General features: G+C 73.5%; 50 protein-coding genes and 2 pseudogenes. 38 read left to right on the top strand and 14 right to left on the bottom strand.

Going from position 1 to position 55890, the window contains the following annotated elements:
- The first annotated feature begins 42 nt into the window (after positions 1–42).
- The 6 genes from ACGFQC_RS26595 (at position 43) to ACGFQC_RS26570 (ending at position 8500) form a co-directional block, all read left to right on the top strand.
- Complete coding sequence (locus ACGFQC_RS26595; RefSeq protein ID WP_363089204.1) at positions 43–2895, top strand: DEAD/DEAH box helicase; 2853 nt, start codon at positions 43–45, stop codon at positions 2893–2895.
- A 791-nt stretch (positions 2896–3686) separates the two neighbouring features.
- Positions 3687–5309 (top strand): ATP-binding protein, encoded by a 1623-nt coding sequence (locus tag ACGFQC_RS26590; RefSeq protein WP_363089203.1) that lies wholly within the window; start codon positions 3687–3689, stop codon positions 5307–5309.
- A complete protein-coding gene (locus tag ACGFQC_RS26585; RefSeq protein ID WP_363089202.1) occupies positions 5306–5713 on the top strand; it encodes a roadblock/LC7 domain-containing protein in 408 nt (135 codons plus the stop codon). The genes ACGFQC_RS26590 and ACGFQC_RS26585 overlap by 4 nt, the downstream gene beginning before the upstream one ends.
- Entirely contained in the window at positions 5710–6105 is a 396-nt protein-coding gene (locus tag ACGFQC_RS26580; RefSeq protein WP_363089201.1) for a DUF742 domain-containing protein, read from the top strand. The genes ACGFQC_RS26585 and ACGFQC_RS26580 overlap by 4 nt, the downstream gene beginning before the upstream one ends.
- On the top strand, positions 6086–6706 hold the full coding sequence (locus tag ACGFQC_RS26575) for an ATP/GTP-binding protein (RefSeq protein WP_363089200.1): 621 nt from the start codon (positions 6086–6088) through the stop codon (positions 6704–6706). Before ACGFQC_RS26580 ends, ACGFQC_RS26575 begins: the two co-directional genes overlap by 20 nt.
- A 54-nt stretch (positions 6707–6760) precedes the next feature.
- Entirely contained in the window at positions 6761–8500 is a 1740-nt protein-coding gene (locus ACGFQC_RS26570; protein WP_393288770.1) for a cytochrome P450, read from the top strand.
- On the opposite strand, the gene ACGFQC_RS26565 is transcribed toward ACGFQC_RS26570, so the two are convergent.
- A complete protein-coding gene (locus ACGFQC_RS26565) occupies positions 8494–9459 on the bottom strand; it encodes an RluA family pseudouridine synthase (protein WP_363089198.1) in 966 nt (321 codons plus the stop codon). The genes ACGFQC_RS26570 and ACGFQC_RS26565 overlap by 7 nt on opposite strands.
- A gap of 68 nt (positions 9460–9527) precedes the next feature.
- Here ACGFQC_RS26565 and ACGFQC_RS26560 point away from each other — a divergent pair, with 68 nt between their 5' ends.
- Complete coding sequence (locus ACGFQC_RS26560) at positions 9528–10109, top strand: GNAT family N-acetyltransferase (protein WP_363089197.1); 582 nt, start codon at positions 9528–9530, stop codon at positions 10107–10109.
- Positions 10110–10247: 138 nt separating this feature from the next.
- Here the strand turns inward: ACGFQC_RS26560 and ACGFQC_RS26555 are convergent, their stop codons facing one another.
- The gene (locus tag ACGFQC_RS26555) at positions 10248–11093 is read right to left on the bottom strand and encodes a siderophore-interacting protein (protein ID WP_363089196.1); all 846 of its coding nucleotides are present in this window, start codon (positions 11091–11093) and stop codon (positions 10248–10250) included.
- Between the two features lie 97 nt (positions 11094–11190).
- Positions 11191–12120, bottom strand: coding sequence for a 5'-3' exonuclease (locus ACGFQC_RS26550; RefSeq protein ID WP_363089316.1), 930 nt, complete (start codon positions 12118–12120; stop codon positions 11191–11193).
- Positions 12121–12341: 221 nt separating this feature from the next.
- On the opposite strand from ACGFQC_RS26550, the gene ACGFQC_RS26545 reads away from it, so the two are divergent.
- The 4 genes from ACGFQC_RS26545 (at position 12342) to ACGFQC_RS26530 (ending at position 16950) form a co-directional block, all read left to right on the top strand.
- Positions 12342–13424 carry a glycine betaine/L-proline ABC transporter ATP-binding protein gene (locus ACGFQC_RS26545; RefSeq protein ID WP_363089195.1) on the top strand — a complete coding sequence of 361 codons (1083 nt, stop codon included), beginning with the start codon at positions 12342–12344 and terminating at the stop codon, positions 13422–13424.
- A complete protein-coding gene (locus tag ACGFQC_RS26540; RefSeq protein WP_363089194.1) occupies positions 13417–15228 on the top strand; it encodes an ABC transporter permease/substrate binding protein in 1812 nt (603 codons plus the stop codon). The genes ACGFQC_RS26545 and ACGFQC_RS26540 overlap by 8 nt, the downstream gene beginning before the upstream one ends.
- A 436-nt stretch (positions 15229–15664) precedes the next feature.
- Complete coding sequence (locus ACGFQC_RS26535) at positions 15665–16231, top strand: XRE family transcriptional regulator (protein ID WP_363089193.1); 567 nt, start codon at positions 15665–15667, stop codon at positions 16229–16231.
- Positions 16231–16950 (top strand): helical backbone metal receptor, encoded by a 720-nt coding sequence (locus ACGFQC_RS26530; RefSeq protein ID WP_363089192.1) that lies wholly within the window; start codon positions 16231–16233, stop codon positions 16948–16950. Before ACGFQC_RS26535 ends, ACGFQC_RS26530 begins: the two co-directional genes overlap by 1 nt.
- On the opposite strand, the gene ACGFQC_RS26525 is transcribed toward ACGFQC_RS26530, so the two are convergent.
- Positions 16862–18037: a TDT family transporter gene (locus ACGFQC_RS26525; protein WP_363089191.1), complete on the bottom strand. Its 1176-nt coding sequence runs from the start codon at positions 18035–18037 to the stop codon at positions 16862–16864. The two genes, ACGFQC_RS26530 and ACGFQC_RS26525, sit on opposite strands and share 89 nt — an antisense overlap.
- A gap of 71 nt (positions 18038–18108) precedes the next feature.
- On the opposite strand from ACGFQC_RS26525, the gene ACGFQC_RS26520 reads away from it, so the two are divergent.
- The gene (locus ACGFQC_RS26520) at positions 18109–19047 is read left to right on the top strand and encodes a LysR family transcriptional regulator (RefSeq protein ID WP_363089190.1); all 939 of its coding nucleotides are present in this window, start codon (positions 18109–18111) and stop codon (positions 19045–19047) included.
- 43 nt (positions 19048–19090) lie between these two features.
- Here the strand turns inward: ACGFQC_RS26520 and ACGFQC_RS26515 are convergent, their stop codons facing one another.
- Together ACGFQC_RS26515 and ACGFQC_RS26510 are read right to left on the bottom strand one after the other, a co-directional pair.
- The gene (locus tag ACGFQC_RS26515) at positions 19091–19789 is read right to left on the bottom strand and encodes a gamma-glutamyl-gamma-aminobutyrate hydrolase family protein (protein ID WP_363089189.1); all 699 of its coding nucleotides are present in this window, start codon (positions 19787–19789) and stop codon (positions 19091–19093) included.
- A gap of 90 nt (positions 19790–19879) precedes the next feature.
- Positions 19880–20614: an FCD domain-containing protein gene (locus tag ACGFQC_RS26510; RefSeq protein WP_363089315.1), complete on the bottom strand. Its 735-nt coding sequence runs from the start codon at positions 20612–20614 to the stop codon at positions 19880–19882.
- A gap of 184 nt (positions 20615–20798) precedes the next feature.
- Here ACGFQC_RS26510 and ACGFQC_RS26505 point away from each other — a divergent pair, with 184 nt between their 5' ends.
- From ACGFQC_RS26505 to ACGFQC_RS26490, 4 genes and pseudogenes are all read left to right on the top strand, one after another.
- A complete protein-coding gene (locus tag ACGFQC_RS26505) occupies positions 20799–22157 on the top strand; it encodes a glutamine synthetase family protein (RefSeq protein WP_363089188.1) in 1359 nt (452 codons plus the stop codon).
- Between the two features lie 176 nt (positions 22158–22333).
- Positions 22334–23689, top strand: a complete 1356-nt coding sequence (locus tag ACGFQC_RS26500) for an aldehyde dehydrogenase family protein (RefSeq protein WP_363089314.1) — start codon at positions 22334–22336, stop codon at positions 23687–23689.
- Positions 23686–24468, top strand: a complete 783-nt coding sequence (locus ACGFQC_RS26495) for a 3-oxoacyl-ACP reductase (protein WP_363089187.1) — start codon at positions 23686–23688, stop codon at positions 24466–24468. Before ACGFQC_RS26500 ends, ACGFQC_RS26495 begins: the two co-directional genes overlap by 4 nt.
- Before the next feature lie 210 nt (positions 24469–24678).
- Positions 24679–24987: pseudogene (locus ACGFQC_RS26490) on the top strand (hypothetical protein); the annotation flags it as partial.
- A gap of 28 nt (positions 24988–25015) precedes the next feature.
- On the opposite strand, the gene ACGFQC_RS26485 reads toward ACGFQC_RS26490, so the two are convergent.
- Entirely contained in the window at positions 25016–26218 is a 1203-nt protein-coding gene (locus tag ACGFQC_RS26485) for an amino acid deaminase/aldolase (RefSeq protein WP_363089186.1), read from the bottom strand.
- A 1356-nt stretch (positions 26219–27574) separates the two neighbouring features.
- Here ACGFQC_RS26485 and ACGFQC_RS26480 point away from each other — a divergent pair.
- Both ACGFQC_RS26480 and mycP read left to right on the top strand, forming a co-directional pair.
- Complete coding sequence (locus tag ACGFQC_RS26480; RefSeq protein WP_363089185.1) at positions 27575–28810, top strand: hypothetical protein; 1236 nt, start codon at positions 27575–27577, stop codon at positions 28808–28810.
- A complete protein-coding gene (gene mycP / locus ACGFQC_RS26475) occupies positions 28807–30012 on the top strand; it encodes a type VII secretion-associated serine protease mycosin (RefSeq protein WP_363089184.1) in 1206 nt (401 codons plus the stop codon). The genes ACGFQC_RS26480 and mycP overlap by 4 nt, the downstream gene beginning before the upstream one ends.
- A gap of 108 nt (positions 30013–30120) precedes the next feature.
- Here mycP and ACGFQC_RS26470 read toward each other — a convergent pair whose 3' ends face one another.
- Positions 30121–31098 (bottom strand): serine hydrolase, encoded by a 978-nt coding sequence (locus ACGFQC_RS26470; RefSeq protein ID WP_363089183.1) that lies wholly within the window; start codon positions 31096–31098, stop codon positions 30121–30123.
- Between the two features lie 150 nt (positions 31099–31248).
- Between ACGFQC_RS26470 and ACGFQC_RS26465 the strand changes: the two genes are divergently transcribed.
- The gene (locus ACGFQC_RS26465) at positions 31249–31980 is read left to right on the top strand and encodes an SseB family protein (RefSeq protein WP_363089182.1); all 732 of its coding nucleotides are present in this window, start codon (positions 31249–31251) and stop codon (positions 31978–31980) included.
- A 6-nt stretch (positions 31981–31986) separates the two neighbouring features.
- Here ACGFQC_RS26465 and ACGFQC_RS26460 read toward each other — a convergent pair whose 3' ends face one another.
- Positions 31987–32364 (bottom strand): DUF1844 domain-containing protein, encoded by a 378-nt coding sequence (locus ACGFQC_RS26460; RefSeq protein ID WP_363089181.1) that lies wholly within the window; start codon positions 32362–32364, stop codon positions 31987–31989.
- Positions 32365–32762: 398 nt separating this feature from the next.
- Here ACGFQC_RS26460 and infC point away from each other — a divergent pair, with 398 nt between their 5' ends.
- From infC to ACGFQC_RS26410, 10 genes and pseudogenes are all read left to right on the top strand, one after another.
- Complete coding sequence (gene infC / locus ACGFQC_RS26455; RefSeq protein WP_363089180.1) at positions 32763–33464, top strand: translation initiation factor IF-3; 702 nt, start codon at positions 32763–32765, stop codon at positions 33462–33464.
- A 107-nt stretch (positions 33465–33571) separates the two neighbouring features.
- Positions 33572–33766 (top strand): 50S ribosomal protein L35, encoded by a 195-nt coding sequence (gene rpmI / locus ACGFQC_RS26450; RefSeq protein ID WP_007829094.1) that lies wholly within the window; start codon positions 33572–33574, stop codon positions 33764–33766.
- Positions 33767–33865: 99 nt separating this feature from the next.
- On the top strand, positions 33866–34249 hold the full coding sequence (rplT, locus tag ACGFQC_RS26445; RefSeq protein ID WP_319264140.1) for a 50S ribosomal protein L20: 384 nt from the start codon (positions 33866–33868) through the stop codon (positions 34247–34249).
- A 141-nt stretch (positions 34250–34390) separates the two neighbouring features.
- The gene (locus ACGFQC_RS26440) at positions 34391–35236 is read left to right on the top strand and encodes an RNA methyltransferase (RefSeq protein WP_363089179.1); all 846 of its coding nucleotides are present in this window, start codon (positions 34391–34393) and stop codon (positions 35234–35236) included.
- A gap of 54 nt (positions 35237–35290) precedes the next feature.
- On the top strand, positions 35291–36430 hold the full coding sequence (locus ACGFQC_RS26435) for an ATP-binding protein (protein ID WP_363089178.1): 1140 nt from the start codon (positions 35291–35293) through the stop codon (positions 36428–36430).
- A 158-nt stretch (positions 36431–36588) separates the two neighbouring features.
- Positions 36589–37710, top strand: coding sequence for a phenylalanine--tRNA ligase subunit alpha (gene pheS / locus ACGFQC_RS26430; protein WP_363089177.1), 1122 nt, complete (start codon positions 36589–36591; stop codon positions 37708–37710).
- The gene (pheT, locus tag ACGFQC_RS26425; RefSeq protein ID WP_363089176.1) at positions 37710–40220 is read left to right on the top strand and encodes a phenylalanine--tRNA ligase subunit beta; all 2511 of its coding nucleotides are present in this window, start codon (positions 37710–37712) and stop codon (positions 40218–40220) included. The genes pheS and pheT overlap by 1 nt, the downstream gene beginning before the upstream one ends.
- A gap of 174 nt (positions 40221–40394) precedes the next feature.
- Positions 40395–40565: pseudogene (locus ACGFQC_RS26420) on the top strand (serine/threonine-protein phosphatase); the annotation flags it as partial.
- A gap of 322 nt (positions 40566–40887) precedes the next feature.
- Positions 40888–42228, top strand: a complete 1341-nt coding sequence (locus ACGFQC_RS26415) for a transcriptional regulator (protein WP_363089175.1) — start codon at positions 40888–40890, stop codon at positions 42226–42228.
- Positions 42229–42291: 63 nt separating this feature from the next.
- Positions 42292–42837 carry an NUDIX hydrolase gene (locus ACGFQC_RS26410; RefSeq protein WP_363089174.1) on the top strand — a complete coding sequence of 182 codons (546 nt, stop codon included), beginning with the start codon at positions 42292–42294 and terminating at the stop codon, positions 42835–42837.
- 66 nt (positions 42838–42903) lie between these two features.
- On the opposite strand, the gene ACGFQC_RS26405 is transcribed toward ACGFQC_RS26410, so the two are convergent.
- On the bottom strand, positions 42904–43764 hold the full coding sequence (locus tag ACGFQC_RS26405; protein ID WP_363089173.1) for a 3-hydroxybutyryl-CoA dehydrogenase: 861 nt from the start codon (positions 43762–43764) through the stop codon (positions 42904–42906).
- A gap of 180 nt (positions 43765–43944) precedes the next feature.
- Here ACGFQC_RS26405 and ACGFQC_RS26400 point away from each other — a divergent pair, with 180 nt between their 5' ends.
- Positions 43945–45189, top strand: a complete 1245-nt coding sequence (locus tag ACGFQC_RS26400; RefSeq protein ID WP_363089172.1) for a family 10 glycosylhydrolase — start codon at positions 43945–43947, stop codon at positions 45187–45189.
- Between the two features lie 51 nt (positions 45190–45240).
- Here ACGFQC_RS26400 and ACGFQC_RS26395 read toward each other — a convergent pair whose 3' ends face one another.
- The gene (locus ACGFQC_RS26395) at positions 45241–45438 is read right to left on the bottom strand and encodes a DUF1918 domain-containing protein (RefSeq protein WP_363089171.1); all 198 of its coding nucleotides are present in this window, start codon (positions 45436–45438) and stop codon (positions 45241–45243) included.
- A gap of 131 nt (positions 45439–45569) precedes the next feature.
- Positions 45570–46484: a DMT family transporter gene (locus ACGFQC_RS26390; protein WP_363089170.1), complete on the bottom strand. Its 915-nt coding sequence runs from the start codon at positions 46482–46484 to the stop codon at positions 45570–45572.
- Here ACGFQC_RS26390 and ACGFQC_RS26385 point away from each other — a divergent pair.
- Genes ACGFQC_RS26385 through ACGFQC_RS26375 form a run of 3 tightly spaced genes read left to right on the top strand, consistent with a single transcriptional unit; the run spans position 46483 to position 49040 of the window.
- A complete protein-coding gene (locus tag ACGFQC_RS26385) occupies positions 46483–47946 on the top strand; it encodes a PLP-dependent aminotransferase family protein (protein WP_363089169.1) in 1464 nt (487 codons plus the stop codon). The genes ACGFQC_RS26390 and ACGFQC_RS26385 overlap by 2 nt on opposite strands.
- A gap of 10 nt (positions 47947–47956) precedes the next feature.
- The gene (locus tag ACGFQC_RS26380; RefSeq protein WP_363089168.1) at positions 47957–48415 is read left to right on the top strand and encodes a GNAT family N-acetyltransferase; all 459 of its coding nucleotides are present in this window, start codon (positions 47957–47959) and stop codon (positions 48413–48415) included.
- A 31-nt stretch (positions 48416–48446) separates the two neighbouring features.
- Entirely contained in the window at positions 48447–49040 is a 594-nt protein-coding gene (locus ACGFQC_RS26375; RefSeq protein ID WP_363089167.1) for a histidine phosphatase family protein, read from the top strand.
- Here the strand turns inward: ACGFQC_RS26375 and ACGFQC_RS26370 are convergent.
- Both ACGFQC_RS26370 and ACGFQC_RS26365 read right to left on the bottom strand, forming a co-directional pair.
- Positions 49022–49465, bottom strand: coding sequence for a DUF6314 family protein (locus tag ACGFQC_RS26370; protein ID WP_363089166.1), 444 nt, complete (start codon positions 49463–49465; stop codon positions 49022–49024). The two genes, ACGFQC_RS26375 and ACGFQC_RS26370, sit on opposite strands and share 19 nt — an antisense overlap.
- Positions 49466–49710: 245 nt before the next feature.
- Positions 49711–50589, bottom strand: coding sequence for an AraC family transcriptional regulator (locus ACGFQC_RS26365; RefSeq protein WP_363089165.1), 879 nt, complete (start codon positions 50587–50589; stop codon positions 49711–49713).
- A 222-nt stretch (positions 50590–50811) separates the two neighbouring features.
- Here ACGFQC_RS26365 and argC point away from each other — a divergent pair, with 222 nt between their 5' ends.
- From argC to ACGFQC_RS26340, 5 genes are read left to right on the top strand one after another with little or no spacing between them, the layout of a single operon-like run.
- Complete coding sequence (gene argC / locus ACGFQC_RS26360; protein ID WP_363089164.1) at positions 50812–51840, top strand: N-acetyl-gamma-glutamyl-phosphate reductase; 1029 nt, start codon at positions 50812–50814, stop codon at positions 51838–51840.
- A complete protein-coding gene (argJ, locus tag ACGFQC_RS26355) occupies positions 51837–52988 on the top strand; it encodes a bifunctional glutamate N-acetyltransferase/amino-acid acetyltransferase ArgJ (RefSeq protein WP_363089163.1) in 1152 nt (383 codons plus the stop codon). Before argC ends, argJ begins: the two co-directional genes overlap by 4 nt.
- Positions 52985–53899, top strand: a complete 915-nt coding sequence (gene argB, locus ACGFQC_RS26350) for an acetylglutamate kinase (RefSeq protein ID WP_363089162.1) — start codon at positions 52985–52987, stop codon at positions 53897–53899. Before argJ ends, argB begins: the two co-directional genes overlap by 4 nt.
- Positions 53896–55107, top strand: coding sequence for an acetylornithine transaminase (locus tag ACGFQC_RS26345; RefSeq protein WP_363089161.1), 1212 nt, complete (start codon positions 53896–53898; stop codon positions 55105–55107). Before argB ends, ACGFQC_RS26345 begins: the two co-directional genes overlap by 4 nt.
- Positions 55108–55114: 7 nt before the next feature.
- Positions 55115–55657, top strand: a complete 543-nt coding sequence (locus tag ACGFQC_RS26340; protein WP_363089160.1) for an arginine repressor — start codon at positions 55115–55117, stop codon at positions 55655–55657.
- The last annotated feature ends 233 nt before the right edge of the window (positions 55658–55890 follow it).

Raw genomic sequence — 55890 nt, 5'->3', positions numbered from 1 at the left:
CTGAGCCGCGCGGACGCGGGCCCCGGGCAGTGGATCCGGATAATGATCGTCCTGTTGTCAGTGCGGCCCGGTACGGTGGAAAGCACGATGACAGAGGACCTCTCACCGGCCGAGCGGTACGCGGCAGCCCGTAAGCGCGCTGTCGAGCAGGCCACCGCGCTCGCCTCCTTCCGCGAGATGTACGACTTCGGTCTCGACCCCTTCCAGATCGAGGCCTGCCAGGCACTCGAGTCCGGCAAGGGCGTCCTGGTGGCCGCCCCGACCGGCTCGGGCAAGACGATCGTCGGCGAGTTCGCCGTCCACCTCGCCCTCCAGCAGGGCAAGAAGTGCTTCTACACGACACCCATCAAGGCGCTGTCCAACCAGAAGTACTCCGACCTGTGCCGCCGTTACGGCGCCGACAAGGTCGGTCTGCTGACCGGCGACAACAGCGTCAACTCCGACGCCCCGGTGATCGTGATGACCACCGAGGTCCTGCGGAACATGCTGTACGCCGGCTCGCGGACCCTCCTCGGCCTCGGCCACGTGGTGATGGACGAGGTGCACTACCTCTCCGACCGCTTCCGGGGCGCCGTGTGGGAGGAGGTGATCATCCACCTCCCCGAGTCGGTGACCCTGGTCTCCCTGTCGGCGACCGTGTCCAACGCCGAGGAGTTCGGCGACTGGCTCGACACCGTGCGCGGCGACACCGAGGTGATCGTCTCCGAGCACCGGCCCGTGCCGCTGTTCCAGCACGTGCTCGCCGGACGGCGGATGTACGACCTCTTCGAGGAGGGCGAGGGCCACCGCCGGGCCGTCAACCCCGACCTCGCGCGGCTGGCCCGCATGGAGGCGAGCCGGCCGTCGTACCAGGACCGCAGGCGCGGCCGGAACATGCGCGAGGCCGACCGCGAGCGCGAGCGCAGACAGCGGTCGCGGGTGTGGACGCCCGGGCGCCCCGAGGTCATCGAGCGGCTCGACGCCGAGGGCCTGCTGCCCGCCATCACCTTCATCTTCAGCCGTGCCGCCTGCGAGGCCGCAGTCCAGCAGTGCCTGTACGCCGGGCTGCGGCTCAACGACGAGGAGGCACGCGAACGGGTCCGCGCCCTGGTGGAGGAGCGCACCGCCGCCATCCCCCACGAGGACCTGCACGTCCTCGGCTACTACGAGTGGCTGGAGGGCCTGGAGCGGGGCATCGCCGCCCACCACGCGGGCATGCTGCCGACCTTCAAGGAGGTCGTCGAGGAGCTGTTCGTCCGCGGCCTGGTCAAGGCCGTCTTCGCCACCGAGACCCTCGCCCTCGGCATCAACATGCCCGCCCGCTCGGTCGTGCTGGAGAAGCTCGTCAAGTGGAACGGCGAACAGCACGCCGACATCACCCCCGGCGAGTACACGCAGCTCACCGGCCGCGCGGGGCGCCGCGGCATCGATGTCGAGGGACACGCCGTCGTGCTGTGGCAGCGCGGCATGAACCCCGACCACCTGGCCGGGCTGGCCGGCACCCGCACCTACCCGTTGCGCTCCAGCTTCAAGCCGTCGTACAACATGGCGGTCAACCTGGTCCAGCAGTTCGGCCGGCACCGCTCGCGCGAGCTGCTGGAGACCTCCTTCGCGCAGTTCCAGGCCGACCGGTCGGTCGTCGGGATCTCCCGGCAGGTGCAGCGCAACGAGGAGGGCCTGGAGGGCTACAAGGCCTCCATGACCTGCCACCTCGGCGACTTCGAGGAGTACGCGCGGCTGCGCCGCGAACTCAAGGACCGTGAGACGGAGCTGGCCAAGCAGGGCGCGGCCCAGCGGCGGGCCGAGGCGGCGGTGGCGCTGGAGAAGCTGAAGCCGGGCGACGTCATCCACGTGCCCACCGGCAAGTACGCCGGACTGGCCCTCGTCCTCGATCCGGGCCTGCCCGCCGGCCGGGCCAACGGCCATCGAGGCTTCGACCAGTACGACGGGCCGCGCCCGCTCGTGCTGACCGCCGAGCGGCAGGTCAAGCGGCTCGCCGCGATGGACTTCCCGGTGCCCGTCGAGGCGCTGGAGCGGATGCGCATCCCGAAGACGTTCAACGCGCGCTCGCCGCAGTCCCGCCGGGACCTCGCCTCCGCGCTGCGCACCAAGGCCGGGCACATCACGCCGGAGCGCGCCCGCAGGGGCCGGTCCCAGGCCGCCGACGACCGCGAGATCGCCCGCCTGCGCGCCGCGCTGCGCGCCCACCCCTGCCACGGCTGCTCGGACCGCGAGGACCACGCCCGCTGGGCCGAGCGCTATCACCGGCTGCTGCGCGACACCTCGCAGCTGGAGCGCCGGATCGAGGGCCGGACGAACACCATCGCCCGCACCTTCGACCGGATCGTGGCCCTGCTGACCGAACTGGACTACCTGCGCGGCAACGAGGTCACCGAACACGGCAAGCGGCTGGCCCGGCTGTACGGCGAGCTGGACCTGCTGGCGAGCGAATGCCTGCGGGCCGGCGTCTGGGAGGGCCTGGGACCGGCCGAACTCGCCGCCTGCGTCTCGGCGCTGGTGTTCGAGGCCCGGTCCGGCGACGACGCGATGGCGCCGAAGCTGCCCGCGGGCAAGGCCAAGGCCGCGCTCGGCGAGATGGTGCGGATCTGGGGCCGGCTGGACGCCCTGGAGGAGGACTTCCGGATCAGCCAGACCGAGGGCGTCGGCCAGCGCGAGCCCGACCTCGGCTTCGCCTGGGCCGCCCACATGTGGGCCTCGGGCAAGGGCCTCGACGAGGTCCTGCGGGAGGTCGAGATGCCGGCCGGGGACTTCGTGCGCTGGTGCAAGCAGGTCATCGACGTCCTCGGGCAGATCGCGGCGGCCGCGCCCCCGGAGAGTTCGTCGGTGGCGAGGAACGCCCGCAAGGCGGTCGACGCACTGCTGCGGGGCGTCGTGGCGTACTCGTCGGTGGGCTGAGCGGACGGGGTCGGAACCCCGGCCGGAGCGGTGGCTTCGGCCGGTTCCGGACCGGGTGCCGCCGCCTGGGTGGAGAGGCCGGGTCGGTGAAGTGTGCCGCCGCCCCAGGAAAGGCGCCGGGTCCGTGAACGGGGCGGTGGCGGGGGGTCTGCCGACGCGGTGGCGGGGTTCTGCCGACGGTCCGTGGGCGGGGCCGCACGGCGGGCGCGGGGGCCGGTTCCGGTGGGCGCCTTCCCGGGCACCGAGTGCGTGCGGGGGCGCCGCCCGGGCCCGTCGCCGGGAGCCTCGACGCCTCCGTCCCGGCCGGGCTGCCGCACCCGCTCGCGGGGGCGAGGTACCGGACTTCGGCGAGGCCGTCCGCAGGGCCGGGGGCGGTTCCGCGTTGCCGGCGGGCCGTCCCTCCGCGTACGCCGGGGCCGATCGGCATCACGCCCGGACGGCGCGTCCGATCTCGCGCGCCCCGCCCCGGACCTCGCCGCGCGACACCGTCGGGGTGGCCTTGCCCATGGGAGGCGCCCGACGGCTGCCCCGCACCCCCTGATTCACCCGTCCCGGCGAAGGCCTTCGCGCGTCTGTACGCCTTTACGCAGCGTGTGCGAATGAACTCCGAGCGTGCGAAACGCCTGAGGTTACCCCAGGTGCGGGTGTGGTTTCAGGCGGTTGCGGAACATGGCGCGACGGTTATCCGGTCGGACTAAGCTCGCCCGCGGCGCACCGAGTTGAGGCGCATTCGTGCGTTTGTTCCCGGATATCCCGATGGTGCCGATAGATCCCCTACAGAGGGTGCCCACATGGTGAGTGTTCAGTCCCCACCCGGTCGCCGTGAAATGGCCTACGTCCGCACGGTGTTGCTGCCGGCGACAGTGATGGCCGCGGTGACCGGAGCGGCCGTCGCCCTGGTGGCGACCCCGGCCCGGACGGCCGTCGGCGTCTGCGGAGCCGTCGCCACCCTCCTGGTGGTCCTCGCCGGCACCGAGTCGGTGCGCCGCGGCCGTCAACTGAAGGAAATGCGCGCGGAGAAGGAACGCCGGATCGGGAACCTGGAACGCCGGGTCGCCGCCCACGAGGAGCAGAACCTCCGGCTCGCCGACTTCTTCGTCCCCCAGGCGGTGGCCTGGCTGCGCGCCGGGAACTCGCCCCGGGAGGTGATGCTCCACTTCGCCGACGTGGACGCCGGCTACCGCGACCTCGGTGAGGGGCAGCGCAAGGTGGTCAAGACGATCCTCGAGATCGTCGACCACGAGGAGGCCCTGCGCGACTCCGCCCAGCGCTCGTTCGTCAGCGTCGCCCGCCGCGTCCAGGCCATCGTGCACCAACAGGCCGCGGAACTGCGGGAGATGGAGGAGGACCACGGCCGCAACCCCGAGGTCTTCGACGACCTGCTGCGCATCGACCACGGCACCGCCCTGATCGGCCGTCTCGCCGACTCCATCGGCGTGCTCGGCGGCGGCCGCCCCGGCCGCAACTGGCCCCAGCCCGTGCCGCTCTACAGCGTGCTGCGCGGCGCCATGTCCCGCATCCTGGAGTACCGCCGCATCCAGCTCGACTCCATCGCCAAGGTCAACATCCGCGGCCTGTCCGTCGAACCGCTGATCCACGCGCTCGCCGAACTCCTCGACAACTCGACCCGCTACTCGCCGCCCACCAGCAAGGTGCACGTCAACGCCGTCGAGGTGCAGACCGGCATCGCGATCGAGATCGAGGACGCCGGCGTCAGCCTCAGCGAGGAGGCCCGTGCCAAGGCCGAGCGCATGCTGGAACAGGCCATGGCCGGTGTCGACATCCAGGACGTCGGCGGCACCCCCCGCCTCGGGCTCGCGGTCGTCGGCCGGCTCTGCACAGCGTTCAACATGCAGGTCTCCCTGCGCACTTCGGCCTACGGCGGCGTCCGGGCCGTACTGATCGCGCCCAGCGAGATGGTCACCTCCGACCCCGCGCCCGGCTTCGCCCACGGCATCGGCGCCACCGCCGTACCGCAGATCGACCTCGGCAACATCGAGAGCCCGAAGCGGCCTCCGAAGAAGCGCCGCCCCACCAACCCGAGGATCCCGGCGGGTGTCTCCCTGGACGACGACGAGGTGCCCGAGGTCACCGAGTGGACCGACAAGGGCCTGCCGCAGCGCCGCAGCAAGACCACCATCCCGATCAGCCAGCGCTACCGCGAGGCGTACGCCGCCCAGGCGGCCGAACGCGCCGGTGAGCCGGATCCGTTCGCGCGGCCCGAACCGGAACCCGATCCCGGCGTCAAGCGGCAGGAGCCCGGCGTCGCCTTCGAGGCGTTCTGGGAGGGCCTGAAGAAAGAGGCCCCTCCCGGGCACCACCCGACGGACTTCACCCGCAATCCCACCGCATACCTGCATCTGCTCAAGGACAAGGCCAGGTTCGAGGCCGACGATGAAGGGGACCTCACGTGATCCAGCAGCGCCAAAACTTCGACTGGCTGCTCAAGGAACTGTACGACGGGGTTCCGGGCATCGAGATGATCGTCGTGCTCTCGGCCGACGGACTGCGCATCGCCCGCTACGCCGGTGATCCCGACGCCGCCGACCGGATCGCGGCGGCCTGCGCCGGCCTCCAGAGCCTGGCCAACGCCGTCGCCCAGGAGATCCACTCCAGCGACGGCGAGATGAACCTGGTCATGATCGAGCTGAACGGCGGCTACTTCTACATGATGTCCGCCGGCGCCAACGCCTACCTCGCCGTTCTCGCCGACGTACGCTGCGAGGCCGGCCGGATGAGCGCCATGATGCGCGACCTCGTGGTACGGATCGGTGCCCATCTGACCAGCCCGCCCCGGCGGAACGGGCAGAGCGTATGACGCCTCCGCAACGCCGACGGCGCGACCCCGTCCCGGAACCGCCACCGCAGTCGTCGAAGGAGGGGGAGGGCAAGAACCCCGAACGGCTGTACATCATCACCGGCCCGGACGGCGAACGCGCCCCGCTCGACCTCGTCACCTTGATCGTGGCGCGCGCCGAACCGCCCTCCTCCGCCCCTCCGGAGCAGTCGGCGGTGCTGCGGATGTGCCGGGCCCCGCTGTCGGTGGCCGAGGTGTCGGCCTACCTCGGCCTGCCGTTCAGCGTGGTGACGGTGCTGCTCACCGAGATGCTGGCGGCCGAACTCGTCCAGGCGCGCGCCCCGATCGTCCGGCAGCACCTCCCCGACCGTTCCCTCCTCGAAGCGGTGATGCATGGACTTCAACGGCTCTGACACCGTCCCCGGCCCACGCGCCGAGGACCACCTGCCGCAGACCACCACGGCGGCGGCCAAGATCGTCATCGTGGGCGGCTTCGGTGTCGGCAAGACGACCATGGTCGGGTCGGTCAGCGAGATCAAGCCGCTGACCACCGAGGAGACCATGACGCAGGCCGGTATCGGCATCGACGACAACTACGGCTCCGACACCAAGACCGCCACCACCGTCGCCATGGACTTCGGCCGCATCCGCATCACGGACCAGGTCGTGCTCTACCTCTTCGGCACCCCCGGCCAGGAGCGGTTCTGGTTCCTGTGGAACGGTCTGTTCGAGGGCGCCCTCGGCGCGGTCGTCCTGGTCGACACCCGCCGCCTGGAGGTCAGCTTCGAGGTCATGGGCCGACTGGAGGAACGCGGCGTGCCCTTCGTGGTCGCCGTCAACACCTTCCCCGACGGCCCCCGTTACCCGCTGGAGGACCTGCGGAGCGCCCTCGACGTGCCGCCCGAGGTCCCGATCGTGGAGTGCGACGTGCGCCGCCGGGCCTCCAGCCGCGACGTGCTGATGACGCTGACGCGCTTCCTGCACGACCTCGCGCGGACCGGCAGCCTGACCTGACACCCGCCCGCCCCTACCTCCCGGACCCTCCCGGATCCCTTTCGGAGCGACCCAGTGACGCCTGACCACCCCATGACGACCGGTCCGCACGACCTCGCCCTCGACCCGCCGCCCGGCTGCCCCGCGCACGGCCGTGGCCCCGGCGGACTGCACCGGCTCTACGGGCCCGGCGCGGAGGACCTGGACGACCTCTACGAGCAACTGCGCGAGAAACACGGCCCGGTGGCGCCCGTACTGCTCCACGACGACGTGCCGATGTGGGTGGTCCTCGGCCACGCCGAGAACATGCACATGGTCCGCACGCCCTCCCAGTACAGCCGCGACAGCCGCATCTGGACGCCGCTGGTGGACGGCACGGTCAAGCCCGACCACCCGCTCATGCCGCACATCGCCTGGCAGCCCATCTGCTCCCACGCCGAGGGCGACGAGCACAAGCGGCTGCGCGGCGCGGTCACCGCCGCCATGGCCACCATCGACGACCGCAGTCTGCGCCGGTACATCTACCGGTCCACCCAGCGCCTGGTCAACCGCTTCTGCGAGCGGGGCCGGGCCGAGCTGGTCGGCCAGTTCGCCGAGCACCTCCCGATGGCAGTGATGTGCCACGTCCTCGGCATGCCCGAGGAGTACGACGACCGTATGGTCCACGCCGCCCGGGACGCGCTCAAGGGCACCGGGACCGCGATCGCCAGCCACACCCACGTCATGGCGGCGCTGAGCCGGCTCACCGCCCGCCGCCGCGCCGAACCCCAGGACGACTTCACCAGCCATCTCGTGCTGGACCCGGCGGAACTGACCGACGACGAGGTCCGGGAGCACCTGCGCCTGGTGCTCTTCGCCGCCTACGAGGCCACGGTCAACCTGCTCTCCAACGCCCTGCGGATGGTCCTCACCGACCCGCGGTTCCTCGCCCAGCTCAACGGCGGGCAGATGACGGTGCCGGAGGCGGTCGAGCAGTCCCTGTGGGACGAGCCGCCGTTCAGCACGGTCTTCGCCTACTTCGCCAAGCAGGACACCGAACTGGGCGGTCAGCGCATCCGCCGGGGCGACGGTCTCCTCTTCGCGCCCGCGCCCGGCAACGTGGACCCGCGGGTCCGTCCCGACCTGTCCGCCAGCATGCAGGGCAACCGCGCCCACCTCGCCTTCGGCGGCGGCCCGCACGAGTGCCCCGGCCAGGACATCGGGCGCGCCATCGCCGACGTCGGCGTCGACGCCCTGCTCACGCGCCTGCCGGACGTGCAGCTCGCCTGCGCGGAGGAGGACCTGCGCTGGACGACGTCGATCGCCTCGCGGCACCTCATGGAACTGCCGGTCCGCTTCGAGCCGAAGCCCCAGCAGGACGTCATGGTCAGGCCGGCCCACGGTGCGCTCCCGCCGCCGCGTCCGGTCGTCCCGGTGATCCCCGGCACCACGCCGGCGCCCGGCGCCGTACCCGCCGCTCCGCCCCTGGCCACCCGGTTGCCGCCGCCCGCCGAGCCCCGGCCGACGGCCGTCCCGCGGCCCCAGCCCCAGCCCCGGCCGACGGCCGTCCCGCGGCCCCAGCCCGAGCCCCGGCCGACGGCCGTCCCGCGGCCCCAGCCCGAGCCCCGGCCGACGGCCGTCCCGCGGCCCCAGCCCGAGCCCCGGCCGACGACCGTCCCGCGGCCCCAGCCCCAGCCCCAGCCCCAGCCCGAGCCCCAGTCCCAGCCCGAGCCCCAGTCCCAGTCCCGACCCGTGCCCGCACCGGCCGGCGCTCCCGAACAGGCCCGTCGGTCGAGCGCCTGGCGGCGCTTCCTCGACTGGTGGCGCGGCTACTGACCCCGGGCGCGCCCGCGCCCCCGGCCGTCGTGCGACGACCAGGCGGCCAGCGTCCGCCGGCTCCGCAGCCGGTGCTCCGCTCCCGTCACCGGATCGGTGAACTCCAGCTCCCGCGCCAGTAGTTGCAGTGGGCGCCGGAAGTCACCGGCCGGTGCGGGGGCGGTCACCTCGGGGTAGAGGGGGTCGCCGAGGATGGGTACGCCCAACGCGCTCATGTGCACCCGCAGCTGATGGGTCTGCCCGGTCCGCGGGACCAGCCGGTAGCGGGCGAGCCCGTCCGGCCGGTGCTCGACCAGCTCGACCCGGCTGACCGCGTTGGGCTCGCCCGGTACCTCACGGGCGGTCAGCGTCCCGCGTTCCTTCACGATCCGGCTGCGCACGGTCACCGGCAGCGCCAGCCCCGGATCGTACGGCGCGACGGCCTCGTACACCTTGCGGACCAGACGGTCGCGGAACAGGGTCTGGTAGGCGCCGCGCTCCTCGGGGCGCACGGTGAACAGCACCAGGCCCGCGGTGAGCCGGTCCAGGCGGTGGGCGGCGCCGAGCGCGGGCAGCTCCAGCTCCCGCCGCAGCCGGGCCAGCGCGGTCTGGGTGACGTGGCTGCCGCGCGGTGTGGTGGCGAGGAAGTGCGGCTTGTCGGCCACGACGACGTGCTCGTCGCGGTACACGACCTCCAGCGGGAACGGCACCGGCTCCTCGGCGGGCAGGTCCCGGTGGAACCAGACGAACATCCCCGGCACGTACGCCGCGTCCGCCGCCACCGCCCGCCCGTCGGCCCCGACGATCCGCCCCGCCGCGAACAGTGCGTCCACGGCCCCGGCCCGCTCCGGGCCGAACCGCTCCGCCAGGTGCTCCCGCACGGTCGCCCAGGGGCCGTCGCCCGGCAGCCGCACCCGGACCGGATCGACTCCTTCACGCTGCGGGAGGGGGGACGGCGGGGGAGCGGTGCGGCGTCTCATCGGGATCCACCCTACGACCGCCGCGAAAACCTGTTGGCATGCTTCCGCCCGGTGGACAGGCTTCCCGCATGCCCTTCCTGACCCGTCCCGTCCTTCCCGCCGGCACCCTCGCCAAGTCCCCTCAACCGGTCGTCCCCACCGGCGACGGTCTCCTCCTGCGGCCCTGGCGGGCGACGGACGCGCCCGCCGTCCACGCCGCCTTCCAGGATCCGCTGCTGCACCGGTGGCACGTCCGGGCCGCCGACTCCGTCGCCGAGGTCACCGGCTGGATCGAGGAGTGGCTGACCGAGTGGACCGAGGGGAGGACCGCCCAGTGGGCCGTCGTCGACGCGGACACCGACGCACTGCGCGGACGCGTGGCGCTGCGCGGCATCGAACTGGGCGACGGCACGGCCGAGGTGGCCTACTGGACCACGGCGGCCGCCCGAGGCCGGCGTGTCGCCGTACGCGCCACGACCGCCCTGTCCCGGTGGGCCCTCGACGAGATCGGCTTCCACCGCCTGGAACTGCTGCACGCCACGGCCAACGAGGCGTCCTGCCGGGTGGCCGCCAGAGCCGGCTTCCTCCTGGAGGGCACCAAACGCAGCGCGGCCCTCCATCAGGACGGCTGGCACGACATGCACCTGCACGCCCGGGTGCGGGGCGACTGACCGGGGGCCGGGCAGGCCCACGGAGGCCGTCTCGGGGGCGGCACCCGCACGGCCGGTTCGTCGCGGCGGTGCGCGCGAGCGTGCGGCGGTACGGCATCGGGGGGCGGACCGTTTCGGTGCGGGCCGCCCGCCGCGGGGTCAGGCGGCCGGCGTGGTGTTCTCCTGCTCGGCCTCCACGCGCGCGTTCCACTCCCGCTTGCCGGCCTGCCAGCCGTCCTCGTCGTGGCCGAGCCGCCAGTAGCCGGACACCGACAGGTCCTCGCGGGGAACCTGCAGCTCGACCCGCAGCAGCTTGCGCAGCTCCTTCACGAAGGTGGCCTCGCCGTGCACGAAGGCGTGCAGCCGGCCCTCGGGGAACTCCAGCGCGCGGACGGCCGCCACGAGCCGCTCGCCGACCGGACGATCGCCGCGGTGCAGCCAGACGACCTCCACGTCGGAGTCGATCTTCTGCTCCTCCTCGGGCCCGGAGACCTCGATGAAGGCGTGCGCCACGGCACCGGCGGGCAGCGACTCCAGGGCCGCCGCGATGGCGGGCAGCGCGCTCTCGTCACCGGCCAGCAGATGCCAGTCCGCGGCCGGGTCGGGGGCGTAGGCGCCACCGGGACCCATGAATCGGACGGTCTCGCCCGGCCGGACGCGGGCCGCCCACGGTCCGGCGAGGCCCTCGTCGCCGTGCAGGACGAAGTCCAGGGTCAGCTCGCGGTGCTCGGTGTCCCAGTGGCGCACGGTGTACGTCCGCGTCACGGGCCACTGCTCGCGGGGGAACTCCGCGCGGATGCGCTCCAGGTCGAAGGGCTCCGGGTAGGCCACGCCCTCGGGCCCGAACAGCAGCTTCACGTAGTGGTCGGTGCAGGTGCCGGCGGTGAACTCGGCCAGCCCCTCCCCGCCGAGGACGACGCGCTGCATGTGGGGGGTGAGCCGTTCGGTGCGGACGACCTGCGCGGAATGGGGCTTCCGCGGCTTCCGTGCCGGACGTTCTGCCATGACGGCCTCCCAAGCCTTCGTTGGTTAGGTTTGCCTAAGTTAGCACTCCGCGCCGTTGTGGTGCGCCGACGCGAGCCGCCGCCCGCGTGATCGATGCCTACGCGCCGAGCGTGGCCAGCAGCCGCTGCAGCGACCCGCCGAGCCCCCAGCGCTCCGCCAGTCCCTCCAGCACCGCCGGTTCCCGCGGAGCGCGCGGGAGCTTTGTCGACACCGCGGGCAGCGGCACGTCGTCGGCGACCCTGACCACCTTCGGCGCGACGGCGAGGTAGGGCCGGGCCTCGTCGAGCCGCTTGCGCTGCGTGGGCGTGAGCCTGGCCTCCGGGTCGTCGACGGCCGCCAGGATCCCGGCCAGGTCGCCGAACTCGGCCAGCAGCTTGGCCGCCGTCTTCTCGCCGACGCCCGGCACGCCGGGCAGGCCGTCGCTCGGGTCGCCGCGCAGCAGCGCCAGATCCGCGTACCCGCGCCCGTCGACGCCATACTTCTCGCGCAGCCACGCCTCGTCCGTGGTCTGGAGCGTGCCGACGCCCTTCAGCGGGTACAGCACCCGCACCCCGCGCGCGTCGTCCACCAGCTGGTACAGGTCGCGGTCGCCGGTGACGATGTCGACCGGGCCCTTCGCGCGTGCGGTGAAGGTGCCGATCACGTCGTCCGCCTCGTAGCCGGCGACGCCGACGCGGGCGAGGCCCAGCGCGTCCAGGACCGCCTCGATCACCGGCACCTGCGGTGAGAGCGTGTCCGGCACCTCCTCCTCGTCCGGGCCCGCCTCGTGCTCCTCGGCGACCCGGTGCGCCTTGTAGGAGGGGATGAGGTCGACCCGCCACCGCGGCCGCCAGTCGGCGTCCATGCAGGCGACCAGTTCGTCGGGCCGGTGGTCCTTGACCAGGCGGTCGACGAAGTCCAGCAGCCCGCGCACGGCGTTCACCGGCGTGCCGTCCGGGGCCCTCACGGAGTCGGGAACGCCGAAGTAGGCGCGGAAGTACAGCGAGGCGGTGTCGAGGAGCATCAGTCGTCCGGTCACGCCACGCATCATGCCGCACCGGCCCGGCGGGCGGCCGCCGCGATTCACTCCCGTGGCAGGTGTGAAGGGTCTGTGAACTGGCCCACTGGCGTGTTTGCCCGTGCCCGGCCCGGGCAGGCGCCGCGTCGGAGCGGTGCCGGTTGCACGTTCAACTGTTGTGGACGCCCGGCGGGGCCGCACCCCGGCCCCGCCACCGCTCCCGTCCTTGCCCCCGATCCGAGAAGGTACGTGTGTCCTCCAGGCTGGAAGCCGATCATCTGTACAAGGTGTTCGGCAGACGACAGGACGAGGCGGTCGAGCGGCTGCGCCGCGGTGCCGACCGGGACGAGCTGCGGACCGACGGCACCACCGCCGCCGTGATCGACGCCTCCTTCACCGTGGACCCCGGCCAGATCTTCGTCGTCATGGGCCTGTCCGGCTCCGGGAAGTCCACCCTGCTGCGCATGCTCAACGGACTGCTGGAGCCCACCGCGGGACGCGTCCTCTTCGACGGCCAGGACCTGACCGCGCTCGGCGACCGCGAACTGCGCGAGGTCCGCGCCCGGAAGATCAGCATGGTCTTCCAGCACTTCGCGCTCTTCCCGCACCGCAGCGTCCTCGACAACGCCGGCTACGGCCTCGCCGTGCAGGGCGTCCCGCGCGCCGAACGCGAGGAGCGCGCCGGCGAGGCCCTGCGGCTGTGCGGCCTGGCCGGCTGGGAGAAGTCCTGGCCGGACGAGCTGTCCGGCGGCATGCAGCAGCGGGTGGGCCTCGCCCGCGCCCTCGCCACCGACGCCGACCTGCTCCTGATGGACGAGTCCTTCAGCGCGCTGGACCCGCTGATCCGCCGCGACATGCAGGACCAGCTGCTCACGCTCCAGCAGACCCTGAAGAAGACGATCGTCTTCATCACCCACGACCTCAACGAGGCCATGCGCCTGGGCGACCGCATCGCCGTCATGCGCGACGGCCGCATCGTGCAGAACGGCACCGCCGAGGACATCCTCGTCCGCCCGGCCGACGACTACGTCGCCTCCTTCATCAAGGACGTCGACCGCTCCCGCGTGCTGACCGCGTCCGCCGTCATGGACACCGACGTCCGCGGTGACGAGGCCGACTGCGGCTGCGCCACCGCGAACCCCGACACCCCCTTCACCGAGCTGTGCGCGCTCAGCGCCCGCCTGACGCACCCGGTCGCCGTCCTGGACGCGCGACGCGAACTCGTCGGAGTGGTCCCGCGCCGGCGCCTCGTCGGCTTCCTCGGCGACGAGCACGGGGAGCCCGCCGCCTGCGCCGACCCGCGCGACGAGGGGAAGGTGACCGCCCGTGCCTAGGCTGCACCTCGGTGACTGGGTCGACTCCGGCGTCGACTGGCTCGTCACCCACATGTCCTGGCTGTTCGACGCCGTCAAGGCGGTCGTCGAAGGCATGTACGACGGCATCGACGCCGTCCTCACCGCCCCCGAGCCCCTGCTGCTCGCCGGCATCCTCGCCGTGCTCGCCTGGTGGCTGCGCGGCCTGGTCGCGGGCGTCCTCGGCTTCGCCGGGTTCGCGCTCATCGACTCCCTCGACCTGTGGGAGGAGGCGATGTCCACCCTGTCGCTGGTGCTCGTCGCCACGCTGATCGCCCTGGTGATCTCGGTCCCGCTGGGCATCTGGGCGGCCCGCTCCAAGGCCGTGAGCGCCGCCCTGCGGCCGGTCCTGGACCTGCTGCAGACCATGCCGTCGATGGTCCTGCTGATCCCCGCGATCCTCTTCTTCGGCATGGGCGTGCCCGCCGGTGTGGTCGCCACCCTGATCTTCGCGCTCGCCCCCGGCGTGCGCATGACCGAACTCGGCATCCGCCAGGTCGACGCCGAACTCGTCGAGGCCGCGGAGGCCTTCGGCACGACGCCCCGCGACACCCTCTGGCGGGTCCAGCTGCCGCTCGCCCTGCCGACGATCATGGCGGGCGTCAACCAGGTCATCATGCTCGGCCTGTCGATGGTCGTCATCGCCGGCATGGTCGGCACCGGCGGCCTCGGCGGCTCCGTCAACGAGGCCATCGGACGGCTCGACATCGGTCTCGGCTTCGAGGCCGGCCTCGGCATCGTCGTGCTCGCCATCTACCTGGACCGCATGACCGGCGCCCTCGGCACCCGCATCTCCCCGCTCGGCCGCCGCGCCGCCGCCAAGGCCCGCCCCACCGTGTGGAGCCACCGCCCCCGCCCGGCCGTGGCCGTGGTCGGCGTGGTAGTCCTCGCGCTCGTCGCCGGCGGCATGGGCGTCTTCGGCTCGAACTCCGGCACCGCCGAGGCCTCCGCCACGGACATCGGCAAGGGCGAGGAGATCACCATCGGCTACATCCCCTGGGACGAGGGCATCGCCTCCACCTACCTGTGGAAGGAGCTGCTGGAGGAGCGCGGCTTCGAGGTGAAGACCACCCAGTACTCCGCCGCCCCGCTCTACACCGGCCTCGCCACCGGCCGGATCGACTTCCAGACCGACTCCTGGCTGCCCACCACGCACGCCGAGTACTGGAAGAAGTACGGCGACCGGCTCGACGACCTCGGCAAGTGGTACGGCCCCACGTCCCTGGAACTGAGCGTCCCGGCGTACATGAAGGACGTGAACACCCTCGCCGACCTCAAGGCCAGGTCGGCCGAGTTCGGCGGCAGGATCACCGGCATCGAGCCCAGCGCCGGAATGATGGGCCTGCTCAAGGACAAGGTCGTCAAGGAGTACGGCCTCGACGGCTACCGGGTCGTCGACGGTTCGACCCCGGCCATGCTCGCCGAGCTGAAGCGGGCGTACGCGAAGAAGGACCCGATCGTCGTCACGCTCTGGTCGCCGCACTGGGCCTACAGCGAGTACGACCTGAAGAAGCTGAAGGACCCCCGGGGCGCCTGGGGCGAGGGCGACGGCGTGCACACCCTGTCCCGCAAGGGCTTCGCCGCCGACCACCCCGAGGTCGGCGCCTGGCTGAAGGACTTCTCCATGACCGAGGAGCAGCTCACCGGTCTGGAGGCGCGCATCCAGAAGTCCGGCAAGGGCAAGGAGCAGGACGCCGTCCGCGCCTGGCTGAAGGACAACCCCGGCCTGCTCGACCGGTGGGCACCGGTCGACGGCGCGGGGGAGAAGATCGGGGCGGCCGGATGACCTGACAGCATCCGTGCCGTCCCGCGCGGGGCGGGCACCGGCGTACCTCCGCGGGACGTACGCCGGCGCCCGCCCCGCGCCGCCGTTCGCACGGCACGGATCCGGCCGACCACGCAGCGCCACGTCCGGGTCCGGCCCGGCGTCGGCCGTCCGCCGCCGTCGGGTCCGGCCCGCACACGGAGCTGCGGAAACGGCACGGGAACACCAGGAGGACGCCGCGCATTGAACCGGAGGACAGGAGGAAGCGCCCCTGTCCGCGGACGATCGGCCGGCGCGAACCGTGAGTTCCCGTGTGACACCGGATGTCGTCGATGTGACGGGCTCGTGAAACGGTTTGCCGAACATGCGTAGGGTGCAAGAGAACTCATCAGACGACGTGCGCCCGCCACGGGGCACTCGGCAGTCGCACCGACGAGCGTAGAAGGGAGCCGGAGCGATGGGCGACCACAAAGAACAGCCCCTGCGGGTGGGCGCGGCCGTCCGGCGGCGGCGCCGGTCCCTGGACCTCACGCTCGCCGTCGTGGCCGAGCGCAGCGGGCTGTCGGTCCCGTTCCTGAGCCAGATCGAGAACGACCGGGCGCGGCCCAGCACCGGCTCCCTGGAGAAGGTCGCCGACGCCCTGCGCACCACCGCCGTCGAACTCCTCGCCGCCGCCGACCCGGCGTGCAGCGTCGACGTCGTGCGCGCCGAGACCGCCGAGCCCGGCCCCGGTCCGCGCTCCCGCTCGCTGGTCCGCGGCCATCACCAGATGCACGCCTCGGAGTTCACCGGCGACCACGAGGCCGGCCGCGAGTTCCAGTACCGCAACGACCAGTTGATGTACGTCGCCGACGGCGCGGTGGAGATCGAGGCCGAGGGCCGGGCCTACCGTCTCGGCCGCGGCGACACCCTGTACCTCACCGGCGGGGTCCGGCACCGCTGGCGCGCGACCGTGCCGGACACCCGGGTCGTGGTCGTCGCCGTGGCGGAGCACATCGAGGCGGTCCGGGACCGCAAGCGGTAGTGCGGGCCGTCTCCCTGGTGCCCTCGCTCACGGAGGCGGTGGCCGTCACCCTGCCCGGCGTCCTGGCCGGTGCCACCGACTGGTGCACCCACCCGGCGGGCCTCGACGTCGTCCGGGTGGGCGGCACCAAGAACCCCGCGACCGACCGGATCGCCGCGCTCGCGCCCGATCTCGTGATCGCCAACGAGGAGGAGAACCGGGAGCCGGACCTCGCCGCCCTCCGGGACGCCGGGATCGAGGTCCTGGTCACCGAGGTCCGCGACGTGCCCCAGGCTCTCCGGGAGCTGGCCCGCGTGCTGGCGGCCTGCGGGGCCCGCACGCGCCCCCGCTGGCTGGACGAGGCCGAGGAGGCCTGGAGCGCCCCGCGACCGCCCGACCGGCGCCGCACGGCCGTCGTACCGGTCTGGCGGCGGCCGTGGATGGTCCTGGGCCGCGACACCTTCGCCGGGGACGTCCTCGCCCGCCTCGGGGTGGACCACCTGTACACGGCCCACCCGGACCGCTATCCGAAGGTCACGGCACAGGAACTGCGGGCGGCCGCCCCGGACCTGGTCGTCCTCCCCGACGAGCCCTACCGCTTCACCGCCGGCGACGGCCCGGAGGCGTTCCCCGGGCTGCCGTGCGCCCTCGTCAGCGGACGGCACCTGACGTGGTACGGCCCGTCGCTCGCCGAGGCCCCCCACGTGCTGACCCGGGCGCTGCGAGCAGCCCACCGCTGACCAGCCCCCGCACGGTGTGCGCGGCGACGACGACCCAGGCGGTCACGAGCACGACGTACAGCCCGCCGGCCAGCGCCCCGTACGCGACGAGTCCGGTGTGCCGGGCCAGCGCCTCGGCGCCGGTCACACAGGTGCCGACCGGGAAGGTGAACGCCCACCACGTCATCGCGAAGCGCATTCCGTGCCTACGGGCCCGCACCACATGGGCGCCGGCCAGGCACAGCCACAGCAGCGCGAACCCCATGACGGGCACCCCGTACAGGACGGCGAGAACCGCGAGAGCCCGGCCGTCCGCGGCCGGGACCACCGCGGGCGCGACCTCCGCGAACGCCCCGACGGCCGTCGTCGACTGCCCGAGCGGCCCCAGGACCAGGAACAGGGTCGGCGTGAGGGCGAGGGGCAGCGGTCCGCGCGTGACCAGCCGGGCGAAGACCAGCGGCAGCATCACCAGGGTGGCGAGCAGGCTCAGCCCGAACAGCGCGAAGCACGCGAACAGCAGCGTCTCGCGGGCCTGCCCGGCCGGCAGGTACGGCACCAGCCGAGGCCCCGTCGCCGCCGGCACCATCGGCGCGACCAGCGGCAGCAGCCACACCGGCGTGGCCTGCCCCGGCCCGACCCGATGGCGTACGGCCATCAGGTACGGCACGGCGACGGCCGCCGCGAGCCCCACCGCCGTACCGGCGCCGGACAGCACGGCGTCGAGGGCCACGGCCGCGCCGGTGCCGATCCAGTCCCGGCCGACGGAGAGCGCCCCGCCGCCGACCGCGACCAGCGCCATCGCCAGGCAGCCGTAGAACGGGACCGTCGCCGGGTCCAGGACGTGGGCGCGGGCCTGGTCGCGGTGGTGACGCCAGTGCAGGGCCCGGGCGGCGAGCAGGGCCAGCAGCAGGACCAGGGAGAGCGCCCAGACGGCCGCGCAGGCCGGGCGCAGTCCCGGAAGGCGGGCGGGCAGCGCGGCGCCCGCCGTCGCCACCACGGCGGTGCCCATGACCGTGGCGTACCAGTTGGGGCCGAGATGGCGGACGGCGGCGGCACGCGGGCGCACGACGGGGACGGGGGCGGGGGCGGGCTGGACTGCGGTGACCATGACCCCCACCGTCCCGCCCCGACGCCCCCGCGACCAGGGACGATGACCCTATGGGGGCATAAGCTGACCTTATGAGCGGCGACGAGACGACGCACGGACCCCCGGGGGAGCGGCCCGGCGGCTCGATCGCGCACCGGGTCCCCGACCTCGGCGCCCTGGAGCTGCTGCTGGCCGTGGCCCGGCTCGGCAGTCTCGGGGCCGCCGCCCGCGAGCTGGGCATCACCCAGCCGGCCGCGAGCAGCCGCGTCCGCACGATGGAACGCCAGCTCGGGGTGGCCCTGGTGGACCGTTCACCACGCGGTTCCCGGCTCACCGACGCCGGGGCGCTGGTCACCGACTGGGCGCGGCGGATCGTCGAGGCCGCGGCGGCCTTCGACGCGGGTGCGCAGGCGCTGCGCGACCGGCGCGATTCGCGGCTGCGGGTCGCGGCGAGCATGACCATCGCCGAGTACCTGCTGCCCGGCTGGCTCCTCGCGCTGCGCGCGCAGCGGCCGGACACGGCGGTGTCGCTGCTCGCGGGCAACTCGACGGCGGTGGCGGAACGGCTGCTGTCCGGCGACGCCGACCTCGGTTTCGTCGAAGGGCTCAGCGTGCCCGCGGGCCTGGACTCGACGGTCATCGCCCACGACCGGCTGATCGTCGTCGCCGCGCCGGCGCATCCGTGGGCGCGGCGCCGGCGGGCGGTGTCCGCGCCGGAACTGGCCTCGACGCCGCTGATCCTTCGGGAGGAGGGTTCCGGGACGCGGCAGGTCCTCGACGCGGCCCTCGGCGGGCTGGCCCGCCCCCTGATCGAACTGTCCTCGACGACGGCGGTGAAGGCGGCCGCGGTCAGCGGCGCCGGGCTGGCGGTCCTGAGCGAGCTGGCGGTGGGGGAGGAGCTGGGCCTGCGGCGCCTGGTGTCCGTCCCGGTGGACGGAGTCCGCCTGGCCCGGGACCTCCGGGCGGTCTGGCCCACGGGCCACCGCCCCACGGGCCCGGCCCGGGACCTGCTGTCGCTGACGCGGGGGTAGGCGGCGGGCCGGCCCGCGGCCCCGCCCGCCGCCTACCCCCGCGTCACCCCGTCGCCGTCACCAGCCCTCGCATCACCCGCAGGTCCTGCCCCATCTCCGGATGCCACTGCACTCCCAGCACCCACTGCCCGCCCGCGGACGGGAGTTCGACGGCCTCCACCGTCCCGTCCCCCGCGTACGCGGACGCCACCAGTCCCGCCCCCAGCCGCTCCACCGCCTGGTGGTGGAACGTGGGCACCGACGTCTCCTCGGGCACCAGAGCGGCGTACCGGGTGCCCGGCACGGGCTTGACCGCATGCCGCCCGAACACACCGGGCGCCTCCGCGTGCCCGGGCAGGTGCTGCACGAGCGACCCCCCGAGCGCCACGTTCAGCAACTGCATCCCCCGGCAGATTCCCAGCAGCGGCACCCCGGCCCCCAGCGCCGCCTCGATCAACGCCAGCTCCCAGGCGTCCCGCTCCCGCGCCGGCGGCCCCGTCCGGGGATCGCGCTCGGCGCCGTAGCGCCCGGGCTCGACATCGGGCCCGCCCGCGATCACCAGCCCGTCCAGCCGGGCCACGGCGGAGGCCGCGTGCCCGGGCGCGTCCGGCGGCAGCATCGCCGCCAGCGCGCCCGCCCGCTGCACGAGCCGCGGATACCCGGCCGGCAGCAGCACCGCCTCCAGCTCCCACGCCCCCCACCGCGTGCCGGCCTCCAGATAGGTGCTGACGCCGATCAGCGGTCTGTCCGTCCCGTCCGCCACGCCCCGCCCTCCGTCCCGCGGCCGACCACCGGCCACTTCCTGCGTACGGGCCGAATGGACCGGACACGAACCATTGAACACGTCCGCGGGTCAGGCGAGGAAGCCCCGCAGCAGCGCGGCCGTCCCGGCGCAGTGCTCGCGCATGATCTCCCGTGCCCCGTCCGCGTCGCCGTCCAGCACCGCCCCCACCAGTGCCGTGTGCTGGCGCTGCGAGTGCTCCAGGTTGCGCACCAGCAGCGGAATGCAGTCCAGCAGGTCGTTGAGCGTCGCCCGGACCGCCGCGTACTGCGCCGCCAGCGACGGAGAGCCGCACAGCTCGGCGAGGGTGAGGTGCAGCATCGTGTCGCGGCGGCGGTAGTCGGCGAGGGGGGCGTCCTCGGTGCCCGCCAGTGCCGCGCGCAACCGCCCGGCCCGCTCCGCCGTCAGGCCGTGCGCCGCGCACAGGCCCGCCGCGCCGACCTCCAGCACCTCCCGGAACCGGAGCACGTCCTCCATGTCGGCCGCGGTGATCCGCCGCCGCAGCTCGTCCTCCCCGACCGCGTCCGTACGCGGCAGCACGAACGTTCCGCCGTACCTGCCCCGGCGGGACTCCACGAGCCCCTGGTCCTGGAGCACCCTCAGCACCTCGCGCAGCGTCACCCGGCTGATCCCGAGCCGTTCCGCCAGGTCCCGTTCGGCCGGCAGCCGCTCGCCGCCGGGCACCAGGCCCAGCCGCACCACCTGGAGGATCTGCTGCAGGGCCTCCTCGAAACCGTTGCCGGCCCGCACCGGCCGGAGCACCGGCGTCAGCCGGTCCGCCGGTCCTTCCTCGGCGTCCACCGGCATCCGGTCGCGCCCCCTTCCCAAGTAAAGGTTCCCCGCAATACCTTATGGCTCCCGGTCGTCCGACACAGCCCCCCAGCAGCCGTGGCAGCCGTGGCAGCCCCCGGCGGCCGTAGCAGCGCCCCGCAGCCGTAGCAGCGTCCCAGCAGCAGTCGTAGCAGCCGAGGAAGCCTGAGGAGGCCCTCCCGTGGCAGACCGCAAACCCCCGCTCGGCGTCGAGGAACTGCACGCCCTCGTCGCCGGCGGCGAGATCGACACCGTCGTCCTCGCCTTCCCCGACATGCAGGGGCGCCTCCAGGGCAAGCGCTTCGCCGCCCGCTTCTTCCTCGACGAGGTCCTCGAGCACGGCACCGAGGGCTGCAACTACCTCCTCGCCGTCGACACCGAGATGAACACGGTCGGCGGTTACGAGATGTCCTCCTGGGAGCGGGGCTACGGCGACTTCGCCATGCGCCCCGACCCGAGCACCCTGCGCCGCCTGCCCTGGCACCCCGGTACGGCGATGCTCCTCGCCGACCTCGCCTGGGAGGACGGTTCGCCCGTGGTCGCCGCCCCCCGGCAGATCCTGCGCCGCCAGCTGGAACGCCTCGCCGACCTGGGCTACACCGCCCAGGCCGGCACCGAGCTGGAGTTCATCGTCTTCAAGGACACCTACGAGCAGGCCTGGGACGCCCGTTACCGGGGACTCACCCCGGCCAACCAGTACAACGTCGACTACTCGATCCTCGGCACCGGCCGCGTCGAGCCCCTGCTGCGCCGCCTGCGCAACGACATGGCCGGTGCCGGTCTCACCGTCGAGTCCGCCAAGGGCGAGTGCAACCCCGGCCAGCACGAGATCGTCTTCCGCTACGACGAGGCCCTGGTCACCTGCGACCAGCACGCCGTCTACAAGACCGGCGCCAAGGAGATCGCCTCCCAGGAGGGAGTCTCCCTCACCTTCATGGCCAAGTACGACGAGCGCGAGGGCAACTCCTGCCACATCCACCTCTCCCTCACGGACGCCGACGGCACCAACGCGATGGCCGGGCCGGACGGGATGTCCGACACCATGCGGTACTTCCTCGCCGGACAGCTCGCCGCGCTGCGCGACTTCTCCCTCCTCTACGCCCCGCACATCAACTCCTACAAGCGGTTCCAGCCGGGTTCCTTCGCCCCGACCGCCGTCGCCTGGGGACACGACAACCGCACCTGCGCCCTGCGCGTCGTCGGCCACGGCCGCTCCCTCCGCTTCGAGAACCGGCTGCCCGGCGGCGACGTCAACCCGCACCTCGCGGTCGCCGCACTGGTGGCCGCCGGCCTGCACGGCATCGAACGGAAGCTGGAACTGCCCGAGCCCTGCGCGGGCAACGCCTACACCGCCGGCTACGCGCACGTCCCCACCACCCTGCGCGAGGCCGCCGACCTCTGGGAGAACAGCGCCATCGCCCGGGCCGCCTTCGGCGACGAGGTCGTCGCGCACTACCGCAACATGGCCCGCGTCGAGGTGGAGGCCTTCGACGCGGCGGTCACCGACTGGGAGCTGCGCCGCTCCTTCGAACGCCTGTGAGGCCCCTCTTGCCCGACCAGCCCACCTCCGACCAGCCCACCTCCGACCGGTCCACCTCCGACCGGTCCACCTCCGACCGGTCCACCTCCGACCGGTCCACCTCTGTTCAGCCCACCTCTGTTCAGCCCATCTCCGGGCAGTTCTCGTCCGGCGACCTCTCCGCGGACCGGCTCCGGGTGATCGATCCGGCCACCGAGGAGGTCGTCGCCACCGTCCCCGCCGCCACCGAGGCCGACGTCCACGCGGCCGTCGTGCGCGGCACCCGGGCCCAGTCCCGCTGGGCCGCCCTCGCGCCCGGCGACCGCGCCCGCCTGCTGCGCCGGTTCGCCGTGCGGGTCGACGAACACCTGGAGGAACTCGCTCAGTCGGAGGTCCGCGAGGCCGGGCACACCATCGGCAACGCCCGCTGGGAGGCGGGCAACGTCCGTGATCTGCTCGACTACGCGGCCGGCGGAGTGGAGCGGCTCACGGGACGTCAGATCCCGGTCGCGGGGGGCCTCGACGTCACGATCCTCGAACCGCTGGGCGTCGTCGGCGTCATCGCGCCGTGGAACTTCCCGATGCCGATCGCGGCCTGGGGCACCGCCCCGGCGCTCGCCGCGGGCAACGCGGTGATCCTCAAGCCCGCCGAGACGACTCCGCTGACCGCCCTGCGGCTGGCCGAACTCGCCCTGGAGGCGGGCCTGCCGGAGGGCCTCTTCCAGGTGCTGCCCGGCCGCGGCCCCGTCGCGGGCAACGCGCTGGTCGAGCATCCGGGCGTGGCGAAGATCGTCTTCACCGGGTCGACGGCCGTCGGCAAACGGGTGTGGGCGAAGGGCGCCGGCCTGCTCAAGCGCGTCACCCTGGAACTCGGCGGCAAGAGCCCCAACATCGTCTTCGCCGACGCCGACATCGAGGCCGCCGCCGCGGCGGCTCCCATGGCCTTCCTCGACAACGCCGGACAGGACTGCTGCGCCCGCACCCGCATCCTCGTCCAGCGTTCCGTCCACGACCGCTTCCTGGACCTCCTCGCCCCCGCGATCGAGTCGGTCGTGGTCGGCGACCCGGCCGACGAGACCACCGACATGGGCCCGCTGATCTCCGACGCCCAGCTGAACCGCGTCCGTTCGTACGTGCCGGACGACCTGCCCGGCATCCGCGGCAAGGCCCCCGACGGCCCCGGTTTCTGGTTCCCGCCCACCGTCCTGACCGGCCTCGACCCCCGCGCGCGCGTCGCCGTCGAGGAGGTCTTCGGTCCGGTCGCCGTCGTCCTGCCCTTCGAGGACGAGGCGGAGGCGGTCGAACTCGCCAACGCCACCGACTACGGCCTCTCCGGCTCCGTCTGGACCCGCGACGTCGGCCGTGCCCTGCGCGTCTCGCGGGCCGTGCGCGCCGGGAACCTGTCGGTCAACTCCCACTCCAGCGTCCGCTACTGGACCCCGTTCGGCGGCTTCAAACAGTCCGGCATCGGCCGCGAACTCGGCCCGGACGCCCTGACCGCCTTCACCGAGACCAAGAACGTCTTCATCAGCACGGAGGGCCCCGCACAGTGACCAAAGAGATCATCTGCCGCCGGCTCGTCGGCCGCACCGCCGTCGTCACCGGGGCCGGCAGCGGGATCGGCCTCGCCACCGCGCGCCGCCTCGCCTCCGAGGGGGCCCACGTCGTCTGCGGCGACGTCGACGAGACCCGCGGCGAGGCGGCCGCCGAGGAGGTCGGCGGCCTGTTCGTCAAGGTCGACGTCACCGACCCCGACCAGGTGGAGGCGCTGTTCAAGGCTGCGTACGACACCTACGGCAGCGTCGACATCGCCTTCAACAACGCCGGCATCTCACCCCCCGACGACGACTCCATCCTCGACACCGGGCTGGAGGCCTGGAAACGCGTCCAGGAGGTCAACCTCACCTCCGTCTACCTGTGCTGCAAGGCCGCCATCCCCTACATGCGGCGCCAGGGCAGGGGCTCCATCATCAACACGGCGTCCTTCGTGGCGAGGATGGGCGCCGCCACCTCCCAGATCTCGTACACGGCCTCCAAGGGCGGCGTCCTCGCCATGTCCCGGGAACTGGGCGTGCAGTTCGCGCGGGAGGGCATCCGCGTGAACGCCCTCTGCCCCGGACCGGTCAACACCCCACTGCTCCGGGAACTGTTCGCCGAGGACCCCGAGCGGGCGGCCCGCCGGCTCGTCCACATCCCGGCCGGGCGCTTCGCCGAGGCCGACGAGATCGCCGCCGCCGTCGCCTTCCTGGCCAGCGACGACTCCTCCTTCGTCAACGCCGCCGACTTCCTCGTCGACGGCGGCATCTCCGGGGCGTACGTCACCCCGCTGTAGGCCGCCCTGCCGTGCCGGGATGAGCACGACGCCCCCGCCCGGCCGGTACGGCGACCCGACGGCTCCCCGCCGGGAACGCCGGCGGGACGGCACCACCTGGACCGACCGCCGGCGCACCCCGGAGCCACCGCCGCACCGGCGGGGGCTCCGGACCGCCGGCAGCACCGGCCCCGCCGGGCGCACCGGTCCCGGACGGTTTCGGACCGCCGGTCGCACCGGTCGGCGGCCGCCGGGCAGGTCGCGGTCGCGGGCCGCGCCGGGTACTACGTCCGCCGGCGGGTGACGACCGCCGAGGGACCCGGCGACCACGTCCGGTCCCTGGTCCTCCCGTCCACCGTGGGCACCGAGGCCCCCGTCCTCGTCCGGTACGTCTTCGACGCGGGCGGCGACGGACCGCCGCTCGCCGACATGGACCGCGTCACCAAGGGCATCCGCCCGGTCGTCGACGCGGACACGGGCGGCGGGGTGGGCAGCGGCATCAGCGGCGGCAGTAGCAGCGGCATCGGACCGACGCGGTGAACCGCGCGATCCGCGCGATCCGCGCGATCTAGAGGAACGTCCGGCCCTCGCCCCGGTACGTCGGCACGGTCGCCGTCACCCGGTCGCCCTCGATCAGATGCAGGGTGTCGAACCGCTCGCACAGCTCACCGGCCTTGGCGTGCCGGAACCACACCTTGTCGCCGATCAGCAGATCGTCGGCGGGGGAGCCGAGCAGCGGGGTCTGCACCTCGCCGGGCCCCTCCTGCGGGTCGTAGCGCAGCCCCTCCGGCAGGTACGGCACCGGCAGCCGGTCGCCGCCGGCGGCACCGGAGGCGGGGTAACCGCCACCGAGGACGGTGACGACGCCGACGCCCGGCCGCCGTACGACGGGGTGGGCGAACAGGGCGGCCGGACGGCCGCTGAACGACGTGTAGTTGTCGAACAGACGCGGCACGTACAGTCCCGAACCCGCCGCGATCTCGGTGACCGCGTCCTCCGCGGCCGTGTGCTGCACACTGCCCGTGCCGCCGCCGTTGACGAACTCCAGGTCCGGCACCACGGCCCGCACCGCACGCACCACCGCGGCGCGCCGCTCGGCGAGTTCACGGCGGGCGGTGGCCTGCATGAGCCGGATCGCCCGTGACCGCAAGGGCCGCCCGGCCACCGAGTCGCCCACGCCCGCGATGTGTCCCTCGTACGCCATGATCCCCGCCAGCCGGAACCCCGGCCGACGGGCCACCGCCCGCGCCAGGTCGGCGATCTGGGCCGGGGAATGCAGCGGCGAGCGCAGCGCGCCGACCCGCACCCGGCCGCCCAGCAGCTTCAACGAGGTGTCCAACTCCAGGCAGACGCGCACCACTTCGCCTCCCTCGCCGCGCGCGGAGTCGATGAGGTCGAGCTGGGCGACGTCGTCGACCATCACGGTGACGGCGTCGGCCAGCTTGGGGTCGCCGGCGAGTTCCGCGAAGCCGGAGCGGTCGGCGGAGGGGTAGGCGAGCAGGACGTCGTCGAAGCCCGACCGTGCCAACCACAGGGATTCGGCCAGGGTGAAGGACATGATGCCCGCGAAACCGTCCTTCGCCAGGACGCGTTCCAGCAGGGCCCGGCAGCGGACGGACTTGCTGGCGACCCGGACCGGCTTCCCGCCCGCCCGGCGCACCAGGTCGTCCGCGTTGGCGTCGAATGCCTCCAGGTCGACGATGGCGACAGGAGCGTCGAGGTGGGCGGTGGCCCGGTCGTACCGGGCCCGGTCGGCGGCGCGCGCAGTCATGGACGCAGCCTGCCAGACCGGATTAACCCAGGGTAGGGGGACGTTCCGGGCAGATGCCCCCGGGGTGCGGACTGGTTCCCGTTCGCGCAGGAACAAGCCGTAGAGTGACGCGCACGCACGGAGGAGGGCTCCGGCCGGTCACCCGTGCCGGGATGCCGGTCCGCCCGTGCGGGTATGGGTGCCCAGGACGGACCGGCGGGTCCGCACCGGGGCCGCCGGACCGAGCAGACCGGTCCGCGCAGGGCGACGACGGCGCGGGCACGAGGAAACGGGGGGTGCATGAGCACGGAAGCACGCCGCGCCTCGATTCCCCCGCGCCCGGCGACGCCCCCGCCCCCCGTGACTCCACCCCGCCCGCCTCACCCACCGGCGTCCACGGACCCGGACCAGGCCCCGGACTCCCGGACGCCCGAACCGCCGCCCGCGGGGTTCCCGTCGTTCCGTACGGCCCCGGAGCCGCCGTCCGCGGCCTCGCCCGACCCCTCCGCGGCCTCGCCCGACCCCTCCGCTTCCTCGCACCGGGCCCCGGAGCCACCGTTCGCCGCGCCGGCTTTCCCGCACCTGCCGCCCCGGCCCCCGCACCCGGACCACATGCCCCCGCCCCCCGCGTCGGCCCGCTTCCCGGACGACCCGCCCCCGAGCGGCGGGAACGGCAGGAGTGAGGAAGGTCCGTTCCGGACCGGGGCGCGGGGGCCGGAGGAAGGCACCCGGTCCGCGGTCACCGACGGCGGCCGTCCCGCGGCCCCGCAGGCCCCGCGCCCGGCGGGGCCGACGGGACCGGCGACGCGGCAGATCACGCGCCCGGCCCGCCCGGACGGTTCCCGTCCGGCTGGTTCGGAGGGCGTTGCCCGCGAGGGATCGTCGGATGCGCGGCGGCGGGAGCCGGGGATCACGCGCCCGGCCCGCCCGGAGGGTTCCCTCCCGGCAACCGGTTCGGCCGGTGCCGGCGGCGCGGCACCGGCCGGTGCCGCCGGTGCGGGACCGGCCGGTGCCGGTCCGGCACGTCCCGGCGTCCCGCGCCCCGCCCGCCTGGACGGCGCCCGTTCCACGCACCCGGCCCCCTCCCGCGCCACCGGCCCGGAGGCCTCCCGCCCAACAGTCCCGGGTGCCCGCCGTCCCGTACGGCTGGACACCATCCGTCCGACGGACCCGGACGCCGCGCCTGCGAACGGCGCCCGCCCGACCGCCTCGGAGGCCACCGGCCAGGACCGTCCCGCCGCCCCCCGGGCCACCCCCCGGCCCGGCGCGCAGGACGGCGCGACCGGCACCGCTGCTCCGGACCGGACCCCCGCCTCGGCCCCCACCCCCGGCGCGGAAGCCGCCCCACCCGCCTTCTCCCGCCAGGAGACCCGCGGCGTGCCGGCCGCTCCCGCCGGTCCGGCCGTTCCCACGCATCCGGGCATCCCCTTCCGCCGGGAGGCCCACGACGCGCAAGGCACCCCCGCCCAGCCGGTCACCCCCGGCACCCCCGCCCCGCCGGGAGCCCCCGCCGCCCCCCGTGAGCGCGCCCCCGACCGCCCCGGCCCTCCTGCCCCCGGCACCGCCTGGAGCCCCCTCCCGCGTTCCTGGGCGCCCGCCCCCGGGCAGCACCGGGACGGGCTGTCGACCGCCGTTCCCGGGCGGCACCCCGAAGCGGACGCGCCGCCCGCCTGGAGTCCCGCGACGCCTTTGCGCCACCCCGACGCCCCGTCCCCGGCCGCCGGGACCGGGGCCGGACCCGATCCGGCGTTGTCGTGGAGCGCTCCGACGGTGCCGGGCGGAGCGCCGGGCGCCGCACGGCCCGTCGTGACGTTCGCGGCCCCGGAGGGGTACGGCGACGCCCCGCGCGCGGGACGTCGCGGGCTGCGCGGGCGCACCGTCGCGGCGGCCGCCTGCGTGGTCCTCGGGCTGGGCCTCATCGGCGGTGCCGTAACCGGCAGTTGGCTCGTCGGCGACCCCGCGGACGCGGGGGAGCGGAGCGTCTACGCCACCGCGGGCGGCCTGTGGCACAACGTGCCCGTCGACCGGCTGTTTCCCCCGACCGTGGACGGACAGGGCGCCGGCCCCGGCGGTGCCGACCGCACCTGGACGCGGATCGCCGTCGCCCCGGACAGCGGCTGCGCCGGTGCCCTCGACCCGCTGCTCGGGAAGGCCCTCGCCCCGGTCGGTTGCACCCGCCTGCTGCGCGCGACCTACACCGACGCCACCCGCAGCTTCGTCACCACCGTGGGCCTGCTGTTCACCAAGGCCGACGCGGTCGGCATGCGCGCCCTCGACGCCCGGTTCGACAAGGAGGGCCTGGCCGGCCGCACCGACCTGATGCCCCGCCCGTACGCCGCGAAGGGCACGCCCGCCGCCGCCTTCGGCGACGCGCAGCGCGCCTCGTGGACGGTGTCCGTCCTCACCGACGCCCCCGTCGTCGTCTACGCCGTGTCCGGCTGGGCGGACGGCCGTACGGTCGCCGCCGCCCAGCCCGCCGTCGAGGCCACCGCCTCCGACGCCACCACCGCCGTGGCCCAGGCGGGCCTGGGCCACGAGGCGAAGGGCCTCGCCGACCGCGTCGAGCGCGGCCTGCGCAAGACCGCCGTGTCTCCCCCGGAGTCGCCGTCATGAGCGGGCGCGGTCTCCGCCGGGCCGGTGTGCTGAGCTGTCTGCTGGCCGCCGCGGTCGCCCTGGTGCCGCCCACCACCGCGTACGCGGACGGCATCCGGGCCAAGCAGTGGGCGCTGGAGGCCCTGCACACCGAAGAGGTCTGGCGGACCACCAAGGGCAGGGGCGTCACCGTCGCCGTCCTGGACACCGGAGTCGAGGCCGACCACCCCGACCTCGACGGCAACGTCCTGACCGGCAGGGACATGGTCGGCTTCGGGGCCGGGCCCGGCGACCGCGCCTGGGCCCGCCACGGCACCGCGATGGCCGGCATCATCGCCGGTCACGGCCATGGTCCCGGTAACGGCGACGGCGTCATGGGCATCGCCCCGGAGGCGAAGATCCTGCCCGTCCGGGTGATCCTGGAGGACGGCGACCCGTCCCGCACCAAAGCCCGCAACACCCGCGGCAACGCCCTCGCCGAAGGCATCCGCTGGGCCGCCGACCAGGGCGCCGACGTCATCAACCTCTCCCTCGGAGACGACTCCGCCTCCGCCCACCCCGAACCCGCCGAGGACGAGGCCGTCCAGTACGCGCTGGGGAAGGGCTCGGTCGTCGTCGCCTCGGCCGGCAACGGCGGCGAGAAGGGCGACCACATCTCCTACCCGGCGGCCTACCCGGGCGTCATCGCCGTGACCGCCGTCGACCGCTACGGCACCCGCGCCTCCTTCTCCACCCGCCGCTGGTACGCCACGGTCAGCGCCCCCGGCGTCGACGTCGTCATCGCCGATCCCGACCACAAGTACTACGAGGGCTGGGGAACCTCCGCCGCGGCGGCCTTCGTCTCCGGCGCGGCCGCCCTCGTCAGGGCCGCCCACCCGGACCTGACCCCGGCGCAGGTCAAGAAGCTGCTGGAGGACACCGCCCGCAACTCTCCCACCGGCGGCCGCGACGACTCCCGCGGCTTCGGCTTCATCGACCCCGCCGCCGCGGTCAAGACCGCCGCCGGCCTCGAACCCGAGGGCCTGCGGGCGGCGGCGTACGGCGACGAGTACTTCGGCCCCGGCCCGGACGAGAAGAAGGCCGAGGACGACACCTCGGCCTGGGCCGGTCCGCTCGCGGGCGGCACCGGGGCGGTGCTGCTGGTGGCCGCCGCGATCCTGTGGCGGGGCCGCCGCATCCACGACCGCGAGGACGACGGACAGCAGCAGTACCACGTCCTGTAGACGCCGTTCCCCGCCGGGCCGTCGCCCGGGTTCTCCGCCTGACCACCGCCCGGGGCCCCCGCCCGACCGCAGCCCAGGTTCCCCGCCGGGCCGCCGCCCGGGGTCCGCTCAGGCGTCCGTGAACGCCGACAGCGCGGCCTTCGCCGCCGCTTCCACCAGCGCGATCCCCTCGGCCTGGGTCCCGTTGCCGTCCGACAGCACGGCCACCAGGTAGTCGTGCCCGCCGGACGTCACCCGCCCGATGCTGTTGACGTCCCACCGTCCCGTCGCCGTACGCGGCAGCCAGCCGTTCTTCAGCGCCCACGCGGACCCGTCGGCGGCGGCCGAGACCCCCCAGCGCTGGCCCGCGGCGATCCGCCCCATCAGTCCCTGGAGGTACGCCCGCGAGGCCCCGCTCAGCTTCGATGAGGTGCCGAAGACCTGCCGCAGCAGGGCCAGCTGGTCGGCGGCCGTCGTCCGGGTCAGCCCCCACAGCGCGCCGTCGCCGCCCCGGGTGCCGGTGAGCCCGAACCGCAGGTTCGCCGCGTCGAGCCCCGCCGCGCCGCCGATGGAGTTCCACAGCGCGGTCGCGGAGGCGTTGTCGCTGTTCTCGATCATCGCGGTCGCGTACGCCTTCTCCCGCGCCGTGAGCTGCCGGCCGGCGTCCTGAGCCTGGAGCAGCAGCGCCGCCAGGATGTCCACCTTGACGATGCTCGCCGTGTCGAAGTCACCGGTGCCGTGGACCGCGCTCCTCCCCGACTCCACGTCGAACACGGCCACCGAGACCGCGGCGGCGTCCGGCACGGTCACCGAGGCCATCGCCTTCGCCAGCAGGGCGTCGCGGTCCACCACGGACCCGGACCCGGACCCGGACTGGATCACGGGCTCCACCGACACCTCCCCGCTCGCCGAAACCGACACCGACGCCGAGGGCGACGGTGCCGCCGACGATACGACGTCAGGACCCGGGTGCGCCTGGGCCTTCACGTACACCGCCCCGGCCGCCGAGGCACCGAGCACGGCCACGGAGGCGAGCGCGCAGGAGAAGAGGGGACGGCGCCCGGACGGACGAGCGCGGCTGCCTCGGCGTGCTCTGGAGGACTCCATGCCCGTGATGCTGGGGGCGCCGACTGTGCGCCGCGTTAGACGCGGGTAAGAGGTGTGTCAGGGCTGTCTGAGAAACCCGTGAAAGCGGTCACCGCCGTGTTTCCGGCCCCGCACAAGCCCAGCAGTTTCCCCCCGATAGGGTCGGTGACCGTGGCGAACAAGAACATTCCCGACCCCGGCTTCTCCGACGACGACGGCTCCGCCGATCCCGTGCTGAGCGCGGCGCTCGCCGCCTGGGCCGAGGACCGCACCGCCGTGCGCCCCGTGCTGGAGGCGCTCAAGGGCACCCGGCTGCTCGTCCCCGTCGTCGCCGTCCTCGGGGAGGTGGAGGAGGACGAGAACGGGCTGCGCCGCGAGAAGACCAGCGACATGGCCGTACCGACGCTGAAGGCGGGCGACCGCACGGCGCTGCCGGCCTTCACCTCCACCGCGTCCCTCGCCCGCTGGGACCCGCAGGCCCGCCCCGTGGCCGTACCCCTGCACCAGGCGCTCCGGGCGGCCGCGCACGAGAAGGCCGACACGGTCGTCCTCGACATGGCCGGGCCGGTCGCCTTCGAACTGACGGGGCCCGCGCTGCTGGCGCTCGCCGAGGGCCGCACCACGACGGATCCGCTGGCCGACCCGGCGGTCCTCGAGGCGGTACGGGCCGCGGTGGCCGCCGAACCGACCGTCCTGCGCGCCCACCTGGTGCCCGGCCCCTCCGACGGCACCCTAGCCCTCGTCCTGGCCCCGGACGCCGCTCCCGCCGAGGCCGCGCAGGCCGTGGCGGAGCGCATCGCCGCCGACGAGACACTGAGGGCCCGCCTGGTGCGCGGCCTCGACCTGGCACTCCTGCCGGCCGGAACCACCCCTCCGGGCGAGCCCCTCTACCTGCGCGACTGACGGGCCTCAGCCGTAGACCGGCCCGGTGTACTTCTCGCCCGGGCCCTGGCCCGGCTCGTCCGGGACGAGCGAGGCCTCGCGGAAGGCCAGCTGGAGCGACTTCAGGCCGTCGCGCAGCGGTGCCGCGTGGAAGGAGCTGATCTCGGTCGTGCTCGCGTCCAGCAGGCCGGCGAGGGCGGTGATCAGCTTGCGGGCCTCGTCCAGGTCCTTGTACTTGTCACCCTCTTCGGTCAGACCGAGCTTCACGGCGGACGCGCTCATCAGGTTGACGGCGACCGTCACGATCACCTCGACCGCCGGGACCTCGGCGATGTCACGGGTCATCTCGTCGAAACCGGCGGTGCCGGAGGGCTCGGGGCTGTCCGAGGGGGAGGTCTCACTCATGCCCCACACGATAGGGCCCGCACGACAGGGCCCGCCGCACGCCCCCTTGACAGCGGGAGGCGGGAGACACCCGATTCGCGCACGCGTGAACGAGCTGCTAATCTCGTGTAACGACCGGTCGGACACGCGTGCCCCCCAGCAGGCGGACCCGACCCACAAGTGGAGGCTCCGAACTCCCACCCGACCACCCTCCGGGGCGGCGGGTCACCCCGGTCAGGCGGCCACCATCGTTCCGTACGGACGATGGAGTCGCCCGGTAGTGCGCCCCGCGTTCCTCGCGGCGGTGCTCCGGTAGTGCTTTGGAGCCCCGCGTGTGATCGTCCGGGGCATTTTTTGTGCTTCGGCGTGGTTGTCAACCAAACGAACACAGACGTTACGCGGCCGTTCGCCAGACTGCCGTGTGGTGCTACCGAGGAGGATCCATCAGCGCCGAGCCCCGCATCAACGACCGGATTCGCGTTCCCGAGGTGCGACTTGTCGGTCCCAGTGGCGAGCAGGTGGGCATCGTCCCCCTGGCCAAGGCACTGGAGCTTGCGCAGGAGTACGACCTGGACCTGGTCGAGGTCGCGGCTACCGCCCGCCCGCCGGTCTGCAAGCTCATGGACTACGGGAAGTTCAAGTACGAGTCGGCCATGAAGGCCCGTGAGGCGCGCAAGAACCAGGCGCACACGGTCATCAAGGAGATGAAGCTCCGGCCGAAGATCGACCCGCACGACTATGACACCAAGAAGGGTCACGTCGTCCGGTTCCTCAAGCAGGGCGACAAGGTCAAGATCACGATCATGTTCCGTGGTCGCGAGCAGTCCCGGCCCGAGCTGGGCTACCGACTGCTGCAGCGCCTGGCGGAGGACGTCCAGGACCTCGGGTTCATCGAGTCGAACCCGAAGCAGGACGGCCGCAACATGATCATGGTTCTCGGTCCGCACAAGAAGAAGACCGAGGCGATGGCCGAGGCACGTCAGGCCCAGGAGGCCCGCAAGGCCGAAGCGAAGGCCAACCCGGGCCGCTCGCAGAACGCCGCGGACTCCGACGCCGTGAACGCCGAGGATTCCGGGGACTCCGTGCCGTCCGAGTCCGCCGAGGCTTCCGCCGAGGCGTGACCCCCGGGACGTCAGTCCCAGGACGTAACCGATACAAGCGACGCTCCACCCGTGCCCGGTTTCACGACCGGGCACCGGAGCGCCACCGACGAGGAGAGAACGGCGCTATGCCGAAGAACAAGTCGCACAGCGGTGCCAGCAAGCGCTTCAAGGTCACCGGCTCCGGCAAGGTGCTCCGTGAGCGCGCCGGCAAGCGCCACCTGCTCGAGCACAAGTCGTCGCGCCTGACGCGTCGCCTCACCGGCAACGCCGAGATGGCCCCGGGCGACGCCAAGAAGATCAAGAAGCTTCTCGGCAAGTGACGTACGGGCGCCCTGCCGCCGTACGTACGTCTGAACCGGGACCCAATCGTTTCCGGGCCGTGTGAGTCCAACCGCGGCCCCGCTACAAGGAGTTAAAAAGTGGCACGCGTCAAGCGGGCAGTCAACGCCCACAAGAAGCGCCGGGCGATCCTCGAGGCGGCCTCCGGCTACCGCGGTCAGCGTTCGCGCCTGTACCGCAAGGCCAAGGAGCAGGTCACCCACTCGCTGGTCTACAACTACAACGACCGCAAGAAGCGCAAGGGCGACTTCCGTCGGCTGTGGATCCAGCGCATCAACGCCGCCGCCCGCGCCAACGGCATCACGTACAACCGCTTCATCCAGGGTCTGAACGCCGCGAGCGTCGAGGTCGACCGCAAGATCCTGGCCGAGCTGGCCGTCAACGACCCGACCGCGTTCGCCGCGCTCGTCGAGGTCGCCCAGAAGGCGCTGCCGTCGGACGTGAACGCGCCGAAGGCTGCGTGACGCCACGCCGGCTGAGCCGGAAGTGACATGACTCGGACCCGCAGGCCACCCGCCTGCGGGTCCGAGTGCGTCTTCGCCCCCGCGAGGGGGCGAGGAAACCGGGCCCCCGCCCCGATCCCCGCCGACCCACCGAAGGTGAAGATGCCCGCCACCCCCGACCTCATCTCCCCCCGCTCCGCCCGCGTCCTTGCCGCCAGGCGCCTCGCGCGGCGGAACTTCCGGGGGAAGGAACGGCTGTTCCTCGCGGAGGGCCCGCAGGCCGTACGGGAGGCGGCCGCGCACCCGGACACCCTCGTGGAACTGTTCGCCACCCCCGAGGCCGCGGAGCGCCACGCCGACATCGTCGGCGAGGCCCGGGACGCCGGCGCCCGCGTCCACCTAGCCGACGAGCGGGTCATCGAGGACATCTCCACCACCGTCACCCCGCAGGGCCTCGTGGGCGTGTGCCGCTTCGTCGACACCCCCTTCGACGACGTCCTCGCCGCCCGCCCCCGGCTCGTCGCCGTCCTCGCGCACGTCCGCGACCCCGGCAACGCCGGCACCGTCCTGCGCTGCGCCGACGCGGCCGGCGCCGACGCCGTCGTCCTCACCGACGCCTCCGTCGACCTGTACAACCCCAAGGCCGTACGGGCCTCGGTCGGATCGCTGTTCCACCTGCCGGTCGCCGTCGGCGTCCCCGTCGAGCGGGCCGTCGCCGGGCTGAGGGACGCCGGGGCGCGCATCCTCGCCGCCGACGGCGCCGGCCTCGACGACCTCGACGACGAACTGGACAAGGGCACCATGGGCGGGCCCACCGCCTGGGTCTTCGGCAACGAGGCCTGGGGACTGCCCGAGGAGACCCGGGCCCTCGCCGACGCCGTCGTCCGCGTCCCGATCCACGGGAAGGCCGAGAGCCTGAACCTCGCCACCGCCGCAGCCGTATGTCTCTACGCGTCGGCCCGTGCACAGCGCGCCTCCGGAGGGTGCCGCTCCGTCACCGACAGCTAGTAGGGTGACCAGCTCGGGGGCCTCTTCCGGGAGGACGGGAGGTGAGGTACGGGGATGAGCGTCGGCACGAGCAGCGCACCGGGAGCCGGTGGACCGGAGCGCCCGCCCGCGGCCCGACCGGCCGGTGACCCCGCCGGACTCGGCATCGACCCCGACGACCTGCCCGACGGGCTGGTCGTCGCCGACGAGCACGGGTACGTCGTCTGCTTCAACGCCGCCGCCGAGCGCATCACCGCCGTTCCCGCCGCCGAGGCCCTCGGGCAGCGGCTCGACAAGGCCCTGCCGCTGGAGGACCTCGAAGGCCGGCGCTGGTGGCAGCTGACCGACCCGTACAACGGACTCGCCATCCGGGTGGGTCAGCCCGAGCGCAACCTGCTGCTGCCCGGCGGGCGTGAGGTCCTCGCCTCCGCCCGGTACGTCCGCGGCGAACCCACCGGCCCCGTCCGCCGCGTCGTCGTCTCCCTGCGCGACACCGAGGCCCGCCGCCGCACCGAGCGCAGCCACGCCGAGCTGATCGCCACCGTCGCCCACGAGCTGCGCTCCCCCCTCACCTCCGTGAAGGGGTTCACCGCCACGCTCCTCGCCAAGTGGACGCGGTTCACCGACGACCAGAAGCGACTGATGCTGGAGACGGTCGACGCCGACGCCGACCGCGTCACCCGGCTCATCGCCGAGCTCCTCGACATCTCCCGGATCGACTCGGGGAGGCTGGAGGTGCGCCGCCAGCCCGTCGACATGGGCGCCGCCGTCGGCCGCCACATCCAGGCCTACGTCGCCGCCGGGCAGCCCGCCGACCGGTTCCTGCTGCGCATCGAACAGCCGCTGCCCGCCCTGTGGGCCGACCCCGACAAGGTCGACCAGGTGCTCAGCAACCTCATCGAAAATGCGGTGCGGCACGGCGAGGGAACCGTCACCATTGACGTCACGCCCGCCCCGTCCCCCCGCGAGGGGGAGGACACCGGCACGTCGGTCATCGTGAGCGACGAGGGCACCGGCATCCCGGAGGAGTCCATGAACCGCGTCTTCACCCGCTTCTGGCGGGGCAGCAAGCGTGGCGGCACGGGCCTCGGGCTGTACATCGTCAAGGGCATCGTCGAGGCCCACGGCGGCGTCATCACGGTCGGCCGCGCCCACGGCGGCGGCGCCGAGTTCCGATTTACGTTGCCCGTGGCGGCCCCGGCCTATCTGGCCTAGCCACCGCGGGCGCATCCGTACGTCCTCACCCCGTTAGACTCGGCCCTTGGCACCTTCGTGTCCCATGGACGGCCCTTTGAGTGAGTCGGTGATGGGGACATTCAGCCTGGGGGCACCTCCCAGCGGTAGCTGGGGGACAATCGGAAGCACGGGAAGAGATGTCGGCACCGAACAAGTCGTACGACCCAGTAGAGGTCGAGGCCCTGAAACCGGAAGAGATCGAGCGCATGCGGGACGAGGCGCTCGCCGCCTTCGCCGCCGCGGACTCCCTCGACGCACTCCAGGAGGCCAAGGTCGCCCACACCGGCGGCGCCTCCCCGCTGGCCCTCGCCAACCGCGAGATCGGCGCACTGCCCCCGCACGCGAAGGCCGCCGCCGGCAAGCTCGTCGGCCAGGCCCGCGGCGCGGTGAACAAGGGCCTCGCCGCCCGGCAGACCGAGCTCGAGGCCGAGCGCGACGCGCGCGTCCTGGTCGAGGAGGCGGTGGACGTCACGCTGCCCCACGACCGGGTCCCGGCCGGCGCCCGCCACCCGCTCACCACGCTCTCCGAGCGCATCGAGGACGTCTTCGTGGCCATGGGCTACGAGGTCGCCGAGGGCCCGCAGGTCGAGGCCGAGTGGTTCAACTTCGACGCCCTGAACATCGGCCCGGACCACCCGGCTCGCGGCGAGGCGGACACGTTCTTCGTGCAGGGACCGCAAGGCGGCACCGAGTCCGGTGTCGTGCTGCGCACCCACACCTCGCCCGTGCAGATCCGCTCGCTGCTGAGCCGTGAGCTGCCGGTGTACGTGATCTGCCCCGGCCGCGTGTACCGCACCGACGAGCTGGACGCCACGCACACGCCCGTCTTCCACCAGGTCGAGCTGCTCGCCGTGGACGAGGGCCTGACCATGGCGGACCTCAAGGGCACCCTGGACCACATGGTCCAGGCGCTGTTCGGCGAGGGCATGAAGACCCGGCTGCGCCCGAACTTCTTCCCCTTCACCGAGCCGTCCGCCGAGATGGACATGGTGTGCTACGTCTGCCGCGGCGAGTCCGTCGGCAACCCCGACCGGCCCTGCCGCACCTGCTCCAGCGAGGGCTGGATCGAACTGGGCGGCTGCGGCATGGTCAACCCCAAGGTGCTGACCGCCTGCGGCGTCGACCCGGAGAAGTACAGCGGCTTCGCCTTCGGGTTCGGCATCGAGCGGATGCTGATGTTCCGCCACAACGTCGAAGACATGCGAGACATGGTCGAGGGTGACGTCCGGTTCACCCGGCCGTTCGGGATGGAGATCTGATGCGGGTCCCGCTTTCCTGGCTGCGGGAGTACGTCGACCTGCCGGCCACCGAGACCGGCCGTGACGTCCAGGCCAAGCTCATCTCGGCGGGCCTCGAGGTCGAGACCGTCGAGCAGCTCGGCCACGACCTCAAGGGCCCCCTCGTCGTCGGCCAGGTGCTGACCATCGAGGAGCTGGAGGGCTTCAAGAAGCCGATCCGCTTCTGCACGGTCGACGTCGGCCAGGCCAACGGCACCGGTGAGCCGCAGGAGATCGTCTGCGGCGCCCGCAACTTCGCCGTCGGCGACAAGGTCGTCGTGGTCCTCCCGGGCGCGGTCCTGCCCGGCGGCTTCGCCATCGCCGCGCGCAAGACGTACGGCAGGACCTCCCACGGCATGATCTGCTCCAGCGACGAGCTGGGCATGGGCGACGACGGCACCAAGGGCATCATCGTGCTGCCGCCGGAGACCGAGGTCGGCAAGGACGCCATCGAGCTCCTGGAGCTGGTCGACGAGGTCCTGGACATCGCCGTCACCGCCAACCGCGGCGACTGCCTGTCCCTCCGCGGCGTCGCCCGCGAGACCGCCATCGCCTACGGCCTGCCGCTGCGCGACCCGGCCCTGCTCGACGTACCCGGACCGAACGCCTTCGGCTACCCCGTCCAGGTCTTTGACCCGGCCGGCTGCGACCGCTTCACCGCCCGCACCGTCACCGGTCTGAGCCCCGAGGCACGCTCCCCGATCTGGCTCCAGCGCCGGCTCCAGAAGGTCGGCATGCGCCCGATCTCGCTCGCCGTCGACGTCACGAACTACGTGATGATGGAGCTGGGCCAGCCCCTGCACGCCTACGACCGCACCCTGGTCCAGGGCACCGTCGGCGTCCGCCGCGCGGCCGAGGGCGAGAAGCTCGTCACCCTCGACGGCGTCGAGCGCACGCTGCACGCCGAGGACCTGGTCATCACCGACGAGCGCGGCCCCATCGGCCTCGCCGGTGTCATGGGCGGCGCCAACACGGAGATCGCCGACCACGCCGAGTCCGAGGGGACGACCGACGTCGTCATCGAGGCCGCCCACTTCGACGCGGTCTCCGTCGCCCGCACGGCCCGCCGCCACAAGCTGTCCTCCGAGGCGTCCAAGCGCTTCGAGCGCGGTGTCGACCCGCAGGCGTCGTCGGCGGCCGCGCAGCGCACGGTCGACCTGCTGGTGCTGCTCGCCGGCGGTACCGCCGAGGCCGGTGTCACCGAGGTCATCGCCCCGTCCGCGCCGCACACCGTCACCGTGCCCGCCGACCACCCGGACAGGGTCGCGGGTGTCGTCTACGGCCGCGAGACCGTCGTACGCCGGCTCCAGGAGATCGGCTGCGACGTGTACGGCCAGGACGAGCTGATCGTCACCGTGCCGTCCTGGCGGCCCGACCTCGGCGAGGCCAACGACCTCGCCGAGGAGGTCATCCGGCTGGAGGGCTACGAGAACCTGCCCTCCACGCTGCCCAAGCCCCCGTCGGGCCGCGGCCTCACCCACCGTCAGCGGTTGCACCGCCGTGTCGGCCGGGCGCTGGCCGGTGCCGGCTACGTCGAGGCGCCGAACTACCCGTTCGTCGCCGAGCAGGTCTTCGACCAGCTCGGCCTGGACGCCGACGACCCGGCCCGCCGCGTCGTCCGGCTGACCAACCCGCTCAACGACGAGGAGCCCGCGCTCCGCACCTCGCTGCTGCCGGGCCTGCTCGCCGCGCTGCGGCGCAACGACGGCCGCGGTTCGCACGACCTGGCCCTCTTCGAGACCGGACTGGTCTTCCTCCCGCGCGACGAACAGCGCGTCGCCGGTCATCTGCCGGTCGACCGCCGGCCGACCGAGGAGGAGATCGCGGCGATCGACGCCGTGCTGCCCGAGCAGCCGCGCCACGTCGCCGTCGTCCTCGCGGGAGCCCGCGAGCAGGCCGGCTGGTGGGGCAGGGGCCGCCCGGCCGACTGGGCCGACGCCGTCGAGGCGGCGCGGACGGTCGCCCGTGAGGCGGGCGCCGAACTGATCGTCCGTAAGGGTCAGTACGGGCCGTGGCACCCGGGCCGGTGCGCCGAGCTGGTCGTCGTCGCCGACGGCGCCGAGCGGGTCGTCGGCCACGCCGGTGAGCTGCACCCGCGCGTGCTGAAGGCCCTCGGCCTGCCCGCGCGCACCTCGGCGATGGAGCTGGACCTGGACGTCCTGGAGCGGGTCGGCGACGACACGCCCCGGGCGCCGGGCATCTCCACGTTCCCCGTCGCCACGCAGGACGTCGCGCTCGTCGTCGACGTCCACGTGCCGCACGCCGACGTCGAGGCCGCGCTGCGTGAGGGCGCCGGTGAACTCCTCGAGGCGATCCGGCTGTTCGACGTCTACGAGAACGCCGAGCAGCTGGGCGACGGACGGAAGTCGCTCGCGTACGCCCTGCGCTTCCGCGCGGCGGACCGGACGCTGACGGTCGACGAGGCCTCGGCCGCCCGGGACGCGGCGGTCGCCCTCGCGGGCGAGCGGACGGGCGCGGTGCTGCGAGGCTAGCGTGCCGTGCGGACAGGCGGGTGTGGGGGCACGGTCCCCACACCCGCATCTCATCCGTTCGGGTGAGTTCTCCCTGTGACCGGGCCTTCCGGTCCCTGACACCGACAGAATCGGACCGGCCTCTCGGGGCCGGTCCGTCTGCGCTGTACTGGCCTGGATGGGGGGCCATCCGGCATGTTCGGCACCAGGCGGCCGTCGCGCCGGGCCCTCTCGGCGGGGTTGCCCGCGGCCTGGGGCGCGATGGCGGTCACCTACAAGCTGACCTGTCCGCCGGCCCAGCAGGACGGGCTCGACGCCAGGATCGTCACCAGCGCCGTCTTCTTCGTCGTCGGCACCGGACTGGTCCAACCGCCCGCCCAGCCGCCCGGCACCCGTGGTCGGCGGCTTCTCCGTGACGACGGCCCACCGTGGCCGGCGGTTTCCCTGTGACGACGGCCCACCGTGGTCGGCGGCCCGACCCGCGGAGCGAACTGCCGGGCCGCCGCTTGATGAGGGGGAGCCGGCGGCCCGGCCGGCCTCTTTCGAGGCATTTCAGTCAACCGAGCAGCGACGCTGAGCGACAGCGCGTGCACGGTACGGATGTGCGCACTCGGTTCACACCCCGTGTGAAGGCACACCCGCTACCGTGAGTGGCGCCGTCGGCACCGAACCACCCGGGGGGCACCTCATGCAGCCCAACACCCTGCTCGACGCGATCCTGGACGAGGCGGGCATCTCGCACGCGGGCCTCGCCGCGCACGTCAACCAGGCCGGCCGCGCCCGCGGGCTCGCGCTGCGCTACGAACACACGGCCGTCGCCCGGTGGCTCAAGGGTCAGCGCCCGCGCGGACAGGTCCCCGACCTGATCTGCGAGGTGCTCGCCCGCCGGCTGCGACGGCCCGTCACCCTCGACGACATCGGCCTCGGCGTGCCCGGCGGACACGCGACACCGCACGGCACCTCGCTGTCCGGGTTCGTGGAGCGGGCCACCGCCCTGTGGCGCTCCGACGAGCAGCAGCGCCCGCACGTCCTGGGCGCCCCCGCGGTCACCGGCACGCCCGCCGTGATGCCGGTGTGGGAGTGGGAGAACCCGCCCGAGGACGTCGACGTCTCCCGCGGCGGCCGGCACCGGGTCACCGCCGCCGACATCGAGACGCTGCGCGCGGCCCGCGCCCACTACGAGCAGATGTACCGCAAGGCCGGCGGCGTGGCGACCCGCAGCCGCATCGTCGGTTTCCTCAACGCCGAGGCGGCCCCGCTGCTGCGCGGCGGCTACACCGACGCCACCGGCCGCCAACTGCACCGTGCGACCGGCGCTCTGGTGGCGATCGCCGGCATCTGCGCCTACGACTCCGACGCGCACGGGCTCGCCCAGCGCTACTTCCACCAGGCACTGCGGCTCGCGAAGGCCAGCGGGGACCGGGGACTCGGGGCGTACGTCATCGCACTGCTGGTCAACCAGTCGTTGTTCATGCGGGAGTTCCGGCAGGCCGTCGCCTTCGCGGAGGCCGCGCTGCGCACGGTCGGCAGGGACGTCACCCCCGCCCTCGCCTCCGACCTGCACGCGATGCAGGCGAAGGCGTACGCCCACCTCGGCGACGGCACGAGCGCCCTGTCCTGCATCCGGCGGGCCGAGGCCGCCGCCGACCGCATCCGGCGCGGCATCGAACCGGACGAGACCGGCTATGTCCAGCCGGGACTGGTCAACGTCCAGGTGGCGGAGGCCCTGTTGAGCCTCGGCGACGTCACCGCCGCCGCGGAGCACGCCGCGGCCGCCGCGGGCACGCCCGCCCACGACCGGGGCCGGGTGCACCGGCTCGCCATGCTCAGCACCGTCGAACTGCGCCAGGGAAACGCAGAGAAGGCGGTGGTCACCGCCGTGCTGATGGCGGAGCAGGCGCGGGGCATGGAGTCCCAGCGGCTGCGCGACAGGCTCCGGACGGTACGCGAACACCTGGTGCGCAGTGGCTGTGCGGGCACGGCGGAGGCGGCCGAACTCATCGACGGCGCACTGCGCGTACCGCTGTAGCGACCGGCGTGCCACCGTTCCTGCTGCGATATTGCCCCTTACTCGACGGAAGGTGGCAGAACCGTGCAGTGGACGAAACAGAACGAACGAACTGTGTATGAAAACCGCTGGTTCCGGGTCAACCTCGCGGATGTCGGCCTGCCGGACGGCCGGCACCTCGACCACTTCCTCATACGGCTGCGGCCCGTCGCGGTGGCGACCGTGGTGAACGAGGCCAACGAGGTGCTCCTGCTGTGGCGGCACCGCTTCATCACCGACAGCTGGGGATGGGAACTCGCCGCCGGCGTCGTCGAGGACGGCGAGGACGTCGCCCGCGCGGCCGCCAGGGAACTGGAGGAGGAGACCGGCTGGCGGCCGGGCCCCCTGCGCCACCTGATGAGCGTGGAACCGGCCAACGGCCTCACCGACGCCCGCCACCACGTCTACTGGTCGGACGGGGGCGAGTACGTCGGGCACCCCGTGGACGACTTCGAGTCCGAGCGCCGGGAGTGGGTCCCCCTCAAACTCGTGCCCGACATGGTCGCCCGGGGGGAGGTCCCGGCCGCCAACATGGCGGCCGCCTTACTGCTCCTGCACCACCTCAGGCTCGGGCACGACACCGGGCGCTGACGGTCCCCCGGTGTGAACGGGCCCGGCACCGGGTGAGGTGCCGGGCCCGCGTGACGCTGCGAGGGGTCAGCCGTAGGTGTAGAAGCCCGAGCCGGTCTTGCGGCCCAGGCGGCCGGCGTCGACCATGCGCTGGAGCAGCGGGGGAGCGGCGTACAGGGGCTCCTTGTACTCGTCGTACATCGACTGCGCGACCGAGGCCACCGTGTCGAGGCCGATCAGGTCGGACAGCTTCAGCGGGCCCATCGGGTGGGCGCAGCCCAGCTCCATGCCGTTGTCGATGTCCTCGCGGCTGGCGATGCCCGTCTCGAACATCCGGATCGCGGAGAGCAGGTAGGGGATCAGCAGCGCGTTGACCACGAAGCCCGAGCGGTCCTGGGCCCGGATGGCGTGCTTGCCGACCGTCTTCTCGGCGAACAGCTGCGCGCGGCTGAGGGTGCCCTCGGAGGTGGTCAGCGCCGGGATCAGCTCGACGAGCTGCTGCACCGGGGCCGGGTTGAAGAAGTGGATGCCGACGACCTGGTCGGGCCGTGAGGTGGCGACCGCCAGTTTCACCAGCGGGATGGAGGAGGTGTTGGAGGCCAGGATGGCGTCCGGGCGGGTCACGACCTGGTCCAGGACCTGGAAGATCTCGGTCTTGACCTGCTCGTTCTCCACGACGGCCTCGATGACCAGGTCGCGGTCGGCGAACTCGCCGAGGTCGGTGGTGAAGCTGAGGCGCGCCTGCGTGGCGTCCCGCTCCTCCTCGCTGATCTTGCCGCGTTCGGCGGCCTTGGCCAGGGAGTTGAAGAGCCGGGTACGGCCGAACTCCAGGGCCTCGCCGGTGGTCTCGGCGACCTTCACGTCGAGTCCGGCCCGCGCGCAGACCTCGGCGATGCCTGCCCCCATCTGGCCGCAGCCCACCACTCCGACGCGTTCGATGTCGGTCACATCGGTCCCTTTCACTGGCTGACTCCGGTCACTGCGCAGGTCTTCCGGGTCCCGGCGGGCCTGCTCCGATCGTGCACGTTACTAGCAAGTATCGATGATCGATCGCCGGGGTGGGGGCATGCTGGGCGCGGAGACGATCCGTGACCGAGCGGATCCGCGGCGTATGTGGGGATGTGCGCGATGGGGCGACTGACTCGGCGGGCGTTCGCGCTGGCCGCACTGTCGGCGTTCACGACGACGGGCGCGGCGGCCCGCCCGGCCGGGGCCCCCTCCGGGCGGGCCGGCGGGCACGGCCGGGCGGTGGCGCAGATGCGGGGCGTGTGGCTGGCCACCGTCGCCAACCGGGGCTGGCCCTCACGCACCGGGCTGACCGCGGCCCAGCAGCGTTCCGAGCTGCTCGGCTGGCTCGACCTGGCGGTCCGCGACCGCCTCAACACGGTGATCCTCCAGGTCCGGCCCACCGCGGACGCCCTGTGGCCCTCGTCGTACGAGCCGTGGTCGCAGGTGCTCACCGGCACCCAGGGCAAGGCGCCCGGCTGGGACCCGCTGGGCACCGCCGTGACGGAGGCGCACGCCCGCGGACTCCAGTTGCACGCCTGGTTCAACCCCTACCGGATCGCCGTCCACGACGACCCGACCAGGCTCGTCGCCTCCCACCCCGCGCGACGGCACCCCGACTGGGTGGTGCCGTACGGCGGGAGGCTCCACTACAACCCCGGTCTGCCCGAGGTGCGGGCGTTCGTACAGGACGCGATGCTCGACGCGGTGCGCCGGTACCCGGTCGACGCCGTCCACTTCGACGACTACTTCTATCCCTATCCGGTACCCGGCCAGACCTTCGACGACGACGCGGCCTACGACGCCCACGGCGGCGCCTTCACCGACCGGGCAGCCTGGCGACGCGACAACATCGACCGGCTGGTGCGCGAGATGGCCGCCCGGATCAAGGCGGTCCGGCCCACCGCACAGTTCGGGATCAGCCCCTTCGGGGTGTGGCGCAACGCCTCCACCGACCCGCGCGGCTCGGACACCGCGGCGCTCCAGTCGTACGACGCCGTCCACGCCGACACCCGCAGGTGGGTGCGGGAGGGCTGGATCGACTACGTCGTGCCGCAGCTGTACTGGAACATCGGGTTCTCCGCCGCCGACTACGCCGCGCTCGTGCCCTGGTGGGCGGAGGTCGCGCGGGGCAGCCGCACCAGGCTCTACCTGGGGGAGGCGTTGTACAAGGCCGGCGATCCGGCGCAGCCCGCGGCCTGGCAGGACCCGGCCGAACTGTCCCGGCACCTCACCCTCGCGGCCGGCCGGCCCGAGGTCCGCGGCCACGTCTTCTTCGCGGCCAAGGACCTGCGCACGGACCGCGTCGGCGCGATGGCGCGGGTCGTCGCCGACCACTACGCGCAGCCGGCGACGCCCCCGCGCTGACCGCCGTCGTCCTTCGCCCGGCCGGCCCGCCGTCGTTCCTCGTCCTGCCGATTACCGTCGTTCCTGGTCCTTGTGACGGATCTCGGTGTCCGGTCCCGGCGAGCACACGCCCTCGTGCCCGTCCGCGAAGCGGACGCGGTAGGGGGGACTGCCCTCCTGACCCATCACTTCGACGATCTCGCCGACCTTGTCGTGTTGGCCGACCACCCTGCCGTGCTGGACAAGCTGGTCGCCCGTGGTCGCACGCATCTGTGAGGCCTCCTCACCGTGTGCGGGAGCAGTGGTCCGTGTCTCGGAGTCGTCCTGGAGCCTTTTCCCATCTGCGGCGCGCGCACCGGCCGAACCGGCGCGTGGCGCCCTCGGGGCCTCTCGTTCGAGACCTAACCGCGCGCCCGCTGGGTGACGGCGATGCAGACCAGGACGGCCGCGGCCGTCAGCGGAGCGGCGGGCGTGAGGTGCTCGCCCAGCAACAGCACCGACCACACCAGTGTGAGCAGGGGCTGGGCCAACTGCAACTGGCTGGCCTTGGGGATGCCGATGGCGGCCATGCCCCGGTACCAGACGACGAGGCCGAGGAACTGCGAGCCCACCGCCACCCACAGCAGCCCGGCCACGCCGTGCGCGGTCAGCCGGACCGGCTCGAGGGCGAGGGCGAGGGCGGCGGCGGGCACGGCGAGCGGCAGGCAGAACACCAGCGCCCAGCCGATGACCTGCCAGCCCGGCATCACCCGCGCCAGCCGGCCGCCCTCGGTGTAGCCGGCCGCGCACACCAGCAGCGCCCCGAACAGGTACAGGTCGGCGCTGGTGAGGGCGCCGCCGCTCTGCTGCACGGTGAAGGCGATCACCGCGCCGGCGCCCACCAGCGCCGCCGTCCAGAAGGTCCGCGAGGGCCGGGAGCCGACGCGCAGGGCGGACAGCAGCGCGGTCGTCAGGGGCAGCAGACCGACCACGACGGCCGCGTGCGCGGTGGACGACGTCTGCAGGGCGAGGGTGCTGAGCAGCGGGAAGCCCACGACGACCCCGGCGGCCACGACGGCGAGCCCCGCCCGGTGCCGGCGGGCGGGCAGCGGCACCCGCAGGGCGAGGAGGCAGCCGCCCGCGACGAGCGCGGCCAGCACGCTGCGCACGGCGACCAGCGTCCAGGGGCCGAAGCCCTCCAGGCCCCAGGCGGTGGCGGGGAAGGTGAGCGAGAAGGCGCCGACGCCGAGAGCGGCCTGGAGGGTACCGAGGCCACCCGTCCGCGGGGTGGTCACCGCTATCGCGGGAAGGGCAGTAGCGCTACTCTGTGTCTTCATGCATGAGCGTAGCAGTGTCGGTGAGCTGGCGGATCGTCTCCGGGGGGAGCTGGACCGCTACTCTCCCGGTGGAAAGCTGCCGTCGAGCCGTGCCCTCGTCGAGCGGTTCCGGGTGAGCCCCGTGACGGTCTCACGGGCCCTCGCGCAGCTGGCCGCCGAGGGGCTGGTGGTCACCCGGCCGGGTGCCGGGGCCTTCCGGGCCGGGCCGCGCCCCGCGTCCGCACCGGCCGGCGACACCTCCTGGCAGGAGGTCGCGCTGAGCGCGGAGGGCGCCGACCTCGTGCCCCGCTCGGTGGACGCCTCCGGCGTGACCGTCTCCCTCGCGGCTCCGCCGCCCGGCGTCGTCGAGTTCAGCGGCGGCTACCTGCATCCCTCCCTGCAACCGGAACGTGCCATGTCGGCGGCGCTGGCACGGGCCGCGCGACGCCCCGGCGCCTGGGGCCGGCCGCCCCTGGAGGGCCTGCCGGAGCTGCGCGAGTGGTTCGCGCGCGCCATCGGCGGCGCGGTCACCGCCGCCGAGGTGCTCGTCAGCGCCGGCGGCCAGACCGCGCTCACCACCGCCCTGCGGGCGCTGGCCCCGCCCGGCGCCCCGGTGCTCGTCGAGTCGCCGACCTATCCGGGCATGCTGGCGATCGCCCGCTCGGCGGGACTTCGCCCGGTTCCGGTGCCCGTCGACCCCGACGGCGTCAAGCCCGAACTGCTCGCCGACGCCTTCCGTGCGACCGGCGCCCGGGTCTTCGTCTGCCAGCCGCTGTTCCAGAACCCGACCGGCGCCGTCCTGGTCCCGGCCCGCCGCGGTGAGGTGCTGCGCATCGCCCGCGAGGCGGGCGCCTTCGTCGTGGAGGACGACTTCGTACGGCGGCTCGCGCACGAGGACGCCGGGCCGCTGCCCCGCCCGCTCGCCGCCGACGACCCCGACGGCGTCGTCGTGTACGTCGGCTCGCTCACCAAGGCGACCTCGCCGAGCTTCCGGGTCAGCGCCCTGGCCGCCCGCGGCCCGGTCCTGGAACGCCTGCGGGCCATCCAGGTCGTCGACACCTTCTTCGTGCCCCGCCCCCTCCAGGAGGCGGCGCTCGAACTCGTCGGCTCGCCCGCCTGGCCGCGCCATCTGCGGGCGGTCGCGGCCGAACTGCGGACCCGGCGCGACACCCTGACCACCGCCCTCGCCCTGCACCTGCCCGAACTCCTCCTCCCGCACGTCCCGTCCGGGGGCTACCACCTCTGGCTGCGCCTCCCGGACGGTACGCGGGAGCCGGCGTTCACGGCCGCGGCCCTGCGCGCGGGCGTCGCCGTGACCCCCGGCCGTCCCTACTTCAGCGCCGAGCCCCCGGCCCCGCACGTCCGCCTGAGCTTCGCGGCCGCCGCCGGGGCCGAGGAGATCGCCGAGGGGGTCCGGCGGCTGCGGTCGGCCCGCGACGAGGTGCTCGCGGAAACGGTTCGACACCGGGCACCTCGTCTGTGAAGGTCCCCTCATGACCTCCACCCCGCCCCTCGCCGAGGGCTACGAGATCTCCGCCGACCCCGACCGGATCGACGTCGCACGGGTGCACCACTGGCTGTCGACCGACGCCTACTGGGCACTCGGCCGGGAGCGCGAGAAGCAGGAGCGGGCCGTCGCCGGGTCGCTGAACTTCGGCGTGTACGAGACGGTGTCCGGACAGCAGGTCGCCTACGCGCGCGTGGTGACCGACCTCGCGACCTTCGCCTGGCTGTGCGACGTGTACGTGGACCCCGCGGTGCGGGGGAAGGGCATCGGGACCTCGCTCGCCGCGGCCGTCCGGGACCACCTGCGCCCGCACGGCCTGAGCCGCGTCCTGCTCGCCACCCACGACGCGCACGGCGTCTACGAGAAGATCGGCTTCGAGGCGCTGGAGCGGCCCGACCACTGGATGGCACTGATTTTCGAGAAGTTTTCGCACGACGGCCCTTGACCCGCCCGCGCGCGCGTCCCACCATCACCGCATGGCACTCCGGGTCACGTTCGTCGCCGCGGCGCGCAACTCCGCGCTGCCGGCCGAGCGTTTCGAGGACGGCAGCCCGCTGGACCAGGCGGGCTGGGACGAGGTGCAGCGGGCGGCCGGCGATCTCCTGCCGCTGGCGGCGGCCGAGCTGCGCTACTGCTCGCCCGCCCCGCGCAGCCGTGCCACCGGCGACGCGCTCGGCTACGCGCCGCTCGTCCAGCTCGCCCTGCGGGACTGCGACATGGGGCGCTGGCGCGGATTCACCCTGGGGGAGGCGATGGCCCGGGAGCCGCAGGCGGTGGACGCCTGGCTGGCCGACCCGCGGGCCACCGTGCACGGCGGTGAGTCGCTGCTGGGGTTCATCTCCCGGGTGGGCGGCTGGCTCGACACCCGGCCCGTGGAGGACGGCTGCCGGATCGTGGCCGTCGCCGAGCCGAGTGTGATCCGGGCCGCCCTGGTCTACGCGCTCAAGGCGCCGCCGTCGACGTACTGGAACCTCGATGTGCGCCCGCTGTCGGCGACCACCGTCACCGGAGGCGGCGGACGGTGGAACCTGCGCCTGGAGGGGAGCGCGGTTCAGGCCTCGCGCACGTAGCCGGTGGTGAGGACCAGGTCCTTGGCGGGGCCGCGCACCCGCCAGACCGTCCGCCAGCGGTCGGCGTCCCGGACGGTGAACTCGCCCCGGTAGAGGTCCGCCGCGCACGGGTGGTCGGTCACGTGCCGCCCGCCCGTCAGGTCGAGGTCGTGGAAGGGCCGCCCGTCGGCGAACGTCACGTCGGCCGTGCCCGGCACCCGCCCGGGCAGGAAACGCAGGGTCCGCTCGGCGGGCCGCGGGACGCCCCGCCAGACGAACGTGCCGGACTCCTCGTGCAGCAGGCCGCCGCCGTCCAGCGGGCCGAAAACCGTCGTGCCCTCGAATCGCCCCGCCTCGCCGCTCGCCAGGTCCCGCACCGACCGCTCGACCCGCCAGCGTCCGGCGAGGAACGCCATGGCGTCCGGCACCGGCCAGAACTCGCCCATCGCGCGCCGACCTCCGTCCCATCCGTCGCCGCGCGACCCGTTGACGCGCTCCGTCCTCCTCCCTATCTTGCCGTTCGAAGTGCTGATCAATGTCAGACATTTCGAACGTTCGTGTACGGTCCGTGTGCGGGGAACCGCGGAGTGTCCATGACGCCCGGCACCACCCGCACCCCGTCACGCGGTACGGCCGCCACCCGCCGCGGCTGCGGTCTCGCCGTCCGGCGCCGACGAACCCGGCGCCTCCTTCAGGCCCGTTCTTCCCGCTCCACCGGAAGCCACAGCTCCGAGTCGGCTTCCGTCCCGTCCGGCGACAGGCGCGTGCGCAGGATCTCCGGGCCCGGCCGGCCGCGGTACGGGTTGGACGGGAACCACTGCGTGAACACGTCCCGCCACAGGTCCTGGACGGCCCGCGGAACCGGCCCGGAGGCGGTGAAGACCGCCCAGGCCCCGGCCGGTACGGGCAGGACGGCCGCGTCCCCGGGGGCTGCCGCCGGCGCCGCCGAGGTGATCACCCCCTGGTAGTAGTCGAGTTCGGTGCCTTCCGCGCGACTGGGGTCCAGGTCGTCGCAGACCGCGACGACGCCCCGCGGCTCCTGGTCCGACAGCTCCTCCAGTTCCTCCAGCGTCCGCGGTGCGATCCCGCGGACGAAGTCGACGATCGCCTGGTTCGGCCCCGAGTGCACCAGTGGCACCCGGGCCTTGAGGCCGACGACGGTGAAGGCCGACTTGTCGACCACTCGATACCGCATGCTGCTGCTCCCCTCGACAGTGAGACGGAAGGTCAGCCGGGGCTGGGAGACGAGCGGGGCGCCGACGCGCCGGGCCTCGCCCGGCCCGACCCCGTGCATGGCGCGGAACGCCCGGGCGAACGCCTCGCCCGAGCCGTAGCCGTAGCGGACCGCGATCTCCAGCAGGGAATCACGCCGTGCGAGCACCTCGGCGCCCGCGACGGTGAGCCGACGGCGCCGGACGTACTCCGACAGCGGCATGCCCGCGAGCGCGGAGAACATCCGGCGCAGGTGGTACTCCGAGGTGGCCGCGGTGCGCGCCAGCTCCGCCACGTCGACGGACCCGCCGAGGTGACGCTCGATGTGCTCCATGGCCTGGTTGAGCCGCTCCAGCATGTCCGGTGTCCTTCCTCTTGACGATCACCACGCTAGGCGGCACGCGTCCCGCCGGACCCGACATCCCGTGCCCGATCGGGTCGGGTGCGGCCGTCACCCGGCGGGCCGGGCAGGGCGGCGTACGGCCTCCCCCCTCAGGGGCCACCGGGCCGCCCCACCGCGAATGGATTGTATAAACGTGCATAGCGACGTATAGTCATGCCATCCAAGAGGAGGGTGGACATGGCGATACGCGCGGCAGTGGCCGGAGCGAGCGGGTATGCGGGCGGTGAGGCGCTGCGCCTGCTCCTCGCGCACCCCGAGATCGAGATCGGCGCCCTCACCGGCAACTCCAACGCGGGACAGAAGCTGGGAGCCCTCCAGCCGCACCTCCTGCCCCTCGCCGACCGCGTGCTCCAGGAGACCACCCCCGAGGTCCTCGCCGGGCACGATGTCGTCTTCCTCGCCCTCCCGCACGGACAGTCCGCCGCCGTCGCCGAACAGCTCGGCCCCGACGTCCTCGTCCTCGACATGGGCGCCGACTTCCGGCTCGCGGACCCGGCCGACTGGGAGCGGTTCTACGGCTCCCCGCACGCCGGGACCTGGCCCTACGGCCTCCCCGAACTGCCGGGCGGCCGCGTCGCGCTGGAGGGGTCCAAGCGCATCGCGGTGCCCGGTTGCTACCCCACGGCCGTCTCCCTCGCCCTGTTCCCGGCGTACGCCGCCGGCCTGGCCGAGGCCCAGGCCGTGATCGTCGCCGCCTCCGGCACCTCCGGCGCGGGCAAGGCGGCCAAGCCGCACCTGCTCGGCAGCGAGGTCATGGGGTCGATGTCGCCGTACGGCGTCGGCGGCGGGCACCGGCACACGCCCGAGATGATCCAGAACCTCAGCGCGGCGGCGGGGGAGCGGGTCTCCGTCTCCTTCACGCCGACCCTCGCGCCGATGTCCCGCGGCATCCTCGCCACGTGCAGCGCCGCCGCCAAGGAGGGCGTCACCGCCGAGTCCCTGCGCGCGGCCTACGAGAAGGCCTTCGCCGACGAGCCCTTCGTGCACCTGCTGCCCGAGGGCCGGTGGCCCGCCACGGCGTCCGTCCAGGGTTCCAACGCCGTTCAGGTGCAGGTCGCCCTCGACCAGGCGGCGGGCCGCATCATCGCGATCAGCGCCATCGACAACCTGACCAAGGGCACCGCGGGCGGTGCCGTCCAGAGCATGAACATCGCCCTCGGGTTCCCCGAGGCACTGGGACTTTCCACGATCGGAGTCGCACCGTGAGCGTCACGGCAGCCAAGGGATTCACGGCGGCGGGCATCGCCGCCGGGATCAAGGAGAACGGCAACCCGGACCTGGCCCTCGTGGTCAACACCGGGCCCCGTCGCGCCGCCGCGGGCGTCTTCACCTCCAACCGCGTCAAGGCCGCGCCGGTGCTGTGGTCCGAGCAGGTCCTCAAGAGCGGCGCCCTGTCCGCCGTGATCCTCAACTCCGGCGGCGCCAACGCCTGTACGGGACCCAAGGGTTTCCAGGACACGCACGCCACCGCCGAGAAGACCGCCGAGGTCCTCGGTCTGGGCGCCGGCGAGGTCGCCGTCGCCTCCACCGGACTGATCGGCGTCCTCCTCCCGATGGACAAGCTGCTCCCCGGGGTCGAGAAGGCAGCCGAGGCGCTCAGCGAGCACGGCGGCGAGAAGGCCGCCATCGCCATCAAGACCACCGACACCGTCCACAAGACGTCCGTCGTGGCGAAGGACGGCTGGACCGTGGGCGGCATGGCCAAGGGCGCGGGCATGCTCGCCCCCGGCCTGGCCACCATGCTCGTCGTCCTGACCACCGACGCCGACGTGGACGCCGGGACCCTGGACCGGGCGCTGCGCGCCGCCACCCGGGTCACCTTCGACCGCGTCGACTCCGACGGCTGCATGTCGACCAACGACACCGTGCTGCTGCTCGCCTCCGGCTCCGCCGAAGTCACCCCGGAGTACGCCGAGTTCGCCGAGGCCGTCCGCACCGTCTGCGACGACCTGGGCCAGCAGCTCATCCGCGACGCCGAGGGAGCCAGCAAGGACATCAAGATCGAGGTCGTGGGCGCCGCGAGCGAGGACGACGCCGTCGAGGTGGGCCGCTCCATCGCCCGCAACAACCTCCTCAAGTGCGCCATCCACGGCGAGGACCCCAACTGGGGCCGCGTGCTCTCCGCGATCGGCACCACCAAGGCCGCCTTCGAGCCCGACCGGCTGAACGTCGCCATCAACGGCGTCTGGGTGTGCAAGAACGGCGGCGTCGGCGAGGACCGCGACAAGGTCGACATGCGCTACCGCGAGGTCCACATCACGGCCGACCTCGCGGCCGGCACCGAGACCGCCACCATCTGGACCAACGACCTCACCGCCGACTACGTCCACGAGAACAGCGCCTACTCCTCATGAGCAACGGACCCACGCGCAAGCACACCGCCCTGCCCAAGGCCCAGATCCTCATCGAAGCGCTGCCCTGGCTGACCCGCCACAACGGCAAGACGGTCGTCATCAAGTTCGGCGGCAACGCCATGATCGACGAGGACCTCAAGGCCGCCTTCGCCCAGGACGTCGTCTTCCTGCACCGCGCCGGCCTCAAGCCCGTCGTCGTGCACGGCGGCGGCCCGCAGATCAGCGCCGCCCTCGACAAGCACGGCATCGTCAGCGAGTTCAAGGCCGGCCTGCGCGTCACCACCGAGGAGGCCATGGACGTCGTACGGATGGTGCTGGCCGGCCAGGTCCAGCGCGAACTGGTCGGACTGCTCAACCAGCACGGCCCGCTCGCCGTCGGGCTCACCGGCGAGGACGCGCGCACCATCACCGCCGTCAAGCACCAGCCCGAGATCGACGGGGAACTGGTCGACATCGGGCGGGTCGGCGAGATCACCGCGATCGACACGGGCGCGATCGAGGCACTGCTCGCCGACGGCCGGATCCCGGTCATCTCCTCGATCGCCCGTAGCCAGGACGACCACCATGTCTACAACGTCAATGCTGATACGGCGGCTGCGGCACTCGCTGCTGCTCTGGGCGCCGAAACCCTCATGGTCCTCACGGACGTCGAGGGCCTCTACGAGGACTGGCCGAACTCCGACGAGGTGATCAGCCGCCTCACCGCCTCCCAACTGGAGAAACTCCTGCCGGAGTTGTCCTCCGGCATGGTGCCGAAGATGGAGGGCTGCCTGCACGCCGTCCGGGGCGGCGTCACCACCGCCCGCGTCATCGACGGACGCGTCCAGCACTCGATCCTGCTGGAGATCTTCACAGACGAGGGCATCGGCACGATGGTCGTGGCCGACGAGGAAGAGGGGGAGCCGTCATGAGCAACGCCGTCACGGGCAACGAGGAACTGACCGCGCGCTGGCAGGGCGCGCTCATGAACAACTACGGCACCCCGCTGCTGCCCCTGGTGCGCGGCGAGGGCACCCGGCTCTGGGACGCCGACGGCAACAGCTACCTCGACTTCGTCGGCGGCATCGCGACCAACGCCCTCGGCCACGCCCACCCGGCCGTCGTCGAGGCCGTGACCCGGCAGATCGGCTCCCTCGGCCACATCTCCAACTTCTTCCTGGCCGAACCGACCGTGGCCCTCGCCGAACGGCTCCTGCAGCACTTCGGCCGCGACGGCAGGGTCTTCTTCTGCAACTCCGGTGCCGAGGCCAACGAGGCCGCCTTCAAGATCGGCCGGCTGACCGGGCGCACCCACGTCGTGGCCACCGAGGGCGCCTTCCACGGCCGTACGATGGGCGCCCTCGCGCTCACCGGGCAGCCCGGCAAGCGCGACCCCTTCCTGCCGCTGCCCGGCGACGTCACCCACGTCCCCTTCGGCGACGCGCAGGCGCTGGCCGCCGCCGTCACCGAGGAGACCGCGCTCGTCGTCCTCGAGCCGATCCAGGGCGAGCTGGGCGTCGTCGTCCCGCCCGCCGGCTACCTCAAGGCCGCCCGCGCCATCACCGCCGCCACCGGGGCCCTCCTCGTCCTCGACGAGGTGCAGACCGGCATCGGCCGGACCGGGCACTGGTTCGAGTACCAGGCCCACGAAGGCGTCCTGCCCGACGTGGTCACCCTCGCCAAGCAGCTCGGCGGCGGACTGCCGCTCGGCGCCACGGTCGCCTTCGGCCGGGCCGCCGACCTGCTCCGGCCCGGCCAGCACGGCACGACGTTCGGCGGCAACCCCGTCGCCTGCGCCGCCGGACTCGCCGTCCTCGACACCATCGAGAACGAGGGGCTGCTGGAGAACGTCAAGCGGCAGAGCGAGCGGCTCCGCAGCGGAATCGAGGGTCTCGGCCACCCGTTGATCGATTATGTCCGGGGCGCGGGGCTCCTCCTGGGTATCGTGCTCACCGAGCCGCTCGCGCCCCAGGTGCGCCAGGCGGCTCAGGAGGCCGGTTTCCTGGTCAACGCGCCCGCCCCCGACGTCGTACGGCTGATGCCACCGCTGAACCTCGGCGACGACGAGGCGGACGCGCTGCTCGCAGCGCTGCCCGGCATCCTCCAGGCAGTGCACGGGGACGGACGATCCGGGGAATGAGACGACGATGAGCCAGGCGCAGGACCACGAGCAGGCGGCGGCCAACGGGCCCGCCGTGCCGCAGACCCGCACCGCCCGCCACCGCCGGATCGTGGACATCCTCAACCGGCAGCCCGTGCGCTCGCAGAGCCAGCTGGCGAAACTGCTCGCCGACGACGGGCTGAGCGTCACCCAGGCGACGCTCTCCCGCGATCTGGACGAGCTGAACGCGGTGAAGATCCGCAACAACGACGGCGACCTGATCTACGCGGTGCCCAGCGAGGGCGGATTCCGGACGCCGCGAGTGCCGTTGGGGGGGTCGGCGAAGGAGGAGCGGATGCGGCGGCTGTCGCAGGAACTGCTCATCTCCGCCGAGGCCTCCGCGAACCTCGTGGTCCTGCGTACGCCGCCGGGTGCGGCCCAGTTCCTCGCCTCGGCGATCGACCAGGCGGAACTGCACGACATCCTCGGCACGATCGCGGGCGACGACACGCTGCTGCTCATCAGCCGGGAGCCGACGGGCGGCCAGGCCCTGGCGGACCACTTGCTGAGGCTGGCCCAGAACACGTGAGGCTCCGCCGGTACACGTGAGGCTCCGCCGGTTCGGCCCGGTCCCTCGCCCGCGGGTGAGCGGGGGCCGGTCGCGCCCGCGGGGCGCTGCGGTCACCCGTGTCGTCACCGGCCGCCGTCTGCGGGCATGCGCGTCGCCCGGGGCGGCACGGGTGGGCGCAGACGGCACGTGCCGGCGCCGGGCCGCACGGCCCACGCCCCCCGGCACCGACCCACGCTCCCGCCACCGGCCAA

It is taken from the genome of Streptomyces sp. NPDC048734, assembly GCF_043198675.1.
Lineage (GTDB): Bacteria > Actinomycetota > Actinomycetes > Streptomycetales > Streptomycetaceae > Streptomyces.
This window is presented reverse-complemented; position numbering and strand designations above follow the sequence as displayed.

Excerpts from the sequence above, each read along its gene's own strand:
- ACGFQC_RS26370 (WP_363089166.1), bottom strand. The coding sequence starts at position 49,465 with ATGGGCGAGTTCTGGCCGGTGCCGGACGCCATGGCGTTCCTCGCCGGA.
- ACGFQC_RS26520 (WP_363089190.1), top strand. The coding sequence starts at position 18,109 with ATGAGCGGCGACGAGACGACGCACGGACCCCCGGGGGAGCGGCCCGGC.
- ACGFQC_RS26525 (WP_363089191.1), bottom strand. The coding sequence starts at position 18,037 with ATGGTCACCGCAGTCCAGCCCGCCCCCGCCCCCGTCCCCGTCGTGCGC.
- pheT (WP_363089176.1), top strand. The coding sequence starts at position 37,710 with ATGCGGGTCCCGCTTTCCTGGCTGCGGGAGTACGTCGACCTGCCGGCC.
- ACGFQC_RS26590 (WP_363089203.1), top strand. The coding sequence starts at position 3,687 with ATGGTGAGTGTTCAGTCCCCACCCGGTCGCCGTGAAATGGCCTACGTC.
- ACGFQC_RS26575 (WP_363089200.1), top strand. The coding sequence starts at position 6,086 with ATGGACTTCAACGGCTCTGACACCGTCCCCGGCCCACGCGCCGAGGAC.
- ACGFQC_RS26340 (WP_363089160.1), top strand. The coding sequence starts at position 55,115 with ATGAGCCAGGCGCAGGACCACGAGCAGGCGGCGGCCAACGGGCCCGCC.
- ACGFQC_RS26390 (WP_363089170.1), bottom strand. The coding sequence starts at position 46,484 with ATGAAGACACAGAGTAGCGCTACTGCCCTTCCCGCGATAGCGGTGACC.
- ACGFQC_RS26380 (WP_363089168.1), top strand. The coding sequence starts at position 47,957 with ATGACCTCCACCCCGCCCCTCGCCGAGGGCTACGAGATCTCCGCCGAC.
- ACGFQC_RS26395 (WP_363089171.1), bottom strand. The coding sequence starts at position 45,438 with ATGCGTGCGACCACGGGCGACCAGCTTGTCCAGCACGGCAGGGTGGTC.
- ACGFQC_RS26385 (WP_363089169.1), top strand. The coding sequence starts at position 46,483 with ATGCATGAGCGTAGCAGTGTCGGTGAGCTGGCGGATCGTCTCCGGGGG.
- ACGFQC_RS26485 (WP_363089186.1), bottom strand. The coding sequence starts at position 26,218 with ATGACTGCGCGCGCCGCCGACCGGGCCCGGTACGACCGGGCCACCGCC.
- ACGFQC_RS26435 (WP_363089178.1), top strand. The coding sequence starts at position 35,291 with ATGAGCGTCGGCACGAGCAGCGCACCGGGAGCCGGTGGACCGGAGCGC.
- argC (WP_363089164.1), top strand. The coding sequence starts at position 50,812 with ATGGCGATACGCGCGGCAGTGGCCGGAGCGAGCGGGTATGCGGGCGGT.
- ACGFQC_RS26535 (WP_363089193.1), top strand. The coding sequence starts at position 15,665 with ATGGGCGACCACAAAGAACAGCCCCTGCGGGTGGGCGCGGCCGTCCGG.
- rpmI (WP_007829094.1), top strand. The coding sequence starts at position 33,572 with ATGCCGAAGAACAAGTCGCACAGCGGTGCCAGCAAGCGCTTCAAGGTC.
- ACGFQC_RS26565 (WP_363089198.1), bottom strand. The coding sequence starts at position 9,459 with ATGAGACGCCGCACCGCTCCCCCGCCGTCCCCCCTCCCGCAGCGTGAA.
- ACGFQC_RS26400 (WP_363089172.1), top strand. The coding sequence starts at position 43,945 with ATGGGGCGACTGACTCGGCGGGCGTTCGCGCTGGCCGCACTGTCGGCG.
- ACGFQC_RS26580 (WP_363089201.1), top strand. The coding sequence starts at position 5,710 with ATGACGCCTCCGCAACGCCGACGGCGCGACCCCGTCCCGGAACCGCCA.
- ACGFQC_RS26415 (WP_363089175.1), top strand. The coding sequence starts at position 40,888 with ATGCAGCCCAACACCCTGCTCGACGCGATCCTGGACGAGGCGGGCATC.
- ACGFQC_RS26365 (WP_363089165.1), bottom strand. The coding sequence starts at position 50,589 with ATGCTGGAGCGGCTCAACCAGGCCATGGAGCACATCGAGCGTCACCTC.
- ACGFQC_RS26560 (WP_363089197.1), top strand. The coding sequence starts at position 9,528 with ATGCCCTTCCTGACCCGTCCCGTCCTTCCCGCCGGCACCCTCGCCAAG.
- ACGFQC_RS26555 (WP_363089196.1), bottom strand. The coding sequence starts at position 11,093 with ATGGCAGAACGTCCGGCACGGAAGCCGCGGAAGCCCCATTCCGCGCAG.
- mycP (WP_363089184.1), top strand. The coding sequence starts at position 28,807 with ATGAGCGGGCGCGGTCTCCGCCGGGCCGGTGTGCTGAGCTGTCTGCTG.
- argB (WP_363089162.1), top strand. The coding sequence starts at position 52,985 with ATGAGCAACGGACCCACGCGCAAGCACACCGCCCTGCCCAAGGCCCAG.
- ACGFQC_RS26440 (WP_363089179.1), top strand. The coding sequence starts at position 34,391 with ATGCCCGCCACCCCCGACCTCATCTCCCCCCGCTCCGCCCGCGTCCTT.
- ACGFQC_RS26375 (WP_363089167.1), top strand. The coding sequence starts at position 48,447 with ATGGCACTCCGGGTCACGTTCGTCGCCGCGGCGCGCAACTCCGCGCTG.
- ACGFQC_RS26550 (WP_363089316.1), bottom strand. The coding sequence starts at position 12,120 with ATGCGTGGCGTGACCGGACGACTGATGCTCCTCGACACCGCCTCGCTG.
- ACGFQC_RS26345 (WP_363089161.1), top strand. The coding sequence starts at position 53,896 with ATGAGCAACGCCGTCACGGGCAACGAGGAACTGACCGCGCGCTGGCAG.
- ACGFQC_RS26595 (WP_363089204.1), top strand. The coding sequence starts at position 43 with ATGATCGTCCTGTTGTCAGTGCGGCCCGGTACGGTGGAAAGCACGATG.
- ACGFQC_RS26460 (WP_363089181.1), bottom strand. The coding sequence starts at position 32,364 with ATGAGTGAGACCTCCCCCTCGGACAGCCCCGAGCCCTCCGGCACCGCC.
- pheS (WP_363089177.1), top strand. The coding sequence starts at position 36,589 with ATGTCGGCACCGAACAAGTCGTACGACCCAGTAGAGGTCGAGGCCCTG.
- ACGFQC_RS26510 (WP_363089315.1), bottom strand. The coding sequence starts at position 20,614 with ATGCCGGTGGACGCCGAGGAAGGACCGGCGGACCGGCTGACGCCGGTG.
- ACGFQC_RS26470 (WP_363089183.1), bottom strand. The coding sequence starts at position 31,098 with ATGGAGTCCTCCAGAGCACGCCGAGGCAGCCGCGCTCGTCCGTCCGGG.